This is a genomic window from Paenibacillus qinlingensis, from assembly GCF_031455095.1.
In the GTDB taxonomy this organism is placed as follows: domain Bacteria; phylum Bacillota; class Bacilli; order Paenibacillales; family NBRC-103111; genus Paenibacillus_E; species Paenibacillus_E qinlingensis_A.
The window spans coordinates 115343-173013 of the sequence record NZ_JAVDSB010000009.1 but is presented as its reverse complement, the minus strand read 5'-3'; the positions used below and the strand labels follow the sequence as shown (position 1 = coordinate 173013).

Below are 57671 nucleotides of genomic sequence, written 5' to 3'. Positions count from 1 at the left end.
CAGCATCGATGTGATGTCGTGTTGAAGTACCGTCCCTCCATTGTACACCGTTTGAATCGCACGGATGATCGCTTCCGAGGCCATATCCTTCAGCAAATAGCCATGAACCCCTTTTTCCAATACGTTCAAAATGAGTTCCGCGTCATCAAAAGTGGTTAAAATCAACACCTTTGTCTTTGGGTAGTGCTTAAGAATTAACTCCGTGCCCTCGACGCCATCCATCCCCGGCATTCGAATATCCATTAATACGACATCCGGTTGCAACTCGACAACTTTGGCAAAAGCATCTCTGCCGTCCTCGGCAGTTCCAACCACCTCCATCCCTGGTTCCAGACCAATGATTGTAGCAAGACCGTCTCGCATCAGCCGCTGATCGTCGACAATGAGGATTTTCAATGGTGTCCCTCCGTTTCTGTTTGCGCATAGGGCAGCTTCACTTCAACACTAAAGCCTTTTTGCTGATCCATCTCAAACTGTACGTCTCCCCTCCACTCCTTCACCCTTTCCCTCATATTCAGCAAACCAAATCCCAGATGAAGTGTGGCAGGCAATTCGCCATCATTCCGTATACTTAGTGAAAATTCTGTTTCGGCAAAAGCCAACCCAATGACCGCATGGGTCGCATGACCATGCTTCTGAGCATTCGTAAGCGATTCTTGTACAATGCGATACGCCGTTAATTGAAGATCTTTGGGGAGGGTCACAGGCGTACCCGTCACTTCAAGAACAGTGTGAACCTTAGCAAATTTAGTGAACTCTTCTGCTATACGTGTAAGGCTTTCTTCCAATGAAGTTGATGTAATGGATTCATCTCGGATTGCCCTTACAGAAAGACGCACCTCTTGTATCGCAGACCTGACTAACTCTTCACATACCAAGTAGGTTTGTTCGCTCCGTAGAGGATCCAAGCTGCTCAGCTTGCGAGCCGCTTGCATCTGGACCAACAAAGCCGTCAGCTTATGACAAACCGTATCATGAATATCACGTGCAATTCGCACTCTTTCTCTCGCGGCTGCCCACTCTTCTGTCTGGTGCGCATAAGCTCGCAGTTGCTCGTGAGATTGCATCAATTGTGTATACAATTGCATGGTTTCCTGGCTTGCCTTTTGATGAAAATGAATCAAAAAGCTGACTATGCAGGCGAACACAATAAACGAAGAGGAAATAAAATAGCTTGTTTTATCCCACCGTCCATACATATACCAATCAATGCTGCCCATCGTAATCAAATAAATGACTAATAAGCATACACCAGTGAGGATTAGTTTTCGGGGATTCTTTACAAACATACAAATCGCTAATGCGGTAATGCCATTAAATAAGTGATTGGGGATTTCACCCCCGATATACACATAACCGTAAGAAGCGGTTAGCAAAAAATCGATGATTAAGAGGAACAAGAGCCAATGCTTTTTCATTCTGGCATAAAAGAGATTAACGAAAAGAAAGATCAACAAAGAAAGTACAACAAAACTTAATCTCCAAAAGATAGCCATCGCGTTTTCAAAATAAAACATGCCCGTCAGCACAAAATCATAAACGAGCTTGAGCCCGAACAGCCACCTCAACGAAGCAGAATTCTTCCAGACCTTATCCGTAACTTTCGGGATCATCGATAACTCCCTTCTCAGGCGACGCCATGTAAAGGGAATTTCCTCCCTGTTGGTATAGTCTTACCAGATCTCGATGTCCTATTAATACCAAGCACAAAAAGACCCACAGCCAGGGGCTATGAGTCTTCGATTAAATTAGTTTCACCTAATGAATTGCCTGTTGATTGTTATGTTCGTGACTCCACCATGCATCACTAAAGCCTCGGGTATAAGCGATATAAAACATGGCTTCCATTTCTGGTGTAATGCCTGGGTACTTTTTGATTAATTGAATTAAACGTGATTCCATAAGCTCTTTTTCTGCTGGATCCATGATCTTCACCTTTCTTGCTTTCCAACCATCATTCGTTTAGCGCAGTGTTTTGAATGCCGTACGAAGCTCTGAAGTCACGAATTCTGGCTGCTCCCAAGCTGCGAAATGTCCGCCTTTAGGAAGTTTGTTGTAGTGGATCAGATTCGGGTAAGCTTTCTCTGCCCAACTCTTCGGTGCTTCATAAAGCTCATCTGGATAGACACTTACCGCAACCGGAAGTTTGACGCCTTTGATGCCGAAGAAGGAAATACCGGCTTTACCATTCTCCCAGTAGATACGAGAAGCAGAAACGCCAGAATTCGTAAACCAGAAGAGTGAAATGTTGTCAAGAACATCATCGCGTGTTAATCCTTCTTTGACTCCCGCGAAAGATCTCGCGATTAAGGCAAGGCTTTTCCAATCATGGTCAAGCATAAAGGCAGCCAAACCGACAGGCGAATCCACCAGTCCAGTCAGCGTTTGAGGGCGAGTTCCCATCATCGCGGCGTAGGCGAATTTATTTTCAAGAACTTGCTGGCATGCTTTCAGCTCTTCTTCCGAGAGTCCAGATGGCAGCGGGTTCCCTGACCAGATTGCCGCATCAACTTCTGCAGGAATGACGCCAGCCATGTTCGTGTGAAGGCCGATCAATCCTTTTGGCTCCTGAACACCCATGAAGTCAACCACAATTGCACCCCAGTCGCCGCCATGCGCCACATACTTTGTATAGCCAAGACGAGTCATCAGCTCTCCATAAGCACTCGCGATACGTTTAGGATCCCAACCGGTTGTGATCGGTTTGCCAGAGAATCCGTAACCAGGCATCGAAGGAATGACCACATGGAAAGCATCCTCTGCACGTCCACCAAATGCCGTAGGATTAGTCAGTGGTTCAACAAGCTTCATTTGCTCGAAAATCGAACCCGGCCATCCGTGCGCAATAACAATCGGCATCGCATTCTCATGCTTGGAGCGAACGTGGATGAAGTGAATGTCCAGACCATCAATCTCGGTAATGAAATGTGGCATCGCGTTAATTTTAGCTTCAATCTTGCGCCAGTCGTATTCATTCGCCCAATAACGTGCAAGTTCTTGAATAGTGGCAAGCGGTGTGCCTTGGTCTTGGTTGTCTACAGTTTCCTTCTCAGGCCATCTAGTCGCGGTAATACGTCTGCGCAGTTCAATAATTTCTTCCTCCGAGATATGGATGTGAAATGGACGAATTGCGGTGTTGTCAGTACTTGTTTGTGTCATGTTTGTAATCTCCTTTTTGTTTGGTCTTGGATGTTGTTTTTTGCGTGGAAATCGCTAGGAAAGCCGTCATCACAACGGACATGAATAGCATACTTAGGAACTTATCTGAGAAAAAAGAAGCAATGATCTCACTCGGATCCAACGATCCCTCCGCAATTAAGTAACCTTCTAAATAATATTTGTTGGTTACGAGTTGTACTATATCACGAACTAATAACAAAAACAAGTAACCTCCTAAAAATATTTAGAAAGTTACTTGTTTAAACTTTTACATACTATAGAAGCAAACTGAACATAACTATTGGTATAATAGCTGCTAAGTCGTTACCAAGCATCACTTTCACACACCGCTCAAGCCGTTAAGACACTAGCTTAGGAATGCTTTGAGTGTTACAATTAAAACATTCCACATAAGACAAGGGAGTTGCGGCGCGATGTTATGGGACGATTTTATGAAAAGCGACTATCACGATTGGAGAGGCAGTGGCCATTCTGAAGACCGACTGGACAAGCCCGGATGGTTGGAACAGTGGCTGGCTATCCACAACCTTCCCTATCCTGGCACTCCGTCAGCGAAGGAATTCGATGAACTGAGACAGTTGAGGGGACACATCCGTCGTATCGTCGAAAAACTGACCGTATCTGAATCCGCGGACCCCGCTAATCTAGAAGGTCTCAATCGGGCACTATCCGGCGGGCCGATGTATTTGCGTATCGCGGAATCGGATTCTGATTTTCGCCTGGAATCCATTCCTTTGCAAGCTGGCTGGTCCCGTATCGGCGCGGCAGTGGCCACTTCCTTCGGTCGCATACTTACAGATTGCGAACCCTCTCGCTTACGCATTTGTGAAAATTCAGATTGCCTGGCTATCTACTACGACGAAACCCGAAACCGTTCCAAACGGTTCTGCGATGATAAAGTATGCGGCAACTTGATGAAAGTCCGTCGTTTCCGTGCACGTCAAAAAGCCGCCAAAATTGGCGGCTCTCCAACACCGGAATCATCCGATATGATTCAGTAAGGGTGACTTCGTGTAAGTTATTAGCTCGTTCTCCCCAGCTGTTGATGCGGTGGAACGAGCTATTTTTCAACTAGAAAAAGTCGTTAGTTCTTAGGATCGAGCGTCAAGTCGATATTCGTGAAATAGAGCGTCTGCAATCCTTCGTAACCGGAGTCTGTGCCGATAATGACGTATACTTCGCCAGCCGCGTTACTTTTCACTTGGAAAGTGCGTTCGAAGCTCTTCAACTGGAAGCCACTTTGCTCAGCGTCCGGCTTCGCGATATTGCCAAGAACGGCTACCTCTTTGCCTTCAGTCGATTGATTGCCTTTATCGAGATTTAGACGATAGTAAGGCGTATCCTCCATAGCACTGTCCTTGATGACAGAAGGCTCTCTGTCAACAACGCCAGCTTTCACATAGACCGCAGAAGCAGAACCTCCCCCGATACCAAAAGAGCTCTCAGCTTCATTGGTAGCTATGTCGAATCGCAACTTCACTTCGTATTCCGTATTCGGTTTCAAACCTGCTGTACTGTCTAACTTTTTGGACATATACATAAACAAGTCATCACTGCGGTTCATCCCGCTTAGCAGCATGCCGTTGATTTCAGTGCCATCGCTCAGTTTAACTTTATCTACTTTCGTGTTAATGCGGAAATCCTCGTCTTGATAGGAGACAGGAAGATCAGCGACGCCTGTTTGCCAGCCACCGTCATCTTTTTTGAAATCGAAGTTGAGGTGAGTTTGCTGTGTATCATTTGGAATCGCGATAGACGCTGTGCTCGTCGCTGCATCCCACAAGGTAAATGCTCCCATTCTAGCTGTTAGTACCCTTAGTGGAGCGAAGGACAGTTCGTTCTTCAACACGACAGGCGTCGTCAACAAGAATGGCTCAAAGTCGCCAATCGTTCCGTGAGTTCTGTTCATCGTGAGCCGAATGACACTGTTTCCTTTGACTAGCTTCACTTGTTGCTGATTTCCGTCCCAACTAACATCCCAACCTAAACCTTGAGCAATTTCGCGAACCGGTACCATCATGTTCTCCCCCTCTAAATAAGGAGATGATGGGTTTGAACCCGCGTTAAGCGGGAATTTTTTGATAACGGTGTAACCCGATGTATGTTCATTGTCCATGGCTTGTACAGAAGTACCAAGTACGACAGGAGTCAATAACACGGCTGCCATAGCAGTGGATGCGATTGTTTTTTTCAACATTGTTATTCAACCAGCCTCTCTAAGATGTATTCGGTATCTCTAACGCAGGCTAGTCTAAAATGGTTGCAGCAGGTTAATGCATCGTCATTTAGCAAGCCATTGATCCACTTGCGCCTGTACAGCAAAAGCATCTGCTTCCTCGGGCAGGTTTTTATACTCTGCCAATGTACGTTCGAATTGCAGCTTTTTTTCTTCAGCAGCTATTTTGAGAGCTGGCAGTTCTGCTTTTTTAAGCAATAAGTCCGCTTGTTTAAGTTTGGCAACTTGCCTGTCGTCCTCATTTTGACTCTTGTCGAAGATTTCTTTCAAATTCCGAAATTCCACTCGCAATGTTTCTACATGCTGATTAGCATCTAAATACATTTTGGCTGCTGAGAAATAGGCTTGTTGTGTATAAATCTGAGTACGCTTCAAAATATTATTTCTTTCTGTCGCGCCACTACCGAATATACTCGTATGAAAACGTTGTGCAGCTACATTCTCTTCCTCCGTCAGCTGCGATCTAGCGTTGGCATCAGCCGCCGCACTCATAACATGATCAGGTATTTGTTTATATGGCGGTTCAGGTAACTTTTGCGCGTGTATGTATCGGGCGATCAGAAAATATTGCTCACCGTGCCTCGCTTCATGGTACATCGTGGAAGCCGCCTTTTCCGGCTCCTTCTCCAAGGTATCCTCAGAAATACCAGCTGACCAAGTTGTCGAATCGAAGTTACCGTTCTGAGCAGTTCCCTTTGGAATTACACGTAATGTTGGCACTGGAACTCCACTGCTCGCAAACATGGGCAATAAGCCTTCTACTAATTTGGCTGCCCTTGTTTCGGCATTCATCGCTCTCCACTCACTTTGAACGCCTTTGACATGACCTGCATAACTTTTCATGGCATCCTCTGTTTGCAGATTGGGTCTCGTAGGACGCTTGTCTACTTCATTTTCTAGATCCATTTCTTCTTCGCCGTATCCCGCATGTCCCCCCCAGCCTGGATCCATCGTCCGTTCCACATTTCCCCTAATAATACAGAAATGGTACTCTCGATTATTTATATTATGTCCTCGGAACCAATGCCCGCGAGCATCTGTCCCCAAGTACGTACCTGTCTTTGTATTCGGGCTGCCAAAGGGCAGTGTCACGATAAACCACTGACCAACATCGCCGGGGAGCAATGTCTCTGATGGTTGACGTTGTATCACATCTGATCTCATCATTTGAGTAACAGCCTTGTTCCCAATCGTTCGCTGCAAATGATGAATGTGGGAAGCATCTCCACTAGATGTCCCATTTCTTCGCAACATGTTTTCTTGCTTGGCCAAATGGTTCTGAGCTTCTTTCTTTTGATAAATCGGAGATTTCATTCCGGCTCCTTTGAATCCTTTTATTGGAAAAATTATATGTTTAATTCTACCAATTACACTAGTTTCATGACAAGTAATGATTCGCCTTACTCACTACTTCTATTTTCAACTAGTACAAAAAAAGAACGGGCCACTAATTCTATCTAGTGACTCGTTCTTTTCAATCAATTTTATATGTCTCTTAGTTACCTGCAAGCGTTGCGATATCCGTACCCGTCAATGCGTTGCTAAAAACATATACTTCGTCGATCTTGCCGTTAAAAGCATTCGAGAAATCCGGCCGTCTTCCTATAAACACATGGCTGGTGTTATTGTATTGTGTCGACGGAATTGAACTCAGGTTAGAGTTGCTTAATGTGCCGTTGACGTAGAGCTTTAAGGCGACGCCCGGCTCAAAAACGCCCGCCAAATGGACCCATTGGCCAACTGGCAGCGTACTTGCTGTCTCCACGGTTATGGAAGAATTTGAACCCGTTGCGATCTGGAAGAGGCCTTTGCCTCCGGATTTCACCTGGAGGCTCCATGACCTGGAATTTGCGCCGTACTCCTTCGAGATGATTCGCCCATCGCCTGAGAAGCTGTCGACATAGATCCAGGCGGCAGCAGACATGGCACCAGTGAATTGCAGTGCAGCCGGAGTTCCCAGATCGATTTGATCATTCACACCATCAAAATCCACACTGTTTCCAATCTTGCCCGCTGTCCATACGGGGCCGTTAAGCAGGGTTCCATTTATATGATTGCTCGAAGAATCCGATGCAACGGTTCCCGATGTCTCATCAAGGTTCCAGTGCCCCACAACGGATGTTGAAGACGATACTGTAAACTGAACCGTGTACGCACTGCTCGTCGTTCCATCGGAAGATGTCACAGTCACAACAGCCGTGCCCGGTATACTCGTCGGTAACGTGTATGCCACTGTAGAAGGCACGGCCGAGCTAGCATCCAGCGATGTCGCTGTCACCGTCGGTACGGCTGAGCCGGTGGGCAGGGCGACACTGTAGCTATACGTATTCGGATCGAATCCTGCAACAGACTGTCCATTCACCTGCAGAACGCCAAGCATCGCCGGCACCCTCACTCTATACTCTGCTTGGTTTACGCCATTCACCGAGCTGTTTGCCGTAATCGTTGCACTACCAGCGTAAGCTCCCGTAATCGCTACAGAGGTTACATCGCTGATGGTTGTAGAAGTTATTGGAGCAGCCGCACTGCTCGATTTCCAGTCTGCACTCAGATTGGCTGTGTTCGGGAACGCTTTGGTTGAATTGATCTGCACAGTCTGCCCAACAGGAACTGAAGTAACTGAATTATCTGCTTTGATTGTAATTGGCACTGAGAATCCATTCGCCAGCCTTATAAACAAAGTAGAATATTCCGCAGCTCTATTAAATGACGCCTTCGTTCTGTCGACTTGAATCGTAAAGGTTACATTACTATTGCTTGTAAAAGTTCCCGAAGCAGGTGTAACCGTGTACCAGTCCTCTTCCGCATTGCGACGAATCGTATAGTTGCCTGATCCGGTTAAAGCACCTGTAGAGATTGTAAAGGTAGCCGTGTTATCCGTAGTAGGGATAGCAACCAAATATTTGTCCGATTGGAATGGAATAGGCCGTTTAGGGAACAAGCTGCTTCCCCCCGACTCAAACGCACCGATATCCGGAGCACTGCCAGAGTAAGTTTCCGCGAAGTTTTTCACAACCGTTCCTTTATCAATGACATTCACTTCTCTGGACGCATCGACACCGGAAGCAGTTGGTGTGAATACACCAGCACCAGGATTGGTCATCTTACCAATCTTGAACAGCCCGTGTGCCTCTGCACCAGGGTTGGCTACGATTTGACCTGCTCCATCTGCAGCCGTCGTGCGCCCCAGTGCATCGTAATCAAAATTCGTTCCTGGATTGATAGATGGACTATTATCTTCGATATTATAAAAATTAGATGATCCGCTGGTGAGATTTCTCATGACGACGATCAGGTTATTTCTTGTTCCGCCATGCCAGTTCTTTGGCGTACTACTGCCCACAATCGCTTTTGGAACGGCATAAATCGTATTATTGAAAAACCATGTCTCACCATCATATACCGTGCTGCTATTCCCGCCTAATTTGATAACTGATCCTGTTCCCACACGTCTAAAATCATTCATATTGTAAAGGACATTATGAAAGGCATAGCTCGGACCTACCATGTTCGGCGCGAAACTCAGCCCGGCATAGCTCATTTCAACTCGGTTATCAAACACCCTGATGTTCGACTGTCCACCATCCAACTCAACACTATCATCATTGGAGTAACCGAAGAAGTTGCCATAAATATCAGCATCCTTATAGAACCCGCCGCTTTCCTGGCTATTATAATAGCCGCTGATAACGTCATTAAAACGGTGGTACTCATCAGTACCACTAAAGTCGTTATACCGAACTACGATGCCGCCTGCACTTCGAAGATACATGGCCTCAGGTCCCTGGGGATGGGAATTACTGAACGCTTGACCATCGGAGGTGACACCCGTCCAAGGATTCGCGTAACCTCTCGGCTCATGTACATAGCTTCTTTCCACGACAATGTTCTTAGCATCTTCAATCCGGAAACCGGCATCGCCTTCCAGCATATTTCCTTGATCATCAATCGGCGTTCCGTAGCCTACATCACTCTTGTTAATAAAAGCGAGCTGCTGCGGTGTATGTACGGTATCCACAGCTACCCGTCCCCAACCGGAAATATCCGCATTGGTAATCCTGACATCATGATTAGTACTGTTCAAATAGATACCATTTTTCTTGCCGCCTTTGATAATAAAGCCATCCAATATCGTATAAGCCGAATTGGTAACGGTTACAGCATGATCAGCAGCAAATCCAGCATCAATTGTAAGCCCCGTGTCATTGACTATCTTAACCCAACCGTTATTGGTTCCCGTTATCCCATTGATGGTTAAACCACCGCTAGTGTATAAACTGGATAAAGAAATCGTCTGTGCAATCGTCGGGGTTGACGTCCATGTGCGAACCGTACCTGTTTCCGATTTGATCAACGTACTTCCATAATAGATGTCCGATTTCACATCATAAGAGGTATCTTCATCAAGCCTTACAATACTGCCTGAGAAAATCCCTTTATCCGGAATCGTAATCGGCTCCAACGCTTCCTTCCATACCGTATCCGCAGATTTTTTATAGTACAGATGGCGGATTAAATCATCCCGTCCTCCAGCGATATAGACACTGATCGAGCTAAAAGATGGCGTCAGCGTTAATCCATACACCGGATTAGGCATCCCGGCTGTTACAGTAACTTGTGTTGATCCCGTGAAAACCACATTAGTGGCACTTGGCGGGGTTACCGTCGTCGAAGTCGCCGTGATCGTAGCCGTCCCTGTATTCACAGCCGTTACCAACCCTGAATTGACATCTACAGTTGCTACGTTGGTATTGCTGCTGATCCACTTAACAGCTTGAGGCGCTCCAGCAGGACTAACCGTTGCGATCAGCGTTTCTGTTCCTCCCTGCTCTATCGCCGTTGAAGCCTTGTTCATACTTATACCGGTAACGGCTACAGGCGTCGAACCTGCAGTTTGAACGATGCTGATATCATCGACATAAGCAACCATACTAGCACTAGTTGAGCTTATTGAGTAAACATAAACGCGCATATACTTCGCGTTAGCAGGAACCGTAAAGCTTTTCTGAATTTGGGTGTATCCAGACGTGATTGTGCCTGTTATACCACCGACATTCACATCATTTCCGACTTGTGTTGCACCTGTGTTACTAAAGTTATCCGGGTTTACTTTGCTATCGTAGAACCGGATCGTCATGCCTGTAGCGGATCCACCACTGACACAAGCAGCGGTACAAGTAGCTACGTTAATATAATAGGATGCATCGTAGGTCTGTCCGGGAATGACCGAAACATATTGCTGCGCAGGTGTTTTCTGCGAGCCTGAACCCGCCGAAATCTTCAGAGCATTATTCCCCGTGCGAGCATAGGTGGAGCCTGCTGGGTTGCCATTCGTAGCTTTAGCCCCCGTAGAGTCAATCTTCCACCCATCGAAAATCGTTACACCTGACCCTGTAGCACTCTCAAATCCACCGTTGAGCAGCGTTCCGTTCCCATATGCTGAGGCCGGATCAGCCATACCTAGCGGGATAAATGCCAGCATCAAGCAAAACACTACTACTCTACACACATGATTTTTGAACGAATGACTCATTAACACTTTCCTCCTTTGATTCGCTTCCTTACAAGCCATTTTCAAACTTCAGTCCGTGGATTCTGGATGCAAGCTTACATTGCAATCGCTTTCAAATAACTAAGAATGATCCATCAAACCTTGTCATCTTTTTACCTTCCTACTCATCCCTCCTTCCCTCTCGCGGGTGGTCCACCTAGTAACATCGCTGCTAAAGGACTATTCCACGTGCTCAGTATGTGTTCGTAAGCAAATGACAGTCAACATTCATTTGTTCAGCAGGCGCTTTCCATGACGTTCAAAGACTTCTGCTCACTTGGTATACGCATAAAGCTGCGCCCATAAGCCTAACCCCATTTGCGAGTGTACCCGATATCCACTTCGCTGCAGTTCCATACCCCCTGCATTGTGCTGAGCAACGCCCGTCAAAATGCCATCTGGTGACAGGTAGGAGGATAGCTCCACTAAATTGCGTTGAGCAAGCGACATGTAGGTGCTTGGTAACAACTGGCGACTAGCTCCCAAGGCTAATGCGGCAGAAATCCCTGCTGAGCCCGAGGTATCAATTTCTGTTGTAGGATCATCCACGAAACAAGACCACAACCCATTAGGCTGTCTCCAATTTACGGCTACCTGAGCAACGCGTATAATTTCAGCTTCTAGCTCAGCTATCCCTGATAAATTTGCGTAAGGAGAATCTTTCAGCTCCACGCAGGTTTTGACCAACCCTAGACAATACCAAGCGAACGCCCTTGCCCAGTTACAAAATGTGTGCTCTTGCGATCTTGGATGAAAACGCAGGTAAACATGCTGCTCGCGTGCCAGGCAATCACGTCGGAGCAGAATCTGTGCAATGGCTTGCTCTGCCATATCCTGACGTTTGAACTGCCTCGCCATAACAGCAAGCGGATAGGCAACGGTATACGAACCTTCTGCCGAGACCATGTCCTCGTCAATGACAGCGCCGCCGTTCCTGCGACCTGTAGCCTCAAAAAATTCAAGTGCTTTGAGAATCACTGGATGATCCATGCGGTATTTCACAATTACAGCCAGCGGCAGGGTTGCTTCAATCGTTGTAAACGTACCATCGGCCTGTTTACCATGTAAGTCTTCGTAGAGCAAATCTCCTCGCTCGTTAAAAAACTGACTAAAATGCAAATCCAGTATGGGATTCACTCGATTTTCTCCCAGAATCGGCTGTAAACTGTGCAGCCCATCCAAAACGCATCCTTCCATCCACCCAAATGGTTGTAGCGAGGAAAGTGAAAGCATGGTATGCATAGCTTCATTGACGCGTGAATCTGGTTCTCCCATTAGCAGGTGGGGAGCGAACAGCACTCGTGACGCCTCATCATCATGAGCATCAAATACCCAAAGCGGCTCCTTGCCATTTTTGAGTTCTAATCGCACCCCCTCATTCAGCACGGCTGCTGTCTGTTCCTCCGTTAGCAAGAGCTCAAAGGGCTGAAATACATAAGCATACCGAATATCTATGGCTCCGATCCACGCATTGGATTGACGTAAGAACACATCAACCTGCTGTGCATCCCGATAGTCTAATGCGACGGTGATCCGCAAACGACTGCCTTGAACTGCTGCCTGTTTTAGCTGATCCCCCTGAAACTGCCATAGCAATGAAAGTTGTTCCTGACCTTCTCCCAGGTGCACAGCATGCCACCCTCTAGCAATCTGTTTATCATCAGGTAATAGAGCCTTCGACTCGCTGACAACATGGGCCGGCAAATAATAAATCTGTCTCATCTTGGATCACGCTCCCACCCACATATAAATGCCATCTGTCTGAAATTCCAACTCTGCCTTCTCTAAGCTTTCCTGCTCCGCACTTGTGAAGTCCAACTTCCCTTTACGAAGCTTGGTCTGAGGATCTACCAGGTGCTCGCCTGTCATCAGATCAAATTCCCAACCATGCCAAGGGCACCTGACAATCTCATTTTCACGCCCAAGCTTGTACTCGTAGACAAGAGAAGGCAGACGTGTCCCGGTAATGACTCCCTTGCAGACGGGAGCACCAAAGTGCGGGCAAGCATTGCGCCATGCGTAATATTCACCCTTCACCTTGTAAATGCCGTATTCGGCATTTTTGACGGTAACTATTTTACAGGTACCTTCCAAAATTTCATCTTTTGCAGCTACCAAAACCTTTTCCATGATGTATGCCAATCCCCTCATTTCAATTACTCTTCTTATGCAGACCGTATAAGGCTGCCGCATTTCCGCCTTGGATTTTCCTTCGCATATCCTTTGGAAAAGCAGAGAGTACCATCTTTGGATGATCGAAATCCCAATGTGGATAGTCACTTGAGTAGATAATTCGATCCTCCATCTTACACATCTGAATGATTTGTACGAGATGCTCCGGCACGTCTGGTTCCTCAATCGGCTGTGTTGTTAAATAGACATGTTCCCGAATGTATTCCGAAGGCAGCTTTGTAAGCCAGGGCGTCGTATCCCGCAGCGCTTTGTAGTTCTTGTCCATTCGCCACATCAGATGTGGCAGCCAAGCAATACCGCCTTCAATGGCGACCACTTTTACGCCTGGATATTTCTCAAAAACCCCCTCACACACCAAGCTATTCACATGCGCCATATAATTGGTGGGGAGAATATTATGCCATTCCATATAGCGTGATGGATAACCGGAAGGTGTCGGCGCTCCTGCTATACCGCGTCCTTCCGTCCCAGGATGGATGGCGATCGGCAATCCCAACTTCTCTGCCGCCTCATAAATAGGATGAAAGAAACGATTCCCATATAACCGAATACTGCCGCTGCACATGATGACTTGAATAATATCCGGATGTCCCCCGATTCGCATAATCTCCTTTGCGGCGTACAAGGGATCGGAATGGTTAATCACCATAGCGCCTTTATAGCGATCATCTTTAGATAACCAATGATCAATTAAATAGTCGTTATAGGCGGATATGACCGCATTACCATAATCAATATCTGGATTGAGCGACATTTCCAGAATATTTTGCCCTGTTAAAATGACATAATCAAAGCCATAGCGTTCAATGTGATCCTTCACCATGAAGATCGGGTCACTGCCAGAGCTGCCGCCACCATCGGGAATTGCATCTCTTCTTAACACGCCTACTGGTGAGTAATAAGGTTGACCTATGCCAGTCCCACCGCCGATCCATTGCTTATGCCACGGCTTATCTAAATAAGGAAGCAAATCCTGAGGATGTCTAAGACCATTGTGCACATCGGCATCAATGAGCATTGGCTGTGTATTTATATGCATCTCGTTATCATTCATCTTTCACATTCCCTTACCAAAGACATCTGCTCCATGACTTTTCGCAGGTCCATCGCGTACACATGCCGTCTGCCTTCGTGGGTAGAATCGAACGAGATATGAGTCCCTGCCCGATTCCAGCGCGGGTGTAAATCACAGCGAATGTCCCCTTCGATATCTGGCAACGAGTAGTAGGAGCCGAGCGTCACACCGCATTTATTTTCCAAAAAATACAGATACAAATGCCGATATCCGTCCGTATCCGGATAGCTGTCATAGAGCATGAACTGCCGATCTGGGGAGTAACTGCAGTGACCGTCCCTCAAGAAGAATGTGCTATCAATCATTTCGGCCTCATGTGTCAGATCTTTCAATACATATAATTGATCTCCGGCATCGCTGCTTTCCGCTCCACGTGAATGAAAAACAATGTTAACCCGATCACGCCAATGATAATGGGACGCATAGGAATAATCGGACAAGAGGAATAAATCCGAACCATCACGGTTGACCGTCATGATAGCTGTTCCCCACATCTCGCCGGGCTCAGGAAAATAACGGACAAGGAAAACGAGACGGGAACCATCCGTATTGAAAGTGATATGGTTAATCAGAAGCTTCTTGTCCTGATCCCCAAAGCGGGATTTCGTGAAATCCCATATTTGTTGAAGTGACACTACTAGTCGGGATTCACCTGTTGCTAAGTCGATCAGAAAAATCCCGTCATCCGTAGAATGAGGAACTTCTTTAAACAGATCCTCTCTCCCCGCATACCCATAACCAGGCCGAAAATCGAACATCCGATCAAAATTAATACTTACCGCATACGTACCTGTGGGATCGACATTGGCCACAGGAAGCTCCAATTGCCTGGAGGCTCCTGTATGAATATTTTGCACCGTGCCTCTGTAAGTTTCGCCATTCCAAGAATTGTAGATAATCTCCTCTTCCGGAAAAGCAGGGTGCCACTGCAACATGCTCCCTTGCTGGAAATTCCACGCAGTCGTTTCCGCCACGGGATGAAAAGCATGGTCAAGCATATCGATGTACCCCACAGTAGCGCTGTCAGCAGCATATGGAAGTCGATCCATGAAATCAACTTTATGACAAAGATGATACCTGTCGCTTAAACTCCACGCAGGTGTATCGTAATAACCAAAAAAGTAATGCGCATCTTCCTGTGTTAGCCGTTCCGCTTTCACTAGCTCGTTTTTAATAGCAAGCATGGTGTGGTCTCCTCCACTCGTAAGCTTTATCTTTCAATTCGCTTGTCACTCTTTATCGCTTTGTCCCAATCTGCCCTGGCCATGTAGACATTCGATCTGCCTCCCCTATCGGAAGAGAACACAATATGCTGGTCATCTCTGGTAAAAAGAGGATGCGGATGCGACATCTGGCTCCGCCAGGAAGTGCCATGTGCACAAAGAAGACCGACTTCTATGGAATCACCCTCGTACTTCAACAAGGACATATAGTTCCCCTTATCCTCCATCACTTCGCGAATATGAGCACGATCGCCGACACCCATCGTTTCCCCATAGTTCAGCTGTACATGGGAGGGGCGTGTGTAAGGGTAATAATATCTTCTCTCGTTCGAGCCATCCACGTTGATGAAAATATCGCCATGCCGCAAAAATTCGTCCCCAATCCGCTCCCTAGATGAATATTGAGCACCAATCCTGCCGCTGGCGGTAAAAAATTCATGTCCGATCCGTTCCAAATTGACCTTCTGATCCACAAGTGGATACACTTTGTCATGGTCGATACGCGCCGTCCACATCCGCTGAACCTGAAGCCATGGACCTTCATGGCAAAACACAATGATATTCGGGTCTACCGGACTTATATTTACATGGGAAATATATTGCCCTTCTCCCCATACAACATAAGGAGATCTTTTTTCGATATCATAACGGATGACCACGCTCGTTGGTCTGCGGAAATGCTTTTCCCTGTGCGTTGAATACGTCCCCCCTGTTTCCGTACAGAGCTCCATATGTTCCACATACGAAAAAGCAAGGAATTTCCCTGAATTATCAATAGATAGATCGCTGGGCTTAAAGCCGATTGGAATTTGCATGAGCTCTTCCGTTTCCAGATTATCAAGACGAACCCGCATGAGCGTACGATCTGCAAAATAATAAACGATATGGTTCCAAGCATCGAGGACAGAACAGAAAGGACTAACCCCCTCCTGATCGGTAATCTGCACCATTTGTCCATCCTTGAATCGTAAGGTGTACAATTGCATCGAACCCGTGCGGTTAGAAGCCAGAAGGATGTAGTTATTTTCAGAATCGATCAATGTTTTCGTAAAATAGGGATGATACGTATCGCCGGAACTGTCAGTGAGCTGTATCACCTCGACACCCGTCAACTCGTCTTGCTTTCTGGTGATCGTTGAGTAATAAACATCGCCTTTCATATTCTTCCACTCCTCATCATGTATTTTGCAATCTATACAGTTGCTAACATCTGATTCATATTGTCGGCTTCGATTCCGGCAAGCAGGACGATACCAATGCCATGCGGATCGTTTGTAACCGCCTTAAGATCATACTTGTAATAATCAGGGGAATAGGAATATTTGGATCCGCAGCATACACCATGTACTGATCCATTGCCTTCAAAGGCATGGCTGATTAATGCGCTCCACCCTTTGCGTACGGCATCCGCATACAATCGGGGCTTATCCAGCCAGCCGAAACGTACCCCTCTGGCAAAAGCATAAATAAACATCGATGTGCAGGACGTTTCCTCGAACGATCCTTCATCTGTCAATACTTGATGCCACAAGCCGTTTTTCCCTTGGCGGGCAAGTAACCCTTCGGAGAAATCTCGGAAGAAGGAAAGCAACGCGCCCCTGTCCGAATGGTCCTCAGGCATCATCTCCAGCAACTCCGACAAAGAAAAGAATACCCAACCGTTTCCCCGTCCCCAAGGTATCCCATTAGCCATATGAAATTTGAAATCATAGACATGAGACATCAGCTTTTTGTCAGAGAGATACAAGTATTTCTTAAAAAGGAGAAACTGTCTTGCCGCTTCATCCAGCCATTTGCGTTCTCCTGTCAGCTTGTAGTATCGGGTCAGGAATGGGGTACTCATGTATAAGTCGTCCGCCCATAACGTATTCTCCATGTAGTAACCTATGGATTCCCGATAGAACGCACCATCCTCCTGCCGCTCTTGCGTGTTAGCCATATAATCGGCAATGATATGCGCCAGCCTCACAAAATCTTCATCCCGTGCCTCTTTGTTTGCCTCCAGCATGGCACTGCCAATCGAACCGCAATCGTCCAGCATCTTCATATCCACCAGCTTCGTGTTAATCGCTGGATACCCATACTGCTCACGGTCCCACTGCGAGTAACTGTACATGGTCGTACACGCTTTCAGATGTTGAATTACGTATCGAATGATATCGTATCTCTCGAGCTTTCTGCCCGTTTGGAGAAGGCCGTATAAGGTCACGCCGATAGGATAATTCCATCTTGCGTAACGGGCATTGTGCTGATAAGGTCTAATCCAAACGTCTGGCCGGTCTATTCGCCAATAGGTCTGGTTGCCCGCTTTCTCATCGGCACTATCCGCTTCGAACAGACTGTACATTGTTTGCAACTGTTCAGGAACAATGTCTTCGGAGCGCTCTATCGGCCCTATGTAAAACCAGCATTCATCTGTACCTTTCACCGAATGAGGCTGACAGAATGAATACGTCTCCTCTCCAGCTGACACATCCAGTGAAAACCCCCAGTCTCTCTCCCCACAAACCGACTCAACTAACCAATTGTGCGTCCCGTAAGCGAGATTGGCCTCAACCTCAAATGGCCCTTCTTTTTCGCTCAAACCAACTAGTTCGCCGTTGACCCAGATGCGCAACCGGCCGGTTGACCATCCTTTCAACACGAATGGGTTCCGACCGGGGAGAACGGATTCACCTTTGGACCAAGCATAAGCCACCTTATTGGGCTGAATACCGAATATTCGAGCGCAGTTCATCAGCGATGCCTGCTCCGCAGCCCACGCCAGTGAAGGCAACCACCGGATGGAGGAGTCCGACTCCTTTCCTCTCACTTCGGGAAAGTTATTTTCCCCAAACCTTTCCTCGTTTTGTGGCTCCGAGTACACCCAACCGCCACAATCATATCGTTCAAGGAAAGGATTCATAAAATCAAGCGGATTCGAATGGCTGCGGTTTGAGCCAAATACGCAGCCAAAGCCGGAAGCTACCTTGCGGAAAATGAGTAGGAACGTATTCCAACCTTTTTGCAAATGAACTTCAACAATCTTGCGTGTCTCCACGTTTACTTCTTCCGGTACACCCGATTTATATATCTGCTTGCCATTCAGCAGCAACTTAGTCGGACCATAACAATTGACGGCCGTTTCGACAGACCTGACATTGTCACTCCAAAGCATGCCTAGCGCAAAGGCATATTGGCCTAAGGTTGCATCTGAAAGTTTCTCCTGCATATTAAAATCAAATCTGCCATCCTGCAGCTGAGGGATCGAAAGCCTGCTATAGCACCGAAATACAAACGGGTGCGGGGGATTATTCGCTATATAGGCACCTGCAATCGTCTCCAGAATCGTGTCCGTATTCTGATCAGCCAGCTTATAGGCCATGCCTGCTTCCACTTCGAAATACCGTTTCATACTTTCTCCTCCTTTCGCCTAAATATAGGTTCCATGCTGGATAACAGTCTATATTCATTTGTTCAGATAGCGCAAAAAACGCCCTTCTACTGAGTATTTCCCAGTTAGAAGGACGCTTCGTCACTAGCTTATTTTACTTCCCACCCACAGCAGGAAAATCTTGCATCCGTTCGCGATACTGCCCCGGTGTCTCCCCCTCTACCTTGCGGAAAGAACGGATAAAATTCGTTGAACTTGTATATTTCAACTTCTCGGAAATGTCGGAGATCTTCATATTCGTTTCCATGAGCATCTGCTTGGCTATCGTCAGCCGGTATTGTAATAAATAATCACCGAAATTAACGCCTGCTTCCTGTCGAAACACTTTGCTGACATAATGGGGATGGTATTCGATCCGATCAGCACATGATTCCAAGGTCAAGTCCGTATCGTATTCTTCGTGGATCATCTGGATGACAGCTTCCGAAATTTTGCGAAATTGATGACTCCGTTTTTCCTCCAGCAGTATCAATACCGGCCCTACAACAACCTCCTTAAACCAGGACTCTACCTCTTCCGTCGTTCTCAGCTTAAACAGGCTTTCCACGATTGATTCATCATCTTTCATTAATGTGCGAATCGAGATTCCCTGATCCTGAAGTAGACTGCCCAGTTCAGATAAAAACCGGATAAGGGAAAACTGGTAATCGTGGAAGTGAAAGGGTTGTACGACCAGTTCTCGGACCATTTGGTGCAAAAGAAGAGTCGCTTGCTCCAAGTCGGAGGAGTTAACAGCCTGCTTGAGTTCATCCGAAATCTTAACAGGATACGAAGTCTCCACAGGGGAATCCGCAAAAATATCACGTATGGAAATAATCGACTCGTGACCAAGCTTAACGCGGTATCTGAGGGCATCAATGGCTTCTTTATAAGCTTTGGGTACCTTCGTCCATTTCTCAAATGCATAACTAAGTCCGACGCTAACCGATATATTTAAATAAGTGCGAACCGCTCGTTGAATCTCCTCTGCCAGTTGATATACGTCCTCATCCGAAGTCGGATCCATACGGTCAGTACCCAGAATTGTCAGCTGAGATTCGTGCAGAACAATTGGATTAAGCAAGGTATGTCGTGGAGCTAACTCCCCCGCAATATTGTTTACGGCAAACAAAAGCAGATCCAGATCCTTCTCCTCATATCGGCTTCCTTCAAGTGTATCGATTTCGATCGCCATCACATACATGCGTTGCCAACTCTGCGGGAATTGTAAAGCCGACAACTTCTCGTTTATTTCCCTTGGTCCAACCTCGCCAAAGAAGAGCTTTTGTACAAAAAATTGATTTAACTGTACAACCTGCCCCTGGATTTGGCCGGACATTTCCTGTTGTCGATCCAATAAAGTAAGAAACCGTGTGCCGATCTGCTGCAACTCATCTTCGCGTTTGAGATTATGGGAAGGTTGATGCATATCCTGACCGATAACTGTGGCATAAAGCTTGCGTATTGGACTGTAGAATCGATTTGAGCCCATGACAGAGAAAATTAGAACAAGGAGAACGATGATTAAGCAAATCCATATGGTAAACTCACCGATCGCTTTCGATTCTTGCGTGATCATATCGATTGAAACCGCTGATACATACATCCATCCCGTGAGACTGGAACGAATAAAGGTAACTGAATACTCCTGCTTGCCATAGTGGACATTAACTTTGCCCCCGTCGGCATCCATCCGTTTCAGTTGATCAGCTAACTCCGTTTCACCGAGAAAGGCTCGCGTAAAACTCTCATCTTGATAACCAAGCAGTTTCATCCCACTATCCAACATAAAAACGCTTCCCAGCGGACTTGTATCTAACAGCAGCTTACGCAGATGTGAAAAGGGGATATCTGCCGTGATGATCACGTCGGGGTCTGGATCATAAGCTGGCTTTTTGCTAATCATGCGAATCCCATTTTTATTCGATTCCCATATTGTCTTTTGCGGAATTTCTATAGTTGGATGGCTGTTGTCTTGGTTGAAAGGATAAATCCCCTTATTTCCGATCTGCCATTTGCCGTGCATGTTGAAGAATTCAATATCACTAACACCCAGCTCAAACACCTGCAATTGACGAATCGTTCCTGTCAGCTGCTCAAATTCATTATAATATTTACCCTCCAGCGGCAAGGAGAGAACACTCTCCACAAATGGAGAATGAAGCATCGTTGTGGCGGAAGCTTCTACCGTCTTCAGGTTCTGCTCGATGCGCGACTGGCTTAGCTTTAATATCTGTAAATTGCCTTCCTCCACATAATTTTGGATTGTACCAGAAGTACGAAAATAAGAAAAAAATCCCAATGCCAGCAGCGGTACGACACCAAGTAGAAACCCGTATAGCACTAATTTATTTAAATATGTTAGACCTCGAGTTTTCATGAATATACCTCCGCTGCTGGATGCTTGATCTTTCAGTTCTAATTTTAGCATATAATTAATGATAGCTAGTCGATTCCCCGTTAGTAAGCGGAAAAAGACGGAAGAGATCTCCCATCTTTTAATGCCGATTATTTACCGCCTTGTTTCTTGTAGTCCTCTGTGAATTCCTTAATGATTTGATCGCCGCCTGCTTTGCTCCACTGTTCAAGCGCTTTTTTGTAGCCAGCCTCGTCGATTTCGCCCATGATGAATTTAATTTGCGCGTCACGGCTAATTTTATCTAATTCTGGACCTTTCTCAGTCTTGGTTTTGGAATCCAGTGGTGTCGTTACATCGTAAATAGCAATCTTCGCATTGTCAGCCACCATTTTTTTCCCTTTGATGACTAGCGGGTCAGTTGATTTAATCGGTAACTCATTACTAGGATTTGCGACGCCAAAATTGATATAGTTGGCATCCGACTTGCGGTCTTCAGCGCGGGGATTCACAGGCTCAACGAATCCGTCTACGATCTTATAATCGATATCTTTCATACCTTTTCCAGTCAATGTTAGCATCTCGGGGGTCGACATTTTATCATAGAAAGTTAGAATTTTCTTTAAATCGGCTTCCGTTTTAATGCTGCTCTTAGAGAATACCATGGCGCCATTGTACCCTGAAGTAGCTGATACGATCAGCCCTTTTGGTCCCGTCACACCTTGAATTAAATCGAACTCAGCTTTCGGATTCACCTTTACCGCTTCTTTCTGAATTGACGGAGCATCGGATTCAACGGCGATCATGATCCCCGCTTTCCCTTGTGCCATCATATCCCGGCGTTGCTGCGTATTGATGATAGGAAAGTCAGAATTCATCAACTTCTCCGCAAACAGCTTCTTGTAATATTTAAGACCTTCCAAATACTCTGGTGTCAGGAAGTTGGGAACCAGTTGCCCGTTTTGCACACCATAATTCATTGGGGCGCCATGATAAACGGCAATGCTGCGAACCATCGCATTTAACCCGTCTTCCACCAGTCCGACCGTATCTTTCTTACCGTTCCCGTCCGGATCATTTTCTGTAAATGCTTTCGCTACTTTATACAAATCATCCAACGTCTTCGGCATCGCTAGGCCCAATTTATCCAGCCAATCCTTGCGGATCGTAATGACATGGCGGGCAGCATCCCTATGACGAGGAAGCATGTAATATTTACCGTCAATTGCAATTCCTTTCAGTACCTCCGGGTCCATTTGTTTGCTTAAATTCGGATAGTCCTTCAAATAAGGACCCACTTCCCAGAATGCTCCTGAGCGAGCTGCATTGATGATATTAGCGGATTTCGTTTCATTTGTGAACATGACCTGTGGAAGCGTTCCAGAAGCCATCGTAGCGTTCAACTTCTCTTTATACGCCGTTTCCGGTACCCAAGTGATGTTCAGTTTCGTATTCGTAAGTTTCTCCAGTTCTTTTTGCACATCACTAGTTTCTTTCGGTGCTACACCTTGCATCGTACTCATAATTTCAATTGTCGTTGGCATTGCGTCCTTCACTTTTTCCGTTTGCTGTGCAGATGCTGGTTGCTCGGATGTTTGCTTCTCAGCGGAACATGCCGTCATTAGTAAACCAACCATGCTAACCGCCACCACTGCTTTTACCCCTACATTTTTACGCATATCCATGTAATCAAGACCTCCATTTTATAATAGTTGAGAATGCTATGGTTAATGGGTTCTATTATTTATCCTTTGATAGAACCCATCATAACACCTTTCGCAAAATGCTTTTGTAAAAAAGGATACACACATAGGATTGGGAGTGTTGCGACCGTAATGACAGCCATTTTCACCGTTTCAGGCGGCAATTGGATATCTCCGTCTATGTTCGCAGCATCGTCTAGTCGACCTTCAGATAACAGAACAAAGGAGCGAAGCAGCACTTGAATCGGCCATTTATCGGTATCTCGGATATACAGAATGGCGGACATGAACGTATTCCAATGGCCAACCGCGTAGAACAGTCCGAATGTCGCCAGCGCCGGTAGTGAGAGCGGAAGGATGATGCGCACTAGGATACTGAGATCATTGGCACCGTCGATTTTTGCCGATTCTTCAATTCCATCCGGCATCTGCTGGAAGAAGTTTTTGAGAATAATGAGGTTAAAGGTACTAATTGCACTCGGAATAATGAGCGCCCACAGAGAATCCAACAGTCCCAAGGCTTTCACGATTAGAAACGTAGGGATCATGCCCCCGCTAAATAGGAGTGTGAAAATAACCATCATCATAATCGGCCTACGTCCGATCAAATCTCTTCTGGAAAGCGGATAAGCCATCAAGCAAGTCATAATCAGATTAACGATGGTTCCGCCCACTGTTATCAGAATGGTGACCAAAAGGCTGTTCAGAATACGGTCTGTTGAAAATATAAAGCGGTACGCATCCAGCGTGAATTGCGTTGGAAACAATACGAAATCTTTCGTAAGCTTCTCCGTCGGGCTAGCGAATGATGAACTAACAATATGGACGAAAGGGAGCAGTGTACTCAGTGCAAACAGGATTAGAATTGTATAATTGATAACGTCAAACAAACGGGAACCCCAACTTCGCTCGTGAATCATGTGTGTCACCCTTCCTTAGAAAATGCCTTCTTCACCGAATTTTTTAGATAACCGATTGGCAAGTACGACTAGAATGAGGCCAACCGCTGATTTAAACACACCTATGGCCGTCGAATAACTGTACATCCCGTTCAGGATGCCGGCTGTGTAGACATACGTATCAAATATTTCAGCAACTTCCCTATTAAGTGAGTTAAGAAGCAAGTAGACATGCTCAAATCCGAGCTCAAGAATATTACCAAGCTGCAGAATAAACATAATCAAAATGGTGCTTCGTATCGACGGTAACGTGATATGCCACATTTGACGCAACCGACCTGCGCCATCCATACGTGCCGCTTCATAAAGATGCGTATCTACACCTGCCAGAGCTGCAAGGAAGATGATTGTTCCCCATCCTGTATCACGCCATATATTTTGCAAAATATACATCGGGATAAATTTATCGGGGTCCATCATAAACGTGAAAGGTTCGAAACCAAGTGAAACGATCCACTTTTGAAATAAGCCATCATGCGACTCAAATAGGACATAGAACATGCCAATAATAATTACCCAAGACATGAAATGAGGGATATAGATCAGCGTTTGTATCGCTTTCTTGAACTTTTCTTTCCTCAATTCATTGAGCATAAGCGCTACAATAATCGGCATTGGAAAGACAATAATTAGATTAACGAGGGACAAAACCAATGTGTTCTTCAGTAGTTTAAAAAACGTAGGCTCACTGAATAAACGAATAAAATGCTTTAAGCCTACCCACTTACTACCGGACATCCCCTGAAAAGGAGAGTAATCCTGAAACCCAATCGCAATTCCCCACATGGGACCGTATTTAAATAGTAAGAAGTAAACAATGCCCGGCAACAGCATCAGATAGAGCCACCGATCCTTGAGCATCTTCCCTGTCACGCGATTCATTTTTCTTCTTTTGGTTCGTACTTCAGCCCGTTCATGTGCTGAATAATCGATAGCAGCCATTATATCCTTCACTCCTTCTCTCTATAAATCAAGTTCGCCGCGCCTCGTCTTCAGGAGCGATGCTTACGGCTTTATTCTAAGGAGCAGAGGAAATATCCGTCTATATTCATTTGCTCAGAATGCCATCCCACTCCATTTCTACATATAAAAAAAACACCAGTCACACATAAAAATGTGTGTACACTGGTGTTTTTTATACCTCATTTTCTCCCGATAAAATGGATAAACAATACGCCGTTCGCATCAATCTGCATTTCTATGTTATTTATGGATCCCTGTCCGCGCACCTGATTGGTATTGTGTCGGAGACATTCCATAGTATCTGCTGAACGCCCGCGAGAACGAGTACACATCGGGGTAACCGATCGATAGTGCGATATCCGTAACATTCAACTCACCATCTATCAACAGTTCTATGCTTTTCTCCATACGCAATTTAATTAAATATTGCATCGGACTATAGCTTAGAACGCGGATACACTCCTGATATAGATGGGAGCGATGTACACCAGCAATTGTGGCAACATTAGTTACGCCGATGCCTTCCATGTAATGCGTATCCATGTATTGTTTACATCGCTCCAGCCAATCGATATTCACCTGACTCTTCGCCTGCTCATCCGTCTTGGCAATGAGTGACTCAAGCAGCTGATATAGTTTCAGCTGCAGCATCACTTCATCATACTCGGTACGATCCCGAAGCATGCTATGAATTCGGTTCATCGTCTGCGCATGCTCCGGCATCCACCGATGGTTAACATAGGGCTCCTCTTTACTGAAGCCAATTCGATCCAGAAAGGGGCCGGCTTGATTGCCTTGGAAAGCCAGCCAATACATCTTCAACTGCTGCTCGTCCTCGGCTTCAGCCAACTGATAGCTGTATCGAAGCCCAGGATACAGACAGAACAGATCGCCTTTACGCAGTTGAACCGTTCTGTTACCATGTATGAGCGTAACACTTCCACTAATTACGGCATGCACAGAATAGCATTCAATGACTTTAGGACCAACCAGATAGTTGGGCTTTGCCCTGTTCTGCCCAGCTCGAATGATCCATAAACCTCCGTTCTTCTCGAATTCGGAAGGCGTGTGGAACAGATATTCGGCAAATTCATGGCCATATTCTTTCATCCGCTTCGCTCCTTCGCAAGGAACTATTATCGTACTATGAAGTGCTCAAGCAGCTCCATCTGCTTATCTTGAAACTGATGCGCTTTCTCATTCTCTGCTTCCGGCGAGCATATTCGCCGCAGCTCCGCATCAAGCTCTGCAGCTTTCTCTGGATACTGCTCATATAGATCATCAAGCTCATCGGGATCTGTATCGATGCGAAACAGTTGATGTGGAGCTTCCATATAAGAAATAAGCTTCCAGATGCCTTTGCGTATCATATACGCGCCTGAACGAGTGCCATGACCGTGATACTCCGAAAACACAACACGTTCGGTGTCATCTGGAGCAATTTGTTGCAGCGGGTTTCCCGCCCATACAGCCGGTCTTGTTGCACCAGCAGCGTAAAATAACGATGCTTGCACGTCATGCAAATCGACAGGAGTCGTTACCCGAACACCCTGTGCGAACCCCGGGCCTGCTCCAATACACGGAATACGTACGGAGTCTTCATACAAGGAACATTTCCACCACAAGCCGAATTTACCTAGCATTTCGCCATGATCCGAGGTGTAAATCAACTGGGTGGTTTCTGCTAGCCCCTGATCATCTACCGTATCCAGCAGTCTTCCTAGCTGATCGTCAATAAACGCAACGTTGCCCGCATAACCGCGTCGAAGTCCACGAATTTGCTCCTCCGTAAACAAGTCTGCTTCAAAATGCTCGCGCAAATCTTTGGCATATGGATGATTGGCACTCGCCTCATTAACACCGTATCGGGGCAGATCGGCCGCTTCCGGATACAAGTCCCAATAAGCTTGCGTATTCCATTGCGGAAAATGAGGATTAATTAAATTAATCGTCAGATTCCATGGCTTTGTAAGGGTAGGGGCAACATTCGTCAACCACGCCAATGCTGCATCCATAATCTTTAAATCAGAGTCGAAAGCGTCCTCTTTCACACCGTAACCGTTTGCCCTTTGGGCTGCTCCCTCACGGATAGCGAGAGGCCTGCGATGGAAATTAACATCTCCTGGCAGTTTCCGTTCCTTCGTATGATGCAGCTCTGAAAATCCTAACCGCTCTATATCGTCAAATACATCCGATTTACCGAAGTAGACCGTATGAATGCCCTGTTCACTTAGTACTTTGCCGTAGGAATCAGCATCCGTTGGCAATGTCAGATTACAATTGCTGTAGTTTTGGAGCTCATGTACTCTCTTGCCCGTGAAGAAGGCGCTGCGGCTTGGACTGCAAAGTGGAGAAGGGCAATAGGCATTTTCATACACCGTACCTCTGCTTGCCAACCGCTCCATATTCGGCGTACGCAGAAATGGATGTCCATATACGGACGAGTACAACGGGTTATGCTCATCTGATATGATAATGATGGAATTACTCATACACATTCCCCTCTCTTTACACACGTGATTCATGGTCGGATACACGTCGCTGCCCGCTCTTTTTGCTTTCTGCTACGATGATCTCGGCTTTTGGCTCACCTGCCGCTTCCATTCTCCGAAGCAGTCGCTCTCTCAAAATAGCAGTGACATCTGCATGTGATGCGAATCCTATTAAGTTCGTTAGTTCATAGGGATCGGCCTGAAGATCGTATAAAAATTCTTCAACGTAGGCATCCGCAGTCGCTACATCGCCAATCGGTTCTCTAGCCGATACGGAATATTTCCATCGCGAAGTGCGAATTGCTCTGCCAATCTGCGCCTCGCTAATTTGCACATAAACATCATCGGGCCAACTGGCTGTTTCTCTACGTACGAGTGGGAGAAATGATTGTCCTTGCATCGCATCAGGTACCTCAATGCCGGCCGCATCCAGCAGCGTAGGCGGCAGATCAATCAAACTGACTAGCTCGAGGATTTGACCTCCACTATCGAACCCGGGTCCGATGACCGCTGACGGTACACGGATAGAGCTTTCATGGCACGAGCGTTTGTACTCGCTGTTGCGTGTTTTGAAATGGCAGGCGTGGTCGGACGTGAACAAGATAATCGTATTATCAGCGAGTCCTAAGCTTTTGACAGCGTCAAACAACCGGCCAAGCGCTTCGTCTATCCGTTTCACCATGCCATAATAACCGCCTAAATGCTGCGCGCTTGTACCGCCAAGCGCAGCCAAATCAGGGGGAGTCCATCTGCCGGTGTATGCTTCTTGATAAATGTCCGGCGATGGATAGTCATCCCGATGATTTTGATGATGCGGCTCCAAGAAGGAAAGGAATAGGAAGAAAGGATTCTCTTTCTCCTGATCGATGTAGCGAATTGCTGCATCTGTCAACGCATCGACTCTATAACCGGGCAGCTTCACTCGCTCATTGTCATTATTAAATACAACGGCATCGTAGGAGTCCGAAGTCATTTCCAATGCATTCGCCGCAAGCCAATACTCGTAACCGCCACGTCCCTTCTCCGTAACGGGATTCTCGCTGGCTAGATGCCACTTTCCGATATATCCGGTTTTGTATCCAGCGTCTCGGAAATAATGCGCCAACGTCTGTGTCCCTTCCGGCAGCGGAATTGAATTACGATGACAGCCCGTCGTCGTCGGATACAAACCCGTCTGAAACACCGATCGTGCTGGACCGCAAACAGGCTGACAAGTAAACGAATTATATAAATGAGTGCCCCGTGCCGCCATTCGGTCGAAATTAGGCGTAAGTCCAAGCGGGTTACCGTGTACGCCAGTCGTATCCCAACGCTGTTGATCCGTAAAGAATACGATCACATTCGGTTGTGAAGCTTTGTGTGTGTTTGCCATATCCATTCATCTCCTTCTATTTCACTTTTTCACTAATTGCTTATAATCCTCTGATGTGTAGTCTTTGTCCGCCTGCCAATTAGGGAAGGTGAAATCATCTCTGCTCACCTGTACACCAGATGACTTTACTTTATTCACAGCCTCGTCCAGGCCTTTGTTTAATTTCTCATCATAAGCTTTGAGCAAAGGCGCCGCATCTTTTTCAGCCCCTGTCAGTACCGCTTGTAAAATATCGCTGAATGATGGCTTGATTTTCGGCTGCGAAAGGGTTCCCAGTCCCACGATGACCTTGGCGGTTTGCGGGTTTTGAATCGCATAATCTGGGCGAAGCTTCAACTCTTCTTTATGCAGCTTCAAGAACGAATCGAATTCAGGATATGGATACAGCGCCTTATTCTCATTGATACTATTAATTGGCGTCAGAGCGACGCCGCTGTTCAGGTACTTTTCATAAAATAGCTGTGAGGAAAAGGCTTTTTCGATAAACTCCGCTGCAGCTTTCGCATTTTTGGATTTGGCCGAAATGAGATAGCCGGATGGGGCAGCTTGCACATAGTAATATGTCGGCTTACTTCCGGTAAGCGTCGGCACGGCTGCGAGGCCCAGCTTAACATCTGGCGTATCTCGCTTCGCAATCCACATCCGGGCGCGACCATCGATTAGAAAAGCTGCCTTGCCTTGACCGAATAGCACGCTGGCTTCCGTGCTTTTCAATGTAAAAGAGGAGGGTAAAATACTACCGTCCGCTTTGAGCTTTAGCAAGAAATCAAAAGCATCCAGCGTTGCTTTGGAGCTATATTCATATTTCCCGGTCTTATAATTAAATCCCTCAGCCGCCTGCGGATCACTGCCTGCGCTTAGCGCACTTACGAATTTGCCGATACCTGAAGCATCGCCGGTCTCGCCTCCGCCGAATACGATGCCGAATACATCGCCTTTGCCCTTGGCTGTAATCGTGTTTGACATACTGCGCAGCTCATCCCAAGTTGTTGGCGGCTTCTCCGGGTCAAGCCCAGCTTTTTGCAGCACATCCTTGTTATAGTACAGGATCGAACTCAACTGCGGCCCCGTGAGTGGCCAAGCGTACGTTTTGCCATCAATAACGTTCACACCTTCGGCAAAGGACCCCGCGATAAATTGCTTCTTCCACTCCTCCGAAAGAAGACCGTCATACGGCAGCGCCCACCCATTAGCCACGATGGAACGTATATCTGTATTTTGCGGCGTTTGGAAAATATCTGGAAGCTCATTGGATGTAGCCGCTGCCTGAACAGCTGAATTGTATTCAGCCCAAGGCATGTAACGGGCCTCGACCCGAATGCGGCCTTTGTTTTTTTCATTAAACTCCTTCACCATACGCTGGCCTGGACTTTCGTCCCCCTTCAAGAAATCGCTCCCTCCCCATACGGTGACAATCGATTCCTGCCCGACTTCTTTTGTTTGCTCCGGTTTCTCAGCATTATTACTCGTGCAGCCTGAGAGCACCACAACACTCCCTAGCGCCAAAGCGCCGAATCCATTCATCCATTTCTTACTCATAGCCATCCTCCTCATAAAATAAAAAAATGTGTTCTTGTGTTTCTCTTATCCCTTAATTGCACCTGAAACCCCTTCAATAAAATAACGTTGCAGTAATATAAATACGGCAAGAATAGGGAGCAAAGATATGCTGGCTGCTGCTGCCATACCCGTCCAGTCCATCGTATTTTCGCCAACGAACTGAAACATCCCCACGCCGAGCGTCCGTAAATTGGGCTTGCTCAATGTGAAAATAAGCGGCATGAGAAACGCGTTCCACGTCCACATAAACTGCATGATCGCGGTCGTTGCAATGATCGGCTTTGCCATGGGCAGCATAATACTTGCAAATGTCCTTAAAAAACCACTCCCATCGATCTCCGCCGATTCCTCCATTTCCTTCGGAAGACCGCGGAAATAGGCAACGAATAGTAAAATGAACAAGATATGTCCACTGCCTGCCTCAGCCAAAATAACGCCCCATAGGGAATTGTTAAGTCCCAGCGAGTTAATAAGCGAATAAACCGGGATAATCGTATATCCCTTGGGCATGAACATCGTCGCAGTAACCGCTGTTACAAAAAATAGCCGTCCACGAAAACGATAACGCCCAATTGCGTATCCCGTTAGGGAGCACACAGCAAGCACGATCAACACCACCGACACGGTAACAATCAGTGTGTTCCAGAAATACACGGAGAAATGCGCCGTCTCCCATGCCCGTTTGTAATTGGCAAATTGAAACTTTTGCGGCAATAGCGTGATGCCTGAGGTGATATATTCGTTATTTGTCTTAAACGAAGCGGCAATCATCCAAATGAACGGATATATCCAGACGATGCCGATCCCGATCAACAAAGTGTGCAAAGCTAATAACGGCACGCGTAGAAGCTTCCTTTTCAAGGTGAGTCCCTCCTATAACCGCCCGGACGATTTACGTCCGCCAGTCCATTTGACAAACAACCCCAAAATAATGGAGATAAGCATGACCACAATCCCATATAAAACGCCCGCTGCGGAAGCGAAGCCTACCCGGGCTTCCCCGCTGCCTGAGAATGCATACCGGTAGATGTATACATCCACCATGTCCGTTTTGAAGGCGGGGCCACCGTTGGTCATCGTCTTAACCAGATCAAATACATGAAGCGCATTAACAGCTGACATCAGCACAATTACACTCCCAACCGGCAGCAGCAAGGGTATCGTCAAAAATCGGAACAATTGCCAAGCGGAAGCTCCGTCGATGCGGGCTGCTTCGAACAATTCTTTGGGCAGAGATTGAATACCCGCTAGCCAATATACAAGCTTCATCCCGAAGGTTTTCCAAATGCCGACTACGATGACAATCGCGAGTGCCGTATCAATCGAACCGAGCCAATCCACAGGCCGTTCAATCCATCCGAGACGCAGCAGTATCTCGTTCACCAGACCTTTGTATGCACCGAATGCGAACCGCATCACTAAACCAACAACAGCCGTGGTCGTAACAACCGGTAAGAAGTACACCGTGCGGTAAAATACCTTCCCTTTGAGCCAACTTGCATTCAACAAAAGCGCCATAAGCAGCGCAAGCGGTACTTGAATAGCTACCAAACAAACCATAAACACAATACTGTTGCGAAAAGCGTTCCAGAAGATTGGATCAAGCAGCGTCTCCTTGAAATTATCAAATCCCGCGAAATCTCGAAGAGGGCCGTAGCCATTCCAATGGAAAAAGGCATATACATAGCTCATTGCGATCGGGTACACCGTAAATAGCAGGAACAGCAGCAATTGCGGCGCGATAAAAGCCCAGCACCACATCTCTTTGCGCAAACGGTAGTGAAACCATGTTGGCTTCGCTCTTCCCTCCGTTTTATTGCCAGTAACGATGTGCATGGTGTTACCACCTCCTTTCGTTTGACCTCATCCTGTTAAGCATCTGCCGCACAGCGAAATCCTATATTCCCGGTTGAACTGTCCGGCGTATTCGAGCTGCGTGCAGCAACCCTGTAGCGATTGCAGTAAGACTTATGGCATAAATACGAACCGCCACGCATGGATCGGCTTACGCCGGAAGATGCCCCCCGCGGATTTCTCTTGTTCTTGTCCGGCGCTGCCATAAACCAATCAGAGCACCATTCCCACACGTTGCCAACCATGTTGTACAAGCCGTACCCATTCGGTGGAAACGAGCGGGCAGGTGCAGTACCGGCATAGCCATCCGAGGCATGGTTTTTGTCAGGAAATTTCCCCTGCCACACATTGCATAGATGCTCGTTACCAGGCTTCAGCAGATCGCCCCAAGGGTAGCGCTTCTGGATTAGGCCTCCACGAGCTGCAAACTCCCACTCGGCTTCCGTCGGAAGCCGTTTGCCGGCCCATTTGGCATACTGCGTTGCATCATGCCATGAAACATGAACGACGGGATGATCCAGCCGTTCCTCGATCGAAGAGCCGCTGCCTTCCGGCCGAAACCAGCAGGCTCCGTTCACGGCGAGCCACCATGGCACGTTCGGCACTGGCCTTGCGTCCACGTCCCGCACCTTATCCGGGACGAACAAATGAAAGACGAACGACCAACCGAACCTCTCCGCTTCCGTCACATAGCCGGTTTGTCGAATGAACTTCGCGAACTGCTCATTCGTAACCGTGCAAGCATCTAGATAGAACGGTGAAAGCTCGATCGTTCGAATCGGCCCTTCCCCATCATTCGGGAAGCCTTCGGCGACATCGGTGCCCATTAAAAATTCGCCGCCAGGCAAGTAAATCAACCCTTCATCTTGAAACGGTTTCTTCTGGGCACTTGGTACGAATGATTCCAGATGTATAAAATTAGTCGTGTTTTGCGCCTCGAGGGTCTGCTGTTCCGTCCGTTTGATGGAGCAGCAGGCTCCTCCGCTAGTTGTATGCATATGACACCCTCCTCCCAATGGCAAAACAAAAAGAGACGTACGGCATGAACAATTACATTCATGCGATACGTCTCCGTTAGTACGGTCGACTGCGTCGGCTTCAATTATTATAATCCAATAAGATTACTCGGTTATCACTTTGTCTAGAATTTTAGCTCCGAACACTTATATTGTCAACCGTTTTTTGGCAAATTGTCATTCCTAGGTTTCTTTTCATTATTGTTTATACCAAATGAAACAGCCTCAGTCCAATGACATTCAGGACCAAGGCCGCTCTGATGTTTAGCGTTCAGCTACAAACGTATTTCGCAGTGTACCAATCCCCTCAATCGTCGCTTCAACAACATCACCAGGCTTCAACCACACCTGAGGCTTCCTCCCCATTCCGACACCAGGGGGTGTACCCGTGGAGATGATATCTCCGGGTTGCAGTGTAATGGTATTGGAAAGAAACGAAACCAGATGCGGAATATCAAAAATTAATTCTTTCGTGTTCGAATTCTGCATCACTTGCCCGTTCAACGTCAGTGAGATGTTCAAACTTCCCGGGGTCGCAATCTCATCCGACGTAACAATCCACGGTCCTGTCGGTGCGAATCCATCGATGGCTTTCCCACGCGTCCATTGTGGTTCGTTCAGTTGAATATCACGAGCACTGACATCATTCAACACCGTATAACCGAATACGTAATCCATCGCGTCTTCTTTTGTGACTCTTTTGGTTGTTCTGCCAATGACGACAGCCAGTTCGACTTCGTAATCACATTGCGAGACTTCTCTAGGAATCGTTACGAAATCCTCATGTCCGATCAAACAGTTGTTGTACTTTGGAAAAAGTACGGGAACTTTGGGTACTTGCATATTGGACTCGATGACATGGTCGTGATAGTTAAGTCCGATACAAATAATTTTCTCTGGATCCGTTAAAGGGGAAGCTAATTTTACATCCTCCAGTGGATAAAGAGCGCCGCCTTCGGCACATGCTGCTAGATAATCTGCGGCACGCTTACCAGACTCGGCAAGCCCACGAATCACATCACGCGCCGTGCAGACTGCGCTTAACACTTGAACGGTACTCTCTTCTTTTACAATACCGACTTGCAACTTATTAGGATCCTGTTTGGTGTAAAATTGCACTAATTTCATCCTATTTGTCTCCTCTGCCTGTTTTTTAAACTTGGATGCCAACCTTTAAAATCGTTTGATAGTAATAGAAGATCGGATAGTAGTATTGCGCAAACTTTTTTGGACTATCTCCCCAGAAAATGAGGGCATCACCAGCATCACCAGAGATCTCTCTGCCTTCTCCCTCGCCCCCACGGATGTCAATGCCTTCGCGGAACGTAGCCCTCCCCGCTTCCAAAAACTTCACTTCGCCAGTAAATTCATAGGCATAGGACAACGCCTCTAGACAAATTGGATTACTGTGCAGTTTCTGTGTACTAGGCAACTCTTTATAATAAAATAAGCCCGTTTCTTTCACATAACAATGCTCCAAATAATCGTCCATCACATCCACAATCATTTGCTTAATTTGTTCCTGCGGGCGGATACGATAGTAACGCATCAAACTGTTAACCGCCACGCAAATCATGAAGCCTGAGCGATACACCGTATGATCCGTTGCAGGGGACAGGAAGGTGCCAAATTTATTTTTCCACGCTGTAAAATGATCAACAATGCGCTCTGCGGCTTCCAGCCATTTCTCCTCATAGGTCTCATTATATAAAGCTGTCAGACTGCGAAGCGCCCAACCGCTTTCTCTAGCGGCAATGCCTCCCTCACCTTGATAGCGAGGCGTATTTAATATCCTTCTGATGTTGTCACCAATACCAATGGCCGCCGTAAGCGCGGATTGTTCGCCAGTCATGTGATAATAGTCAAGTAGGCCTTCGACCCACTCATGACATATTTTCACGAGTCCTGTTACATGCTTGCCTGAATGCATGATTTGACCATTTTGACGTAACGGATCCTCACTAAAATGGCAAATATCCACATCCATCCAGTGCTCAGCGCCTCTTAGCATGTAATCGTAGAATCTTCGCTTTCCGGTTCTTGCGAACAAATGCATCATCGCATGCGGGAGATCATACTCGTTGTTCACCCACACCCAATCGCCATTGCCCCTGCCTTGGAACGTATAGTTCTTATCAGGCGCATCGCCCCAATGCAGCATGCCGAAAGTTTTCGCCCTGCCGTCCGCCATTCGGTAAAATCCGCGCTCAACCCAGTCGATGAATTGATCACCTGGGATGGATTCAATGATACCCGCTCGTTCATAGGCTCCGCGTTCCAGCACGGGATGATCCGGCATCTGCATTTGCAGACTGCGCACGTTAACCTGCTCAAGTTGTTCGTCTGCTCCATGCACATGCAGGAAGAAGCGATGCGTTTTGGCCATTCCCTGCATCATGGTGATAGGATGCCCCGCAGGAATGATGCCCACGTTGATTTCTTCGGATGTAACCTCCAACGATTTAGGCAAGTTTTGTGGTGCCTGGAACAACGTAACGCTAATTCCACCACGATGCTGTTCACTCAGATCAGCCCAGAATGTCCCGCAGAATGTTTCTGGGATGTCTTCGATAAATTCCTTTTTCAAGGATTCGGCCGTAAACGCATACGATAAATGATCTCCCTTTACTCCGCTTTTCGACAACCTTTTATCCGTTCCAAAGCGGGAGATGCCGAGTCGAAGCTGTTCGGATTGCAGAACGTCCTGCGCAGATTGAACACGCAGTTCGGCAGCATGAATCACCTGCTCTTGGGCTAATTCCTTGTTGATAATCTGATAATCGATCATCAACCACGGTTTTCCGGCAAATGCATAGACCCGGACTACGAAATCGAACCAGCGATTCTCGTCAGCAGTACTGAGATGTTTCCCTTTCGCTTCAACGGAACACCGAATAGGACCTGATTCAAGTACGCGCCAACCTTCAGCGGAAATTTGGCATACATGCTCTTGATTCGAAGCATCTCGAAGCGTCGGCCCCACGACGTTATGTGTCTGCACGCCACCCTCAAGCTTCAACGTTCTGAATAAGCCAGTCTCGCCTGGTGCTGATAACTCGGCTTCCAGCGCCCCTGTCGTAATGACTACCGATCCGTTGCGTTGCTGAACGCCGATGGGCTGCGCTGGCAGTACCGTTTCACGATCCGTTGAAATCATGAATGATTTGCCAAGATTAGACGGAAGATCCGCAAGAAAGTGCAGCAGCAGCCACTTCACCGAGCCATCTGGCCACGTTGCCGTTACTCTCGTCTGAGTTGGAATCGCCTCGTTCCCGTCTAGAACGGAAACTTTGGAGCTATCGGACACCATTCCTTCCGCAAAAGGAACAGCAATCGTGCTGGGTTCTTCATGGCGCGGAAACTTGGACAACTTTTCAAAATGTAAGGAAATGTTCATCATGTTCTCCTCTCTAAGACGGGATACTCATTCTCATTTGCTTATACTCGTCATCGATTCGTTTCCGTTCTGGATGAGTTTCTACGGTCGTTCTTTGTTTAAGTAAGCTCTGGCATTCCAACATATGCTCAATCAATTTGCTTTTCAGATCGCTCTTTATGCCAAACAAAGTCTCATCCTTCGATCTATTCGTAATCTCTTGTGGGTCTTCCTGAACATCGAACAGTTCTTCGCCACCCGAAATATAATGCACATATTTATAGCGACCGTCATACACCATGGAACGTCCTAGGAATTCACTAAAAACGTAGTTATTAATGGGCTTCTCAGGGTTCTCGATTAACGCCATCAAGCTTTTCCCTTGAACCGTTTTCGGTTTAGGAGCCTCACACATATCTAAGAACATCGGCATCAGATTAACCGTACTAACGAGGGAATCGCATGTGCTGCCTTTCGCCACTCCTGGTCCATACACAAGAAGTGGAACTTTAACCATCGATTCGTAAAAGTAATATTTATAGGATAAACCGTGATCACCCAATGCATCGCCGTGGTCGCTTGTAAACACGATATACGTATCTTCCAGCACGCTTTTTTCCCTTAATACATCAAGCATTTTGCCAATGCCTTCATCAATTAGAGAAATGGTCGCATAGTAATGCTTCCGCCATCTCCTGATTTGCTCAGGGGTTGCCTTCGTCGGATCAATTTGAAAAACAGAATTATTCTCCGTATCCCTCACGAACGCCAGTTGTTCTTCCAGCATATAGTTGGCTTCTACAGACCCTTGAATCGGCTCAGGAATCTCGCAATGTTCATACATATCCTTCATTTCTGCAGGTGGATCGTACGGATCATGCGGGCTCGGAAAACTTACCCAAACGGCGAAAGGCTCATCGCCATTCGTTCCCAGCCATTGTGCTGCGCTATCTGCGACAAATACGTCTGGATGAAACTTCTTTTCATGAATAAAATAAGGCGCTCCGAGTGATTCCTGATATTCCGGAAACTCAACTGGACTCGAACGGTCCAATCCGTTGTGTTTCAGAAAGGTATAGTGATCATCTGGCAAATAAAAATGTCGTTTATCCTCACAGATAATTCGCTCTTGAAAACCGCCGAGTTGATCCCATGGCGTAAAATGCATTTTACCAATTGCTGCCGTTTGATAACCTTCCCTGCCGACAATTTCAGGCCATACCGGCGTCCCCTCAGGTAGATTCGTATCGTTGGATAATGTCCCGACGACAGAAGGATACTGCCCGCACATCATGGCCGAACGACTAGGGCCGCATACAGGCGCTGTCACGTAACAGTTGTTAAACACCATGCCATTTCCAGCAATCCAATCCAGATTCGGTGTTTTCATAAAATCTAGCCCATAACACGGCATTGAATCCTGCCGTTGTTGATCCGTTGTAATGAACAATAGATTCTTTTTCTTCATTATCCATTTACCTCCGTTACGTAGAGCTGTATCGTTCCGCTTCGGTCGGAGGCGAACAATATACGGTCAGCCTTCCAGCTGAACGTCGGATGACAATGCGACATCTGGGAGCCCCATGAGGTGTGGTGCGTACATAGTGTTTTCAACTCCGTCTGACCATCCTTCAATGTAATGAGAACGATATCATCAACTTCATCCCCGACCAATAAGCTGTTATCGTTATTAGCATGATAATGGTTGCAGTAATGCGGCATCGGAATCGTGTTAAGGACTTTGCCTTTCTCATCAGCCAAGCCGATGTAAGGCGTTTGCCCGCTTTCCTCCGTCACGATTGTAGCTTGCGTTCGCTTCGAGGTAATGGTGCCGTCATGCCCTTTTCTGCGATTATCGAAGAAGATCAAGCCGTCTCGCGTCCAAAACTCATGCCCCACGCAGTCGTCTTCCTCCTGTCTAAAGCAGGGAGTTACTTGACCTGTTGAAATGTCCAAAAGCCAGATGCGTTGATGAACCTGGTTCCACGGGCCCTCGTGACAGAACATAGCGAGATTACTGTCATGTGGTGAGAACTGGAAATGCCCCAGCCAATGGGTATCTTCAAAGGCATTATAGACCTTGGAACCATCCAGATGGGCAATCGTGACGAAGCCCCGCTTGATCGCATACATCGTCTCCTTGAAGCCGGCATAGTTGTTGCCATAGGTAATGGAGACATCTTCGTTGCGGCAAAAGCCCACTAGCTTTTTATCCGGACTAATAAAAGGAGACCATAACGTCATGCCTTCGGTTTCTTCGTAGACAACCCTGATCTCTCCCGTGCGGGTATTAACCTTCTTGATCTTATTGCCGGTAATATACACTAACAACTCGCTGTCCGGTGTCTTCGTGCTGAAGCCGGTATAACCGACGCCCTGAGGCTCATCTGTCATTTGCGTCATAAGTCCTGTTGCCAGATCCATCTTGAAAAAATTGTACAGCCCTCGCTCACTCCCGCGATCGGAGAGAAAGTAAATTTCCTCATCCCCGAGCGTAAATGAATTATCCGTAAAATAGAGATGAACATTGTTGGAGGCGCCGTCGGTCAGCTGCCACACTTGTTTTCCCGTTTTTTCATCGATGTACGACTTCTTTTCCGATGGATATACTTTACCTATCAATGCGTCCACTCTCCTATGGATCTAGCTGATTTCCAAAGTTAACGCCCACTCATTGACGCCGCCGCCCGGCACGACCGAACAGCTGTTCAAACCATGAGCGATGCTCACATTATCCAAATACCCTGTCGCTGGCTCCAACGCAAGGTGATAATGATCATCCCATCCGCCGCCGTTCACCCAGAAGGCCAAATAAGGAACTGTTTTCACATCAAAAATGAGTGTAAATCGCTCTCCTGTCGCTTCCTCAACTACGGAGCACCAGCCCTCTTGAAGAGGTGACATTACATAAAATTTATCGGCCACACCAGAATGACGTGCGGGCATCTTATCTATGTCTACTTTAGCCCCGTCCTCGCCGATAAAAGCTGGCCATGCCTTCACCGTTCCCCATTGTCCCAAACGCTGATCTAACGAAACGGTCGTTATGATTTGGCTTATAGATGTAGGCAAACAGATGCGCATAGATTCCGTAGCAGCGATAATCGGATGTGGAGCCCATAAATAAGGCATGTCATGCTCGCTCAAATTCGTTAAACGATAAGAGAAAAGTACCTGACTACCTTTCAAAACCATCTTTTTCTCCAATCGGTAAGGCAGGCTGCGTCCTTGAACAACAGCATGCATCTCTAGGTCGGAGACTTTGTTGCACACCCACGGCAATGCCCATACTTCTCCGTGATCGGGAATTTGCACATGCTGCCAGGGGGCAACTGGGAAGGAACAGCTATCTATGCTGGGAAATAATTCATCCCATCCGCATCGATCCCATTCCTCCCACAAGCTGCCATAGCAAGGCTCACGAAACTCTCCCCTTCCCTCAGGTCGATCCATCCATTGTTTACCCGTCTTTTTATTGATGAGCGAGCAGATTTTAGTGCCGAGTGCAGGGAGGATGTCGATTTGCAAATGCTCATTCTCCAAACGGATTTGTTCCATCATACGATGAGCAGTTCATGGAACTCACAGGAGCGCGCACCATGAATAACGAGCGGATCTTGGTAAGCTAGCTGTTCAGCTTCTTCCAAGGATTGTGCGTTGTAAATCACCATACCACCTACGCCGTCTACAAAACGGGCTTTGAGATAGATAGAGCCCTTCCTTTCCAGCTCCGCCAAATAAACCAAATGAGCTGGTCGATGGAGTTTATTCTTTTCCTCGTCCAGCATCGGTAAAATCGCGATGTATTGTTTCATAGCTCAGCCAACATCCCTCCGTCAATGACTACACCCGTGCCAATCATGAATCGCGCCTCGTCGCTTGCGATGAAACAAATTACGTTGGCAATTTCCTCTGGCTTGCCGATGCGGCCAAGCGGCTGGGCGCCTTTCCATTCCTCATTGAGATCAGCGCCATGCAATCCGCCTAATTCGGCGTATCGATTCAACATGCCCGTATCGGTCGCACCGGGTAGAACTGCGTTGACGCGAATCCCTTGTTTGGCGTAATCGATCGCCATGCTTCGGGTCAACGCCATGAGCCCGCCCTTGGAAGCCGCATAGGCTGCGTAGTTGTTAATGGTTGCTTGCGCGTGAACCGAAGCGACGTTAATAATGACGCCTCCACCACTGTTTATCATATGTGGAATACCGTATTTCCCTAGTAAGAAAGCGGATGTTAAGTTCACATTGAGCGTCGCATGCCACTCCTCTTCGGACAAATCGACAACTCCAAGCAACGATTCAACTGCAGCACTATGGACAATGCCATCCAGCCGGCCAAAGGTTTCAACCGCAGTCTGGATCACCCTCTGTATATCGGTAGACTGTCCCACATCGGTTTTGACAAAAATGGCTTTTCCCGCCGAGTCTTTCATCTGCTCTAGCGTCTCCATCGCGTTCGCTTCCGAACGGTTGGCGATCACAACGTTGGCTCCCTCTTGCGCCAAGCGTATGGAAGTAGCTCGACCAATACCTGTACCGCCGCCGGTAACAATGAAAACCTTTTGCTCAAATCGCATGGTGTCGCCCTCCCTACTTAAGGATGTAAAGTAATTTTACTGAATTCGGTTTTACCTTCCACTAAAGCTCGGAAACTGTCGGGTCCATCTGACAAGTTGCGTTTCGCCAGCCAACCATCCGCTCTGATTTTCCCGCTGACCAGCATTTGTACGGCATGTTTAAAATCCGCATCCGAATAAGAATAAGAACCGCGTATATTCACCTCTTGACGGACAAGATGGTTCAATTTCATAGGTGATTCATCGCTGCCTAAGCCCACCAGCACGATGTTCCCGCCAGGACTAATCAGCTCCAGCGCTTGCTGTCTCACGGCGGTTGCACCGACGCAATCGATGATCGTATCGATCCCCCGCTGCGCGAAGAGCTCCGCTGCTTTGACTTCGACTTGCTCAGGCGTCGCCACCTCAGCACCCAGAAGCTTGACATGATGCAGCCGCACTTCCTGCCGATCCACGACCAACACTTGATTGGCGCCCATGTTTAATGCTGCCTGCAACGTCAGCAAGCCGATCGTCCCAGCTCCATAAATGATCAGATCATCCAAATACGGAAGTCCTAGCTTGATCGCATGAATGCATACGGCTAGCGGCTCCGCCAATGAGGCGACAGCGGCATCCATTTCTTGGGGCACCTTGTACAGGCTGCTGACAGGTACGGTCACATACCCCGCAAAAGCGCCTGGTCGATGAATACCGATCAATTCCCGGTGACGGCACAGATTGCGCTTGCCGATGATGCAGCGGTCGCAAGAGCCGCAAGAGATTAGGGGATTGGCTACGACCTTGTCACCTATGGAAAAACCTGCAAGTGCACCTGATTGATAATCGATGCCAACAATCGTCCCACAAAACTCATGCCCCATAATTAACGGTGGAATACGAACGCTGCTGTGGCCCAGATAGCCTTCCAACTCGCTGCCGCAAATCCCAGCGGCTTCGACCTTGATGACGGCCTCTCCAGGACCCGCATGCGGATCTTCTTTATCCTCAAGACTTAATTGCCTCGGCCCGTGATATACCAGCGTCTTCATGCTGAGTATACCTCCACACCATTCACGATATGCTTCGGACGCTCTCCGTTCAAAATGCGCTGCACTTCCAAAGCCGCATGACGCTGCAGTCGGTTTAATGAACTTTCCGAATACCAAGCGCAATGGCTTGTAATCAAGCACTGCTCTATTTGGAGCAGAGGACTGTCCAGCGCAACAGGCTGTTGCTCCAGCACATCTAGTGCTGCACCGGCAATTTGGTTGCTCGTTAGCGCTTCAATGAGACTCTCGGTGTGAATGACCGCTCCTCTGGACGTATTGATGAGGTAAGCCGTTGATTTCATTCGCTCAAAAGCATCGCGGTTGAAAATATGTTTCGTATCCGCTGTTAATGGAAGATGAACGGAGATCATATCGCTTTGTTCCAGCAATTGATGCCAATCTACCTTCTGCGTGTATTGTTGTTCAAAAACCGTCTGCTGCACAAAAGGATCGTAACCGATGGTGTTGATGCCGAAGCTTTGCGCTCGCTTGGCCACGTCTTTGCCGATATTGCCAAACCCGGCGATCCCTAACGTTTTCCCGTTAAGTCCCATAAGCGGGCGGCATGGCGTTATTTGCCATACGCCTCGGCGTACTTGGGCAACCACTTGCGGAATTTTGCGGACACTCGCAAGGAGCAAGGACATCGCATGATCGGCGACTTCGCCCGTTCCATAGTCCGGAACGTTGACGACAGGAATATTTCTCGCTTTGGCCGCTTCAATATCCACGTTATCTACGCCAACGCCATATCTGACGATGATTTTGCAGCGCTCCAAGCTGTCGATGACTGCCTTAGTAATTGGCGCTCTTTCGGATATAATTGCATCTGCATGTCTAGCTAATTGCAGCACTTCTTCCTGCGTTTTGCATTGACCGGAAAGGAGCTTCACGCCCATTGGCAGCAAAACTTCCTCTTCTTGCTTTAAATCCGGAAACCCGTAATCCGTCACCACTACTGTATAGGCTGTCATCATGTACACTCCTTTTCCATAGTCGCATAGCATTCTACAAACCACTGAGCCACACCATCTACGATGGCGGCCAAATACGCCTGTCCTTGCTCCGCAGAAGCGGCTTCGCTGCTGTCCGTATAGCCATCCGCGCCGGTTAATTTACCATGACAGCCGATAAACGTGCCTGCCCGGCTGCCAAATATCCAATCCAGCTCGGTATGCTCCTCCGGAATGAGATCCTTACGAACGAGACGCTCGTCAAGCGCAAGCATCAGCGAAGTCTCAAATCGGCCGGCATGCCCAGCCACCATCCCTCGATTTTCTTCGCGAGCAGACGTCATTGCGTCCCCTGCTGCGTTCCAGTAGGAAGCGGAAGCGACCCACACCGGATGCTGGACAGCTAAGTCCTGTGCTGCTTGGTTCATCATATTGGCATTACCGCCATGCGCATTAATAAAAATAATTTTGCGGAAACCGTCTTTGATCAAGCTTTCTCCGATTTCCTTGAGCATCCGTAAGTACGTTTCCGAGGAAAATGAAAGGGTACCGCCAAAGGCCAGATGATGGCTTGAGCAGCCGATTGACAATTGCGGCGTCAGGAGCAGCTTCGCTTTGCCTTCTGCTGTCGCTTTACGAACAGCCTCTGTGCTTATATGCTCACCAATCAGGCTATCTGTATAGACACTAAGGTGTTTGCCGTGCTGCTCCGTTGCCGCTAATGGCACAACTGCGGCATAACCAGCCCTTGCGCATGCTGTAATTTCTTCCCTTGTCAAATGGTGAAATAAGAAAGTATCCATATCAAGAACCTCCATCTTAGTTCTAACCTGTGACTTCTTGTTTTTCCGATGTTTGAAGGGTTAATTGAACGAACACGCGATCCATTGCACGCAAAGTTGCTTCGATTTCAGCCGATTGGTGTGCGGTAGAAATGTACCATAACCCATTCGGACGAAGTAAGACACCTTCTTCGAGCATTAACTCTGCAAAGCGGGTATATTGCGCAGCGTCGCGCTTATTAAACGTCTCGAAATCGTTAACCTCTATCGCATCAATAAACATCATGTGCATCACAGGTCCTATTTGGTTCACTACACCAGGAATACTGTGTTTGCTCAGTAATGCACGTATACCGTCAGCAAGTTCTGTAAAGAGTGTTTCCATGTGCTTGTAAGCCGCACCGTTATCTTGGGCGAGGTGGCTTATCGTTGCAATTGCTGCAGCGGTAGAGACACAATTTCCATTTAACGTCCCCAGATGGCTTACTTTTCCTTCATCCACAAGCTTCATAATCTCAGCATTACCGGCCACAGCACTGATTGCGATGCCTCCGCCCATTGCCTTGCCAATCACGACCAGATCAGGGCGAATGTCGAATCTGCCATGGGCTCCTCCCAAGCTAAGCCGGAACCCCGTAATCACCTCATCCATAATCATGACGATGTTGAGCTCTTGCGTCAGCTTGCGCATCAGAGCTAGATAGCCTGCTTTCGGTTGAATGCAACCGGAATTACACATGACTGGCTCCGTTATGACAGCGGCGATTTCATGTCCTCTGGTGCGCAGCGTAGATTCTAATGCTTCAGGGTCATTCCAAGGAAGTAAAATGATATCATCCAGGCTATTTTCGCTTTGTCCAAATGTACCAGGGGGAATAGCTGCTGCCCTGTCGTCGGAAGCTTTTTGACTCATGTCCGAGCTGGGAAACGATGTGAAGATCGAATCTGACCAGCCATGGTAATGTCCATGGAAGCGTACAACCTTTGTTTTGTTTGTGTACGCGCGTGACAATCGAAGCGCCAGCATAACCGCTTCTGTGCCGGAGCCGCTTAGCGATACTTTCTCTGCGCAAGGAAGAACCTCGGTTAACAGATCAGCCAATTTAATTTCGCCATCATGCTGAAGTCCGTATGTAGCTCCATTCAGCAAAGCTTGATGTATGCTTTCATTTAAACCGTCGTGCGCATGACCCAGAATCAACGGGCCGTAAGCAAGCAAGTAGTCGATGTAGGTATTGCCATCCACATCCGTGATGCACGCAGCTTTCGCTGACTTTGCATACAAGGGAGTTGGTTTCATTGACGCACGCAAGGAACTGGCTACCCCGCCTGCAAGATGCTGTTTGGCTGCTTGATGCTTAGCAATGGATTGTTCATAAGTTCTCATTGGGATTCCTCCATGTACGAAATAGGATCAAGCGGATAAATGGGACGAGTTAATTGCTCATATTGAAAGTGGTAGAGGTTTTCTCCACAACAGCCTGGCGTATCGACCTGTATAATTCTTTTGCATAGGGTACCAAAAGCTGTCTTCCACGCAATGGCGGACTTCACGACGATCGTATGGAAGTCTTCAGCATGTAAGCCTACTGATGTGACATGTCCAAGATCCCAAGGTGCAGTGCGCTTTTCCGTTACAATTACGGTGAGATTTCCCGCTTCGATGACAGCTGTTTTCCCCATATCTGCCCATTGTCCTGTCATATAAGGACCGATATGGGTGTATTTACCATCAAATAGCTCTCGAATGACACCTGTTATTGGAATCGGTTCTCCGTTCAGATTGCCGCTCTTACCGCCAATTTCTGCATCACAAACAGCACCAACACCGAGACGGTGGGCAAAATGGGCAGCTTCCATATCACGAATCACTATGAGACATTTTTTGGGTGCGTTAATGAGATGCTTCAGAACATGGGTTGCATCCGCTGGGGCGCCTCCGCCAACATTATCCGCACCTTCTACGAGGATGACAGGTCCTTGCTCCTCGGCAAACGCCATAGCAACAGCTTCGGCGGCGGGGTATCCATTGCTTTTTAACCTATCTCGGAGTTCCCATGCCATTCGGCTAAGTTCTTGCGCATAGTGATCGGCAAGCGGTTGATCGTTATTCGTCGTCACCACAAATGAAACACCAGCATCAGGCACATCGCTATAGGGAAAGCCTCCTGCTACAGTAACATTGACTACCTTCGGGTCACTTTCTATCGCAAATGCGCAATCCATTAATTCCTGCATCGGACCAGCTACATCCGTTAACATCACTTGCGGTACTAGGAGAAGTCGCGGTTGAACGAAGGCACTCACAGGCTTGATCACTCCGCGGATTGTCTGTGCTAACAACTGAACCGCCTCTACGCCTCTCTCATAGGCATCGATATGCGGATACGTGTCATAGCCAACTATGATGTCGACCTGTTCCACCATGTGCTTACTAATATTGGCATGCAGATCTAAGGTGACTGCAATGGGTTTGGAAGGACCCGCCTTCTCTCGAATACGCCGGACGAGCTCACCCTCAATGTCTGGGAAGCCTTCTGCTACCATGGCACCATGCAGAATGGCAACAATGCCATCAGCTGATAAATCAATGGAGGAAACCACGGAATCAAATAGTGCCTCCACTGTTCTACGACTGACCATTCCGCTTGGAGGTGCCGCGGTATACAAGCCGCATGTTATTGCTGCGAGCTCCACTCGCGCTCCATCGATAACGCCACCCATCGATGTTCGTGTATGCTCATATCTTTGATGAAAAAGCTCATTGCCTCCAATCCATTCTTGTGCGAAATCTTCCAATTCGGTCTTCCCTGGAGCAAACGTGTTCGTTTCATGAAAAATGCCTACAATCGCTAGCTTCATACATTTCCCCTCCGTCTCGAGCATGATGAATTCGGGGCAGTTAGCTCAAGTCTCTTGAAGTAACTGCCAGCACCTACCGGGAAGGTCCGCTTGGAATAGTTGAATATTGCCAGTATCCGCTACTGTCACGTAACAATTGCGTCCATCGGGCCCCCCGAACGTCAAGTTGGTACAGTCTTTGCCTAACAATGGAACTTCGACAAGGATCTCACCGCTTGGTGAAATTTTGGCAATCGTGCCTTTGCCATGGCGGGTTACATAGAGGTTTCCGGCGATGTCACACCGCATCCCATCCAAACCGAAATCAGGAAATTCAATAAAGAGTCGTTTATGGCTGATTTGGAAATCCGCTGAAAGGTCGTAAGCCCAAATTCGGCGTTGTCTAGTTTCGTTGACATACAACGTCTTCTCATCTGGACTGACTTCGATCCCGTTGGTAGTTCCCATATTGGCTTCCAGTAAGACTGCCCTGCCATTTCCACTTGGATCCATACGCCAGATTTGCCCTGTGGAATCCTTCCAATTCGGATCGCTTGCAAAAATAACGCCACTGGAAGTAATCGCTAAATCATTGGGCTGATTCATCGTCGGTTCATGCACATAGACCGAGATTAGGCGAGTCGCGATATCGACCTTGAGAATGTTATGGCCGGTATGATCGGCAATGAATAAATCGCCATGCTGGTTCGTACGCATCCCGCAGCCCGTGCTTCCTTCTGCCAATTCAAGAAAGATGGTGCACTCACCTGCGGGTGTTACCTTACCAATCGTATGTCTACGGGCAAAATTCACCGCATACAAATTGCCTTCCCGATCGCAGGCAGGTCCTTCAATGCTCTTCGTGAAACCAAAGGGTTCTGTAAAAGACCTACTAATAAAATTCGAATCACTCATTCAGCGAAGCTTCCCTTCCATCCGAATTTACCGATATACTTTGCGACCAAGTTCTTCACAAGCCCGCTTGATCCATACATGAACTTTATCCCAGATCTCATCCGTAATGCGCACTTCAGGAACAGATATACTTATGGAAGCTACCGTTTGGTTAGCAGCGTCAAGGACAGCCCCTGCAACGCAATGTACGCCTAGAACCGTTTCACCCAAGTTGTAACCAACACCTAACGTCCTTACTTTTTCTAATTCCAGCTTCAGCTCTTTTAAAGAGGAAATCGTTTTACTTGTCACTTGTTCCAGCTTATCTTCTGGATAAAGCGTGTGCAATTCCACTTCCGAGTAGTCAGCGAGCAAAATTTTGCCAGATGCTGTTGCATGTAAGGGAAATACATCACTCTGATTAGGCGTAAAGCGCAATGCCTGGCTGCTTATTTTCTCTCCTAGATACAGCAGCTGGTTGCCGCTTCTCACGGATAAACTAACCGTTTCATTCAAATCCTCCGTGATCTTATCGGCAATCTGATAGAACTCGCCAGTCAAACTTGTATTCTGGATATAGCGATTACGAATGGTAAACAATTTATAGCCAATCCGGAATTGCTTGCCTGACTTGTCGACTTCTAGATACCCGCGGTTCAACATGTTTTGTAAAATGAGATAGGTGCTGCTTGGAGGCATCTCTAATTTCTTAGCAATTTCCGATAAATTATAGGAATCGGTCCCTCCCGTAAATAACTCGAATATGTCCAACACTCGGTCTGCTGATTTGACTTTATGCGCTTGATTTTTTTCCAAGTCATGAATCCCCCTTTGAAATCGTTTCATCTATATGAAAGCGTTATATTCATTGTAGTGTAACCAACTGCTTATGTCTATTGTCATAAAAGGAAATAATTTCAATTAAAAACGAGCGTGCCAAATTTCGCAGGCACATGGAAATTCCTTCGTTCTCCCGTTGGCGACCAAGCCCAATAATGGCGCTGTCCTGTGGAATCTTCGTCAATCCGGTAAAGATTAATTCTCCATTTCATGCCCGGAGCAGGCGGGGGGTTGAAGGAAGCGATAGGAAGTGCCATGTCATACAAGGCCTTCCCCTCCTCTGGCCACATTACCTGTGTCAGCAATCCGTCCAGGTTCCAGCTAGCATCGACCTTCTGTTTCTGCCCTTCTTCTTTATCAATGAGGGCATCGAATACAACATTGCGGGGACTCAGCTCAAATTCTTTATAGAACCTGCCCGCCCCGCTTTCATCGATGAAGATTTCTACGACATCTTGCTTATAAATGGGATCATCCCGATTCTCGTAGGTAGCGACGACATGATCATCGGCACATTCGAAGCGCACATGGAGATAGCTATCGGTGCGGCAGATTTTCACGGTTGTGTGTAAACGCGCTTGTTCTCCGGTAACGGTATCCACAAGCGGTATGCTCTCTATTTTCTCCCAGCACACTTCGGGGCCACTCTGATAGTGGCAAGTGTACACGTACGCTTCCATATGCGCCTTCGCTCCCTTAGTTTCGTTTCTGAGCAATAACATCAATTTCAACGAGAAGATCGTAATTCAAGTCACAATAAACAGCAGTGCGGCTAGGAAACGGGCTTGTGAAGAAACGTCTGTAAATGGTATTAAATTCCTCATACAGCTTTCTATCGCTTAAATAAATATTACATTTCACCACATCGTCAAAAGTAAGTCCAGCAGCGGCGAGAATCTGACCAATATTCGCCATCGTCTGAACGGTTTGTGATTCCAAATCACTGCCAACAACGGCACCTGTCAGCGGATCAAGACCACCTTGCCCCGATACGAATACTAATGAATCCGTTTGAATAGCTGCCGAGATCGGTTTGCTGCTGCTTGAACTCATTACTTCAGATCGCATATATAGACCTCCATTATTTACATTCATTTCTTTGGATCATAGGCAACGCTCCATGCCTCTAAGGACAACGGGCTGCCCACATATAAGGATTCCATTGCCGTATTGATAAGGTACGTTGTCAGCAGGTTTCTTTCAATTGGGCATGGGGGCGTACCATAGAGGACCATCTCTTCGATTAGTTGAGTCAATTTAGTGAAATGGCTGTAGGGCCGCTCTCGCCCTGTATTGCAGTACGCAGCAATACTAGCGTCTGTCTGATCTTGAACAGCAAAGCTCCATCTTGTAGCAAATTTATGCAGCTGTGCCACATATCCCTTCGTGCCATCTTTGTAGGTGACAACAAACAGCGCAGGATCTGGACATTCGTTGCGTGGATGCCTGCCAGATAGCTCTGGTTCGAGTGCGAGCGCTTGCATCATCAGAGCCTCCGGCCATTCAGCCCGGTCCATGGCTTGCCACATCGCATCGCCAGCTAAGCTATGAACGGAGGCAACACCCGTCTCCGCACCATGTCGATGCTCTGCCAGTACCTGCAGTACTTCCATGCCATGAAATCCGTAGGATTCGTGCCCCCCATGACTGACGACAAAGAACGTACGGCCTCCCTGTAGAAAGGAGCGATCGAAGTGCGGTACATAATCTGTATAGGGTATGGAGGATCCCGCCATACATGGAATGCCCCTTGTTCTCACTTCTTCATAAATCCAACGCGCATCCTCATTATCGTAAGAGAAATGCTTATCAAGGAAGATAGGTACACGAATGCCATGCCGATCCATGGCAGCTAACGTTTCTCTCATAAATCGCAGCCTTGGATACAAGTGCTGTTGTTTCTCATTCCATGGGTAATCCCCATGTTCACCGATGATGACAATACCATCTATTGTTTGCTCAGGTGCGCCCCAAGCCACGGCTTCTTCAATGGTTGTACAGATCGCCACACCATGCTTAGCGGCTAGATCACGACTTAAATCTCTATCCGTGAATTGCTCCACGTACATCGCCACTACTTCGACTTGCGGTTCATAGCCTAGCTCACCTAGCAGTCTGCTTACAATCACATCTGCGTGCGAGTTAAGTTTGTACTGCGTAATGATCGCTGCGACTCGCTTCTTCATATCCGAATCCCTCCATCAATCGTATACAGCGATCCCGTTATATACGAAGCAGCATCGGACAGCAGGAACGATGCAAGCTCGCAAATTTCGTCCGGAGTTCCGCTGCGCCCAAGCCAGGTACTCTTTCGCAGCTCTTCTGCTTTTGCGGGTGACACGGGCTTTGGCTCTTTCACATCTCCCGGTATAATCACGTTAGCTCGTATACCGTGAACGGCGTTCTCGGCAGCGATCACCTGTGTCAAGAAATTGATCCCGGCCTTCGACGAGCCGTACGCCCCTTCTCCTGCTCTCGGTTGTACGCCAAGAACGGAAGAGGTATTGACGATGGATCCGCCTCCGGACTCCTGCATTAACAGGATCGCATGCTTGGATATGAGGAAAGTCGAAGTGAGCGTGCCTTGGATAACTCCATTCCAGTCCTCCAAGGTGTACTCCGCAACCGGCTTTCGATTCTGTGTATAGCTATTATGGAAGGACCCCTCCAAGCGACCAAACTGCTCACGGATTTGGCGGAACATTCCGGTGACCTGATCCTCATTACTGGCATCAGCCTGCACGAAAAGCAGGCGATCTGGGCCATACTGCGCTTGAAGTTCCATCATACGTGGGGACTCCTCCGCAGTTACCCAATCATTAGCGATGACCTTAGCTCCTCTGGCTAGAAACATCCGTACAGCGGCGAATCCAATCTTGCCAAGGGCGCCAGTCACGACAATGACCTTATCTTGAAGCGGTAAACTCATACTATTACCTCCTGCTTTCCCCAATAAGGGACTCTTCTAGCCCCTTCCAGCTTATCCCTTCAAACCGGACGATGCTATCCCCTGAATAAATTGCTTCTGGGCAAATAGGAACAAGACGATAACTGGGATGGTGATAATGAACGCAGCAGCCATCACGATCGGAATCTCATTCGGTTGATCATTAACCGCCTTAAGGAACAAGAGACCCAGTGGCAATGTAAACATTTTGTTGTCCGTTAAATACAATAGCGGTCCCATCGTATTACTCCATGCCCCAATAAAGGTGAACACAGCGAGCGCCGAAAGCGCCGGTTTGGACAACGGGATATAAATGCGCCAGAGCACTCCCCATGGGGTGTAGCCATCAATTAGTGCTGCTTCAAAAAGCTCTCTAGGCAATGTTTTATAAAATTGATGCATGAGGAAAATTCCGAAGGCCCCTCCCAGGAAGGCTGGAACAATTAACGGGTAGAACGTATCAAGGGCGTTCAGGTTTTTCCAAATGAAGTACTGCGGAACCATCGTCACTTGACCTGGCAAAATCAACGTCGACACCATGGCCAAGTAGATCCATTTCTTCAACTTAAATTCAAACATCGCAAGTCCAAATGCGATGACGGCACAAGAAATCATTGTTCCGGCCACATCGAGAACTGTTACAAATGTGCTATTCATCGTGTACCTGGCAAAATGCACATTTTGGCTATTCCATGCTGCCGTATAATGCTGCCAAGTAACCGGATCAGGAAACCACTGAGGCGGCAACTGCAGCACTTTCGCTCCGGTTTTGATCGAGGTCACAACCATCCAATAGAAAGGAATGAACATGCAGAGTCCGCCTATGATTAGAAACGAATAAAGCAGACTTGCGCTTAATTTGGATTCTTTAATCATAGTGCACCCACCTCTTCTCCATCTTCCGTTGGAAAATTGTAATGATCAAGATGACAATGAACAACAACCATGCCATTGCCGAAGCTGGCCCCATTTTAAATAGAATAAACGCATCTCGGTAAATCATAATGTTCACAGTCAACAATTGGTCCCTCACTCCGCCTGGTGCACCGACCAATGTAAGGAATGAATCAAAGGCATGAAATGCGGAAATCGTTGAAAGGATCAGTACCATGTAAGCCATCGGCGATACGAGCGGAACGATAATGCTTCTAAATACTTGCCATTTCGAGGCGCCATCTAAGTCAGCTGCTTCATACAAGTCTTTTGAAATATTTTGCATACCTGCCAACAGCAGGATCATCGAGCTCCCCATACCTTTCCATACGTTCGCTATGGCTACACTCCCAATGACAACCCACCAATTCGGATTATCCAGATATTTGTACGGCCCTAGGTTCACGTAACCGAGCAGCAAATTGACAACACCGAAATTAGAATTCAGGATCCATGACCAGACCATACCCGCTGCAATCCAAGGCGTAATGACAGGTAAAAAGAAAATGACCCGAAAGAATCCCTTAAAGCGAATCGACTGGTTTAATACATACGCCGCAACGAAAGCAATCCCCGTTTTCAAAGGCACAAAGATCACAGCGAAAAAGAAAATATTGCGGAACGAGTAGTACATTTGCTTCTCATGAAAAATCGATTTCCAGTTTTGGAGACCTACCCACTGCGGAGCATTAAACATGTCCCACTTCGTAAAGGTTAAATATAGGGAGAAAATAAAAGGATACGCTTGGAAAATGAGAAAACCGATGACAAATGGCAACGTTAGTATATATCCCCAATGGTTGTACCTTTGTATGACGCAACACTCCTTCATAAATTTAGGAGGAGGCGTTAACCTCCCCCTAAACATTGCGATCTGGCTACTTATTGTTATTGATAACCGTATTCAATTTATCATTCGCTTCCTTCAAACCAACTTCAACGGTTTTGGTCCCTTTGAACATTTCGATGAAGACCGGCTGAACAGTTGTTTTCATTTCATTCCAGAACGGAGTTTCATCCGTGGTCATACCCGCTTGGGCAACACCCTCGGTAAATGCTTTTTTGTTTTTCGGAGCCGTATTCATATCCAACTTGGAGTTAGCCGAAATCTTAAGTGGAAGTGAAGCGCCGCTTGCAGCCAAATATCCTTGCGCATCATCACCTAAGAAGTATTTCAGGAATTCCCACGCTGCATCCTTCTGTTCCTTCTTCGCTTTCGAGAAAATGACCCAGGAATTTGCTACTAACGGAACCACTCGTTTGCCGTCCATACCTTTAGGCACCATGACTGTATCGTAGTCTAGATTCGGATAATCTTTCTTGTAGGTAAGCTGACCACTGTATTGCATAATCATCATACCGATTTTGTTCTCACCGAACATCTGAGCAATTTTCCCGTTCTTTTCCAACACATCGAACGTTGGTGCAATACCGCTCTTCATCGCACCCTGCCATGCCGTTATCCCTTGTACGGTTTTCGGGTCCAAAAGCATGGACTTCGTTTTGGTCTCATCTAACCAGCCGCCTCCATAAATCTTCGACCATAGGAAGAAACCTTGTGTCATATTGTTTTCGACGGACATACCGTAAATATCTGTTTTACCGTCGCCATTGGTGTCTTTGGTCAGCTTTTTAGCTGTGTCTAACATATCCTGATAAGTCCAGTTTTCCGTTGGCTCTGGAATCCCTGCTTCTTTAAAAATTTTCTTGTTATACGCTAGTGCGACCGGATTAATACCGTGTGGAATCCCCCACATCTTGCCGTCCGTTCCCTTACCTGCATTCAACATGCTAACATAGTCATTTTCTTTTAGATCGCGCTTTACATAAGGCGCAAGATCCTCAGCAACCCCACGCTTCCCGTATCCAAGGACAATTGCATTTTCCTGGAACCAGATGTCCGGTGCATTGTTGCCGGCAATTTGCGCTGTAATTTTCGTAGCAAACTCAGCCCAAGGCGCATCTTGAATCTCCAACTTAATATACGGGAATTTCTTTTGAAAACCTTCGATAATCTCTTTCTTGGTAACGTCGTAACTTCCTGGCAAACCTAACTTCAGTGTCACTTCTTTCGGTGGTGCAGCTGCTGTAGCCGCTGCAGGTGCACCGCTAGTCGTTGCCGTTGATTCTGTTTGACCATTACCACAAGCTGTAAGCGTTACTACCAACATACTGCTTAATACAACTAGACTCGTCTTTTTCAAAATAAACCCTCCCATTTATGTGTACTTGTTATGTAGAACACTTAGTTGGAATCGCTTTCCTCTGTGAATTCATTATATCCCGTCTAGTTATTCACGTCAATGAAATGTTTTCACATTTGTGAATTTTAACAAAAATCATGGATACAATCCAACTCACAACCAACTTAACGCTATCAGCGCCCATCCATTAGTCCGAAATTACCGAACTATTTTCACCGTACGCACCAACAATCCTCAATTAATCCGAATTAGCCGAACTAAATCGCCTCTGCCGACTCCCACCTGTGCAAAATGGGCATTTAGTTCGGCAGAATCGGACTACTCCTGCTTTTCTGCAGGAAATCCCCGATTTAGTTCGGAAATATCGGACTAACGCCACTTTCAAGAAAAAAGGACTCCTGACAACAAAGTCAGAAGCCACATGTTCACAGCATAAAGATCTGACTTCTTGCAATGGAGAGCTGAGACTTCCTATTGAGTTAAAATAGCTGCAAACGGATCTGTCCCATCGAGTAGAAACTCCACATTGGTTGTCTGACCGTTGTACACATAACTCATTTTCGCCAGCTGATTCGTTTTCAGCAAAGGAATTACACTACCTGCTTGCGCAGGATTAATGATCCAGTTGTTGGACTGCAATCTAACGGTTGATACCCCTTGAGGAACGGTAACCGTGTAGAAGTAGCTGCTAATATCAACCGTGCTGCCTGCCGAAACACCGCCTAGGATGATTTTATGGAAACCGCTATTAATAAGCTGTAACTCATAAACACCCTGATTCGCAAAAACATTGAAAGTCGCCGTGTCTCCGTTATGATACGCCAACGTCTGGTACACCCAATCTGACTGCACAATCGAGAGTTTACTTTCTCCATGAATGCCGTTAACCGTGATCTTATCAACAGGCACATTGAAGACGTTCGCCTGATTTTCGTACAAGGTCACACCCGGGAACGTATACGACATGCCGCCTTTGCGAACGCGAACCGTATACTTGCCTGTCGGCAGGCTGCCATTTTCAAAAAGAATAACAGCGCTGTTACTATAAGTACCCGCGTTTATCCATGATGTCTTGTAATACTCAACCATGGCATTCTCAACGCCTGAAAAGTTGACGACAAGACTAGTTGAGATAGGCTTCTCAAAAGCGACAGCCGCACCAGCTGCCACGAGTTCAGCACCTGTCTTCGTGATTGATGTGGCGTTTGGATAGCTCAACACAACTTCTTGATCCGCCAGATTTGTGATAACGGATAGGTTCGTCGGCGTTGAACTTAAGTTGGATACCACACCGACGGATGCCGGGAATGGCGCAGTGTTCAGCGGAAAAGGTAAATCCGCCGTTAACGCACCTGGCGCCCCCGTCGCTGAGGAGAAGGCAACTGTATTACCTAGGTCGGTACTTCCATTTCTCAGCTTGCCTTTTGGCAACGCCACAAAGACATTCCCCGCCAAAGCTGAGCCACCAGAGCCTGCACCGACGTTGGCAGCAGAGGCTGCTTTCGCAATCGCCGTCACTTGCGTATTTTCGCCGTAGATCAGGATATTGCCGCTTGCCCCGTTTTCTCCGCCGCCGATCCCTGCACCGATAGCAGTGGTCACACCGCCACCTGTAGCGGTAATCGTTCCGCCACTGATGATGATATTGCCGCCTGCACCATTCTTACCGCCACCGATACCCGCAGCTGCATTGGCGGAATTGCCGCCACCTACAGCATGAATCGTTCCGCCGGTAATGGTGATGTTGCCGCCCGCGTTGCCCGTGCTGCCGCCAATGCCGGCACCTGCAGAACCGCCGCCTGTAGCCGTCACAGTGCCACCGCCGATGGCGATGTTGCCGCTCGCGCCGCCGATGCCAGCGCCGGATGAACCACCGTTTGCCGTTACCGTCCCACCGGTGATCGTGATGCTGCCGCCCGTGCCGAGGACGCCGTCACCGATGCCGGCTGCGCCGTTCGCACCCGTGGCCGTCACGGTGCCACCGCTGATGGTAATGTTGCCGCCCCCGCCGCCATTCCCACCGCCGATGCCTGCGGAGCTGCTGCCGCCCTTGGCCAGCGAAATCGTTCCGCCGGTAATCGTGATGTCACCGCCCGCGCCGGCTCTGCCGCCGCCAATGCCTGCGGCGTGCCCGCCGGCCGTCGCCGTAATTTTGCCGCCTGCGATGGTGATGGCACCGGCTGCGCTGCCCTTACCACCGCCAATGCCGGCACCCTCAATGGCGCCTGTAGCAGCCAGCGTTGAACTTGCATCCGCTGCCTGGATCGTCAAGGCGCTGCCAACTGGCACGCCGATTCCTGCTCCATTGCCGACGATGAGTGCTGAGTGTACCGTCGTCACAACATTTGTACCCTCAAGCGTGAGCGTATTGCTGCTTGAGGCGAAGTACAGAGCTGATTTCGCTTGCGCGTCCGCTGATTTCATTTTCAAATTGTTGATCGTCAACGCGTTGTTGCCTTCGCCAACTACAGCGATGCCAACAAATTCCACATTCGAATTACCTTTGATTGTAAGAGACTTGTTCACCGGAACGTGAATGGTCACGTTGCCCGTTGGTGAAGTCGCAAAGCTCGACAAGTCGAGCATACCAGCAAATGCCGGATTATTCAGAACCGCATCGACACCCGCTTGATCCCATGTTTGAGGTATCGCTGTGTCCAGCGCCGTCCATTTGGCGTAGAGAGTGATGCTCTGTGTAATCACATCTGTCGCAAAGTTAAACGCGTTCTGCAACGCACCATTTGTATACCAACCTTCAAAAGCATAACCCGATCTAGTCGGATCTGCCGGTTTAGCAATGGTTGCTCCGCTAGCTAAGTCAGCAATTGCCGCAACAGCCGTTCCGCCATTCGAATTAAACGCGACGGTGAAGCTTTGGATGACTGGCTGCCATTTGGCATAAAGAACCGTATCCGCTTCGACAGCTTTGCTGAAATCAAACTTGTTCGCATACGTTTCGTCGAACCAACCAACAAAGTTATAATTGGCTCTTGTCGGCGCCTGCGGTGTAACGATTTCACCGAGCGACGCTCCATTTGCATGAACGGTCACCATTGCATCCGATGTAACACCGTCATTGTACTTATAGGTAAGGTTAAAATGGGTATCATAATTACCTTCTGTGACATAAACCGAAATCGGTAGCG

The 57671-nt window shown here is 47.4% G+C and carries 48 protein-coding genes (2 of these 48 running past the window's edge); 1 reads left to right on the top strand and 47 read right to left on the bottom strand.

The window, feature by feature from the left end; translation table 11 throughout:
• From J2736_RS21840 to J2736_RS21820, 5 genes are all read right to left on the bottom strand, one after another.
• On the bottom strand, positions 1-363 hold the 5' portion of the coding sequence (locus tag J2736_RS21840; RefSeq protein ID WP_397341332.1) for a response regulator. The gene continues 270 nt to the left of window position 1, outside the view; 363 of the gene's 633 nt are visible here — the first part of the coding sequence; the start codon lies at positions 361-363; the stop codon falls past the left edge of the window.
• A 29-nt stretch (positions 364-392) separates the two neighbouring features.
• Positions 393-1613, bottom strand: coding sequence for a sensor histidine kinase (locus J2736_RS21835; protein WP_310500712.1), 1221 nt, complete (start codon positions 1611-1613; stop codon positions 393-395).
• Positions 1614-1758: 145 nt separating this feature from the next.
• The gene (locus J2736_RS21830) at positions 1759-1926 is read right to left on the bottom strand and encodes a hypothetical protein (RefSeq protein ID WP_310500711.1); all 168 of its coding nucleotides are present in this window, start codon (positions 1924-1926) and stop codon (positions 1759-1761) included.
• A gap of 36 nt (positions 1927-1962) precedes the next feature.
• The gene (locus J2736_RS21825; RefSeq protein WP_310500710.1) at positions 1963-3159 is read right to left on the bottom strand and encodes an epoxide hydrolase family protein; all 1197 of its coding nucleotides are present in this window, start codon (positions 3157-3159) and stop codon (positions 1963-1965) included.
• The gene (locus J2736_RS21820; RefSeq protein ID WP_310500709.1) at positions 3140-3379 is read right to left on the bottom strand and encodes a hypothetical protein; all 240 of its coding nucleotides are present in this window, start codon (positions 3377-3379) and stop codon (positions 3140-3142) included. Before J2736_RS21820 ends, J2736_RS21825 begins: the two co-directional genes overlap by 20 nt.
• Before the next feature lie 214 nt (positions 3380-3593).
• Between J2736_RS21820 and J2736_RS21815 the strand changes: the two genes are divergently transcribed.
• Positions 3594-4181: a CGNR zinc finger domain-containing protein gene (locus J2736_RS21815; protein ID WP_310500708.1), complete on the top strand. Its 588-nt coding sequence runs from the start codon at positions 3594-3596 to the stop codon at positions 4179-4181.
• Between the two features lie 83 nt (positions 4182-4264).
• On the opposite strand, the gene J2736_RS21810 is transcribed toward J2736_RS21815, so the two are convergent.
• From J2736_RS21810 to J2736_RS21605, 42 genes are all read right to left on the bottom strand, one after another.
• The gene (locus J2736_RS21810) at positions 4265-5377 is read right to left on the bottom strand and encodes a stalk domain-containing protein (RefSeq protein ID WP_310500707.1); all 1113 of its coding nucleotides are present in this window, start codon (positions 5375-5377) and stop codon (positions 4265-4267) included.
• An 84-nt stretch (positions 5378-5461) separates the two neighbouring features.
• Entirely contained in the window at positions 5462-6730 is a 1269-nt protein-coding gene (locus tag J2736_RS21805; protein WP_310500706.1) for a hypothetical protein, read from the bottom strand.
• Between the two features lie 181 nt (positions 6731-6911).
• Positions 6912-10949 (bottom strand): LamG-like jellyroll fold domain-containing protein, encoded by a 4038-nt coding sequence (locus J2736_RS21800; RefSeq protein WP_310500705.1) that lies wholly within the window; start codon positions 10947-10949, stop codon positions 6912-6914.
• Between the two features lie 291 nt (positions 10950-11240).
• Positions 11241-12689: a glycoside hydrolase family 88 protein gene (locus J2736_RS21795; protein WP_310500704.1), complete on the bottom strand. Its 1449-nt coding sequence runs from the start codon at positions 12687-12689 to the stop codon at positions 11241-11243.
• Between the two features lie 6 nt (positions 12690-12695).
• A complete protein-coding gene (locus J2736_RS21790) occupies positions 12696-13097 on the bottom strand; it encodes a Rieske (2Fe-2S) protein (RefSeq protein ID WP_310500703.1) in 402 nt (133 codons plus the stop codon).
• A gap of 22 nt (positions 13098-13119) precedes the next feature.
• Positions 13120-14214 (bottom strand): amidohydrolase family protein, encoded by a 1095-nt coding sequence (locus tag J2736_RS21785; protein WP_310500702.1) that lies wholly within the window; start codon positions 14212-14214, stop codon positions 13120-13122.
• On the bottom strand, positions 14211-15419 hold the full coding sequence (locus J2736_RS21780) for a TolB-like translocation protein (RefSeq protein ID WP_310500701.1): 1209 nt from the start codon (positions 15417-15419) through the stop codon (positions 14211-14213). Before J2736_RS21780 ends, J2736_RS21785 begins: the two co-directional genes overlap by 4 nt.
• Positions 15420-15445: 26 nt before the next feature.
• Positions 15446-16618, bottom strand: a complete 1173-nt coding sequence (locus tag J2736_RS21775; RefSeq protein WP_310500700.1) for an oligogalacturonate lyase family protein — start codon at positions 16616-16618, stop codon at positions 15446-15448.
• A 32-nt stretch (positions 16619-16650) separates the two neighbouring features.
• Entirely contained in the window at positions 16651-18852 is a 2202-nt protein-coding gene (locus J2736_RS21770) for a glycoside hydrolase family 88/105 protein (protein ID WP_310500699.1), read from the bottom strand.
• Positions 18853-18985: 133 nt separating this feature from the next.
• Positions 18986-21250 carry a helix-turn-helix domain-containing protein gene (locus J2736_RS21765; protein WP_310500698.1) on the bottom strand — a complete coding sequence of 755 codons (2265 nt, stop codon included), beginning with the start codon at positions 21248-21250 and terminating at the stop codon, positions 18986-18988.
• 128 nt (positions 21251-21378) lie between these two features.
• Positions 21379-22911 (bottom strand): extracellular solute-binding protein, encoded by a 1533-nt coding sequence (locus J2736_RS21760; protein WP_310500697.1) that lies wholly within the window; start codon positions 22909-22911, stop codon positions 21379-21381.
• A 59-nt stretch (positions 22912-22970) separates the two neighbouring features.
• Positions 22971-23849 carry a carbohydrate ABC transporter permease gene (locus tag J2736_RS21755; protein ID WP_310500696.1) on the bottom strand — a complete coding sequence of 293 codons (879 nt, stop codon included), beginning with the start codon at positions 23847-23849 and terminating at the stop codon, positions 22971-22973.
• 15 nt (positions 23850-23864) lie between these two features.
• Entirely contained in the window at positions 23865-24770 is a 906-nt protein-coding gene (locus J2736_RS21750) for an ABC transporter permease (protein WP_397341330.1), read from the bottom strand.
• A 321-nt stretch (positions 24771-25091) separates the two neighbouring features.
• The gene (locus J2736_RS21745; RefSeq protein ID WP_310500694.1) at positions 25092-25961 is read right to left on the bottom strand and encodes an AraC family transcriptional regulator; all 870 of its coding nucleotides are present in this window, start codon (positions 25959-25961) and stop codon (positions 25092-25094) included.
• A 26-nt stretch (positions 25962-25987) separates the two neighbouring features.
• Positions 25988-27343, bottom strand: a complete 1356-nt coding sequence (locus tag J2736_RS21740) for a sulfatase-like hydrolase/transferase (protein ID WP_310500693.1) — start codon at positions 27341-27343, stop codon at positions 25988-25990.
• Between the two features lie 16 nt (positions 27344-27359).
• Positions 27360-28715 carry a sulfatase-like hydrolase/transferase gene (locus J2736_RS21735; protein WP_310500692.1) on the bottom strand — a complete coding sequence of 452 codons (1356 nt, stop codon included), beginning with the start codon at positions 28713-28715 and terminating at the stop codon, positions 27360-27362.
• Between the two features lie 21 nt (positions 28716-28736).
• Positions 28737-30254, bottom strand: a complete 1518-nt coding sequence (locus J2736_RS21730) for an ABC transporter substrate-binding protein (RefSeq protein ID WP_310500691.1) — start codon at positions 30252-30254, stop codon at positions 28737-28739.
• Positions 30255-30299: 45 nt separating this feature from the next.
• Complete coding sequence (locus J2736_RS21725) at positions 30300-31136, bottom strand: carbohydrate ABC transporter permease (protein ID WP_310500690.1); 837 nt, start codon at positions 31134-31136, stop codon at positions 30300-30302.
• Positions 31137-31148: 12 nt separating this feature from the next.
• Complete coding sequence (locus J2736_RS21720) at positions 31149-32111, bottom strand: carbohydrate ABC transporter permease (RefSeq protein WP_310500689.1); 963 nt, start codon at positions 32109-32111, stop codon at positions 31149-31151.
• Between the two features lie 35 nt (positions 32112-32146).
• Positions 32147-33127, bottom strand: coding sequence for a formylglycine-generating enzyme family protein (locus tag J2736_RS21715; RefSeq protein WP_310500688.1), 981 nt, complete (start codon positions 33125-33127; stop codon positions 32147-32149).
• 282 nt (positions 33128-33409) lie between these two features.
• Positions 33410-34273, bottom strand: a complete 864-nt coding sequence (locus J2736_RS21710) for a fumarylacetoacetate hydrolase family protein (RefSeq protein ID WP_310500687.1) — start codon at positions 34271-34273, stop codon at positions 33410-33412.
• A 25-nt stretch (positions 34274-34298) separates the two neighbouring features.
• A complete protein-coding gene (locus J2736_RS21705) occupies positions 34299-36515 on the bottom strand; it encodes an RIFT barrel domain-containing protein (protein WP_310500686.1) in 2217 nt (738 codons plus the stop codon).
• Between the two features lie 40 nt (positions 36516-36555).
• On the bottom strand, positions 36556-37989 hold the full coding sequence (locus J2736_RS21700) for a sulfatase family protein (protein WP_310500685.1): 1434 nt from the start codon (positions 37987-37989) through the stop codon (positions 36556-36558).
• Complete coding sequence (locus J2736_RS21695; protein ID WP_310500684.1) at positions 37989-39143, bottom strand: oligogalacturonate lyase family protein; 1155 nt, start codon at positions 39141-39143, stop codon at positions 37989-37991. Before J2736_RS21695 ends, J2736_RS21700 begins: the two co-directional genes overlap by 1 nt.
• Before the next feature lie 21 nt (positions 39144-39164).
• Complete coding sequence (locus J2736_RS21690) at positions 39165-40082, bottom strand: aldose epimerase family protein (RefSeq protein WP_310500683.1); 918 nt, start codon at positions 40080-40082, stop codon at positions 39165-39167.
• Complete coding sequence (locus J2736_RS21685) at positions 40079-40336, bottom strand: YciI family protein (RefSeq protein WP_310500682.1); 258 nt, start codon at positions 40334-40336, stop codon at positions 40079-40081. Before J2736_RS21685 ends, J2736_RS21690 begins: the two co-directional genes overlap by 4 nt.
• The gene (locus J2736_RS21680; RefSeq protein WP_310500681.1) at positions 40333-41100 is read right to left on the bottom strand and encodes an SDR family NAD(P)-dependent oxidoreductase; all 768 of its coding nucleotides are present in this window, start codon (positions 41098-41100) and stop codon (positions 40333-40335) included. Before J2736_RS21680 ends, J2736_RS21685 begins: the two co-directional genes overlap by 4 nt.
• Positions 41101-41117: 17 nt before the next feature.
• Positions 41118-42131, bottom strand: coding sequence for a zinc-dependent alcohol dehydrogenase (locus tag J2736_RS21675; RefSeq protein WP_310500680.1), 1014 nt, complete (start codon positions 42129-42131; stop codon positions 41118-41120).
• Positions 42128-43108 (bottom strand): C-terminal binding protein, encoded by a 981-nt coding sequence (locus tag J2736_RS21670; protein WP_310500679.1) that lies wholly within the window; start codon positions 43106-43108, stop codon positions 42128-42130. The genes J2736_RS21675 and J2736_RS21670 overlap by 4 nt, the downstream gene beginning before the upstream one ends.
• A complete protein-coding gene (locus J2736_RS21665) occupies positions 43105-43887 on the bottom strand; it encodes a creatininase family protein (protein ID WP_310500678.1) in 783 nt (260 codons plus the stop codon). The genes J2736_RS21670 and J2736_RS21665 overlap by 4 nt, the downstream gene beginning before the upstream one ends.
• A 22-nt stretch (positions 43888-43909) precedes the next feature.
• Positions 43910-45253 (bottom strand): aspartate aminotransferase family protein, encoded by a 1344-nt coding sequence (locus tag J2736_RS21660; RefSeq protein WP_310500677.1) that lies wholly within the window; start codon positions 45251-45253, stop codon positions 43910-43912.
• Complete coding sequence (locus J2736_RS21655) at positions 45250-46728, bottom strand: M81 family metallopeptidase (protein ID WP_310500676.1); 1479 nt, start codon at positions 46726-46728, stop codon at positions 45250-45252. Before J2736_RS21655 ends, J2736_RS21660 begins: the two co-directional genes overlap by 4 nt.
• Positions 46729-46773: 45 nt before the next feature.
• Positions 46774-47622: an SMP-30/gluconolactonase/LRE family protein gene (locus J2736_RS21650; RefSeq protein WP_310500675.1), complete on the bottom strand. Its 849-nt coding sequence runs from the start codon at positions 47620-47622 to the stop codon at positions 46774-46776.
• 27 nt (positions 47623-47649) lie between these two features.
• Complete coding sequence (locus tag J2736_RS21645; protein WP_310500674.1) at positions 47650-48417, bottom strand: IclR family transcriptional regulator; 768 nt, start codon at positions 48415-48417, stop codon at positions 47650-47652.
• Positions 48418-48518: 101 nt separating this feature from the next.
• Positions 48519-49121 carry a carbohydrate-binding family 9-like protein gene (locus J2736_RS21640; protein WP_310500673.1) on the bottom strand — a complete coding sequence of 201 codons (603 nt, stop codon included), beginning with the start codon at positions 49119-49121 and terminating at the stop codon, positions 48519-48521.
• A gap of 16 nt (positions 49122-49137) precedes the next feature.
• Complete coding sequence (locus J2736_RS21635) at positions 49138-49509, bottom strand: RidA family protein (RefSeq protein ID WP_310500672.1); 372 nt, start codon at positions 49507-49509, stop codon at positions 49138-49140.
• Positions 49510-49532: 23 nt separating this feature from the next.
• On the bottom strand, positions 49533-50627 hold the full coding sequence (locus J2736_RS21630; protein WP_310500671.1) for a hypothetical protein: 1095 nt from the start codon (positions 50625-50627) through the stop codon (positions 49533-49535).
• Complete coding sequence (locus J2736_RS21625; protein ID WP_310500670.1) at positions 50624-51370, bottom strand: SDR family NAD(P)-dependent oxidoreductase; 747 nt, start codon at positions 51368-51370, stop codon at positions 50624-50626. Before J2736_RS21625 ends, J2736_RS21630 begins: the two co-directional genes overlap by 4 nt.
• A gap of 51 nt (positions 51371-51421) precedes the next feature.
• Positions 51422-52264: a carbohydrate ABC transporter permease gene (locus J2736_RS21620; protein ID WP_310500669.1), complete on the bottom strand. Its 843-nt coding sequence runs from the start codon at positions 52262-52264 to the stop codon at positions 51422-51424.
• Positions 52257-53099 (bottom strand): carbohydrate ABC transporter permease, encoded by an 843-nt coding sequence (locus J2736_RS21615; protein ID WP_310500668.1) that lies wholly within the window; start codon positions 53097-53099, stop codon positions 52257-52259. Before J2736_RS21615 ends, J2736_RS21620 begins: the two co-directional genes overlap by 8 nt.
• Before the next feature lie 100 nt (positions 53100-53199).
• Positions 53200-54525 carry an ABC transporter substrate-binding protein gene (locus J2736_RS21610; RefSeq protein WP_310500667.1) on the bottom strand — a complete coding sequence of 442 codons (1326 nt, stop codon included), beginning with the start codon at positions 54523-54525 and terminating at the stop codon, positions 53200-53202.
• A gap of 471 nt (positions 54526-54996) precedes the next feature.
• Positions 54997-57671 carry the end of an InlB B-repeat-containing protein gene (locus J2736_RS21605; RefSeq protein WP_310500666.1) on the bottom strand. It continues 3004 nt past the right edge of the window, so only the last 2675 of its 5679 coding nucleotides appear in the window; its start codon lies off the right edge, out of view; it ends in the stop codon at positions 54997-54999.

Excerpts from the sequence above, each read along its gene's own strand:
- J2736_RS21835 (WP_310500712.1), bottom strand. The coding sequence starts at position 1,613 with ATGATCCCGAAAGTTACGGATAAGGTCTGGAAGAATTCTGCTTCGTTG.
- J2736_RS21830 (WP_310500711.1), bottom strand. The coding sequence starts at position 1,926 with ATGGATCCAGCAGAAAAAGAGCTTATGGAATCACGTTTAATTCAATTA.
- J2736_RS21825 (WP_310500710.1), bottom strand. The coding sequence starts at position 3,159 with ATGACACAAACAAGTACTGACAACACCGCAATTCGTCCATTTCACATC.
- J2736_RS21815 (WP_310500708.1), top strand. The coding sequence starts at position 3,594 with ATGTTATGGGACGATTTTATGAAAAGCGACTATCACGATTGGAGAGGC.
- J2736_RS21810 (WP_310500707.1), bottom strand. The coding sequence starts at position 5,377 with ATGTTGAAAAAAACAATCGCATCCACTGCTATGGCAGCCGTGTTATTG.
- J2736_RS21805 (WP_310500706.1), bottom strand. The coding sequence starts at position 6,730 with ATGAAATCTCCGATTTATCAAAAGAAAGAAGCTCAGAACCATTTGGCC.
- J2736_RS21800 (WP_310500705.1), bottom strand. The coding sequence starts at position 10,949 with ATGAGTCATTCGTTCAAAAATCATGTGTGTAGAGTAGTAGTGTTTTGC.
- J2736_RS21795 (WP_310500704.1), bottom strand. The coding sequence starts at position 12,689 with ATGAGACAGATTTATTATTTGCCGGCCCATGTTGTCAGCGAGTCGAAG.
- J2736_RS21790 (WP_310500703.1), bottom strand. The coding sequence starts at position 13,097 with ATGGAAAAGGTTTTGGTAGCTGCAAAAGATGAAATTTTGGAAGGTACC.
- J2736_RS21785 (WP_310500702.1), bottom strand. The coding sequence starts at position 14,214 with ATGAATGATAACGAGATGCATATAAATACACAGCCAATGCTCATTGAT.
- J2736_RS21780 (WP_310500701.1), bottom strand. The coding sequence starts at position 15,419 with ATGCTTGCTATTAAAAACGAGCTAGTGAAAGCGGAACGGCTAACACAG.
- J2736_RS21775 (WP_310500700.1), bottom strand. The coding sequence starts at position 16,618 with ATGAAAGGCGATGTTTATTACTCAACGATCACCAGAAAGCAAGACGAG.
- J2736_RS21770 (WP_310500699.1), bottom strand. The coding sequence starts at position 18,852 with ATGAAACGGTATTTCGAAGTGGAAGCAGGCATGGCCTATAAGCTGGCT.
- J2736_RS21765 (WP_310500698.1), bottom strand. The coding sequence starts at position 21,250 with ATGAAAACTCGAGGTCTAACATATTTAAATAAATTAGTGCTATACGGG.
- J2736_RS21760 (WP_310500697.1), bottom strand. The coding sequence starts at position 22,911 with ATGGATATGCGTAAAAATGTAGGGGTAAAAGCAGTGGTGGCGGTTAGC.
- J2736_RS21755 (WP_310500696.1), bottom strand. The coding sequence starts at position 23,849 with ATGATTCACGAGCGAAGTTGGGGTTCCCGTTTGTTTGACGTTATCAAT.
- J2736_RS21750 (WP_397341330.1), bottom strand. The coding sequence starts at position 24,770 with ATGAATCGCGTGACAGGGAAGATGCTCAAGGATCGGTGGCTCTATCTG.
- J2736_RS21745 (WP_310500694.1), bottom strand. The coding sequence starts at position 25,961 with ATGAAAGAATATGGCCATGAATTTGCCGAATATCTGTTCCACACGCCT.
- J2736_RS21740 (WP_310500693.1), bottom strand. The coding sequence starts at position 27,343 with ATGAGTAATTCCATCATTATCATATCAGATGAGCATAACCCGTTGTAC.
- J2736_RS21735 (WP_310500692.1), bottom strand. The coding sequence starts at position 28,715 with ATGGCAAACACACACAAAGCTTCACAACCGAATGTGATCGTATTCTTT.
- J2736_RS21730 (WP_310500691.1), bottom strand. The coding sequence starts at position 30,254 with ATGAGTAAGAAATGGATGAATGGATTCGGCGCTTTGGCGCTAGGGAGT.
- J2736_RS21720 (WP_310500689.1), bottom strand. The coding sequence starts at position 32,111 with ATGCACATCGTTACTGGCAATAAAACGGAGGGAAGAGCGAAGCCAACA.
- J2736_RS21715 (WP_310500688.1), bottom strand. The coding sequence starts at position 33,127 with ATGCATACAACTAGCGGAGGAGCCTGCTGCTCCATCAAACGGACGGAA.
- J2736_RS21710 (WP_310500687.1), bottom strand. The coding sequence starts at position 34,273 with ATGAAATTAGTGCAATTTTACACCAAACAGGATCCTAATAAGTTGCAA.
- J2736_RS21700 (WP_310500685.1), bottom strand. The coding sequence starts at position 37,989 with ATGAAGAAAAAGAATCTATTGTTCATTACAACGGATCAACAACGGCAG.
- J2736_RS21690 (WP_310500683.1), bottom strand. The coding sequence starts at position 40,082 with ATGATGGAACAAATCCGTTTGGAGAATGAGCATTTGCAAATCGACATC.
- J2736_RS21685 (WP_310500682.1), bottom strand. The coding sequence starts at position 40,336 with ATGAAACAATACATCGCGATTTTACCGATGCTGGACGAGGAAAAGAAT.
- J2736_RS21680 (WP_310500681.1), bottom strand. The coding sequence starts at position 41,100 with ATGCGATTTGAGCAAAAGGTTTTCATTGTTACCGGCGGCGGTACAGGT.
- J2736_RS21675 (WP_310500680.1), bottom strand. The coding sequence starts at position 42,131 with ATGAAGACGCTGGTATATCACGGGCCGAGGCAATTAAGTCTTGAGGAT.
- J2736_RS21670 (WP_310500679.1), bottom strand. The coding sequence starts at position 43,108 with ATGATGACAGCCTATACAGTAGTGGTGACGGATTACGGGTTTCCGGAT.
- J2736_RS21665 (WP_310500678.1), bottom strand. The coding sequence starts at position 43,887 with ATGGATACTTTCTTATTTCACCATTTGACAAGGGAAGAAATTACAGCA.
- J2736_RS21660 (WP_310500677.1), bottom strand. The coding sequence starts at position 45,253 with ATGAGAACTTATGAACAATCCATTGCTAAGCATCAAGCAGCCAAACAG.
- J2736_RS21655 (WP_310500676.1), bottom strand. The coding sequence starts at position 46,728 with ATGAAGCTAGCGATTGTAGGCATTTTTCATGAAACGAACACGTTTGCT.
- J2736_RS21650 (WP_310500675.1), bottom strand. The coding sequence starts at position 47,622 with ATGAGTGATTCGAATTTTATTAGTAGGTCTTTTACAGAACCCTTTGGT.
- J2736_RS21640 (WP_310500673.1), bottom strand. The coding sequence starts at position 49,121 with ATGGAAGCGTACGTGTACACTTGCCACTATCAGAGTGGCCCCGAAGTG.
- J2736_RS21635 (WP_310500672.1), bottom strand. The coding sequence starts at position 49,509 with ATGCGATCTGAAGTAATGAGTTCAAGCAGCAGCAAACCGATCTCGGCA.
- J2736_RS21630 (WP_310500671.1), bottom strand. The coding sequence starts at position 50,627 with ATGAAGAAGCGAGTCGCAGCGATCATTACGCAGTACAAACTTAACTCG.
- J2736_RS21625 (WP_310500670.1), bottom strand. The coding sequence starts at position 51,370 with ATGAGTTTACCGCTTCAAGATAAGGTCATTGTCGTGACTGGCGCCCTT.
- J2736_RS21620 (WP_310500669.1), bottom strand. The coding sequence starts at position 52,264 with ATGATTAAAGAATCCAAATTAAGCGCAAGTCTGCTTTATTCGTTTCTA.